Below are 56,350 nucleotides of genomic sequence, written 5' to 3'. Positions count from 1 at the left end.
GATTGCAGGCAAGATGATGACGGCGCTGATCGGGTATTGCGAAGACGGGGCGGATCATGACAGTGCGCCGCTACAATTTGAACTGCCCTATATTGGACGCACAATCGACGTCGGTTTCTATTCCCGCAAGCGCCCGATCAACAAAGAAAGCAGTTTTTCCGTTTTGGGCTAGCCGACACGTCCTGATGCACTAGCATTCACGGGATCGAGTTGAGCCCGGACGCATAATGACCAAATCGAAGAACAAGGTTCTGATCCTCGGCAGCGCCCCCACCGCGCTGCGTGCGCGGGACTGGGCGCGTACGCCGTTCACGCATATCGTCGCTATCAACAATGCCTGGCGGGTCCGCGCAGACTGGGATTTTCTGATCCACCCCGAGGATTTCCCGACCAAGAACATGCCCACATCTGTCAGTGACATTCAGCGTATAGTCACTGCAAATGAATACGTTCCGATACAGAACGGTTTCGGTGGATTTGTCTATGCCGGGGGAACGATGGCCTTTACCGCCGGATACTGGGCTTTGTCTGCATTACAGCCCTCGGTTCTGGCTTATTGCGGTTGCGATATGATATATTCCGGACAGGGTCGGACACATTTCTACGGCAACGGAGCCGCAGATCCGTTGCGACCCGATGTGACCTTGCGACTGCTCGAGGCGAAGTCGGCGCGACTAGGATTGTTTGCTGCGGCGCAGGGCTGTCGCACAGTGCGATTGTCCGAAGGGCCAAGCCGACTGGTTTACCCCTCGGTCGACAGCGAAGATTTGTCTTCGGTCGAGATGCCTTCTACATCGGGGATGGCTGAGATCATACGGTCGGAGTCGGATCTTGGATATTTCGTGGAGTCTGGACGGTACTGGGAGGTTGAGACCGAGTTCGACCCGCAGAAGATTGATGCCTTGGACCAACGGTGGCTATCGCTCTATCCATCGGCCTCTCAGCTCTGAATTGCTGTGGTATTTCTGGTTCAGGCCGCGAATGTCGCCCAGGCCCAGACCATTGCCACATAGGTCAGATTATGCATGCACTGATCCAGCCCGGCTGCCCGCCAAAAGGCTGCCTGAGTCGGCATAAGCTGTTTTTTGTCGGAATAGCTGGCTTTGGCAAAATCGATGTTGAAATGAACTATCCACTCTAGCGCGGCAATGATCAGGATAAACGGCAGCGGAGCGCCGAAAACCAAAAAAACCAATACCGAACCAACAACATGCACAGCAGCATGTTGCGCGCGTCCCCAGTGAAAATACTCACCCCGGCCTGACAGCATCTTGGGCGTCTGGAGGTAAAAATCTGCAAACATATGTTTGATCTGCAATAAGCAGAGCATCAATAACACAGTGCCTAATGTGGCAGGCAAAAGACTCCTCCCGATATCGTCCTAAAGCGAACAGTAGGGGCTAATGTGAGGTTGCGCAAATGAACTTGTTCACATTCGGCAAATATCTGTTCAATTCGGAAACTATTTGCGTCTGCAGGCTTGATTGCGGTAAATTCAGACTGTTGAATTTACGAGAATTTCGTAAAGACCGGGTCAGTGATCCGCAGCAGGGGCAGGTTCCATAGAACGCACGATTTTCCGTTTTATCTGGAAATATTCAAAGCGCGACCAGCTGATTTTGCTGGCCGTAACCACGTCTTTGTTTCCGCTGCTTTACCTGACGCTGGAACTGCCCAAGCGCATCATCAATGACGCGATCGGGGCTGCGACCCCTGTTGTTGATGTGCTGGGCTACAGCCTGTCGCAAACGAATTTTCTGATCATATTATGCATTGGGTTTCTGCTCGCCGTTCTGGCGCATGGTTTGATGAAAATGCGCATCAACACCATGAAAGGCGTCCTGAGCGAACGGATGCTGCGCCGATTCCGTTATCAGATGATCAGCCGCGCCTTGAGATTTCCGCAACCCTATTTCGAACGGGTCAGCCAAGGCGAAATGGTGTCGATGATCACCGCTGAAAGCGAGCCGATGGGTGGGCTGATGGGCGATGCGATCAGCCAGCCGGTATTGCAGGCGGGACAGATGATCACGATCTTGTCCTTCCTGTTCCTACAGAGCTTTTGGTTCGGGCTTGCTGCCGTTTCCCTGATCCCGTTACAGGCATGGTTGATCCCAAAGCTGCAGCGCCAGATCAATCTGTTGAACAAAAGCCGCATCCAGGAAGTGCGCGTGCTGGCTGCACAGATCGGTGAAAACGCAGCAGGTGCGTCAACGCTGCGGGCAAATGGTGGCTGGCGGTATCGCCGGGCAATGATCTCGGATCAGCTGGGCCGGTTGTTTGAAATCCGCTTCGATATCTACCAGAAAAAGTTCTTTATGAAGTTCATCAACAACTTCATTTCGCAGCTTACCCCATTCCTTTTCTATCTGGTTGGCGGCATTCTGGTCTTGCAGGGCTCGGTTTCGTTGGGTGCGTTGGTTGCGGCTTTGGCGGCTTACAAGGATCTCAGTTCGCCTTGGAAAGAGTTGCTGACCTATTACAATCAGACACAAGATATGTCCTTGCGCTGGGATGTTGTGATCGAACGCTTTGCGCCCTCTGGAATGCAGGACGAAAGCCTGTTCGAGGGCGAGCCCGACAAACATCCCAGGCTGGACGGGGATATTGTTCTGAAACATGCGTCTGTTCGTGACATGGACGGGAATCTGGTTCTGGACGACCTCGATCTGACATTCCCAGGCGGTAAAACCATCGGAATCGCTGCGCCCAGCGAAGAAGACCGGCGCGCGGTTTCGGAATTGCTGACCCGAGAGATCCTGCCCAGTTCCGGCAGGGTAACGGTCGGGCAGGAAGATTTGTCAAAGCTGCATCAGGGAGTCATTGCTGCGCGGATCGGTTTTGCCTCATCGCGACCGGTTATGTTTCAGGGAACTTTGGGCGACAATGTGATGATGCCGATGCGTCTTCGTCCTCTGTCGACAGAATCAGACGACCCCGGCTTTGCTGAAACAAGACGAGCGGGCAACAGTACCGACCCGTTTAGAGTTGATTGGCTGGACCCGTCGCTGGCTGGTTTGAACACCGTGGAAGACCTGCGCGACTGGTGGTTACAACTGATCGACGGTCTAGGTTCGGGCGCTGCCCTGTTTCAGCGCGGTGCTGAACAGACATTCGAAGCCAACGAGCACCCCGAGTTGGTCAGAAAACTGGTTGAACTACGGCCCAAAGTTCAGGAGGCGGTGGTCAAGGCTGGGCTGCAACAGCAGGCTCTGATCTTTGACCGCAATGCATATAATGCGGCCTTGCCGGTCGCGGAAAACCTGCTTTTCGCGACACCCTGCGTTCCGGTCACTCAGGAAATACTGACCCGTCAGGGCGTGTTTCTGGGCCAGCTGCGCGAGCTGGGCTTGGACGAAACCCTGGTCAGCCTGACGCGCGATGTCATTGATATGTTGCGCCAGATCTTTGGGTTGGACGGCACGGACCACCCGTTGTTCCGCAAGCTTGGCCTGCAGGCCGAAGTCTACGAAGCTGCAGTCGAACTGGTAGAGCGCACCCGAAACGAAGGTGTCAGCGGTCTGGATGATGGGCAACTGGCCAACCTGCTGGCGGTTCCGTTTGTCATCTCGGCTGAACAGATTGGCCCCGCGTTTACGGATGAATTGAAAAACCGCATACTTGAATTGCGGCAAAGCCACTCCGAAAAACTGCTGCAACATCTGAATGATGTCTTCGTACCGCTGAAGGAAACCGAGTTTGCCCCCGGTCTGACCGTGATGGAGAACGCTTTGTTCGGTAAGGTCAGCCAGATCGGCGGCGCGCGATCAGATGAGGTCCGTAAGCTGATCGTTGATGTCCTTTCTGAAAACGGAGCCCGACCTTTGGTGGTCGAGCTGATTTACGATGTACCGGTCTCGCTGGGCGGGCAGAACCTGCCTGCGGTTTTCGCCGAACCTTTGGCCTTTACGCGGGCTACGATCAAGAAACCCGACATTCTGATCCTTGATAATGCCTTGGCAAGCTATGACATGGAAACTCAGATTGCGGTCTATAAGAACCTGCGCGCCCTATTGCCAAATGCGACGGTGATTTATCTGAACGATCAGTACGAAAACCCTGACGTATTCGACATGTTCATAGAAATAAGGCAAGGTCGTGTGGTTTCAGACGAAGGACCCGCCGACGTGGAAGAAGATAGCGCAGCATCAGCCGATTTGGCGCGCAAGCTTCGTGCGCTGGAACAGACGCCGCTGTTTTCCGGTCTTGACCGCAGACAGCTGCGCCTTCTGGCATTTGGTGCGCGCTGGTTCCAGGCCCAACCGGGAGAGGTGGTGTTCCTGAAAGACGACCAGCCCACCGATGGGGCCTATGTCGTTTTGGAAGGCGAGGCAGGCCTGTATTTGCCGCAATCAGAAGGTCCCGATCAACTGATCGCAACGGTTGGCTCCGGCGCATTGGTCGGAGAGTTGGGGTTGATCCGAAAGGAACCCCGCGCCCTGAGCATGATTGCGGAAACCGACCTGTCTTGTCTGCGTATCGGTGAGGAAGAATTCCTGGCCGTGGTCGAAAACGATGCCGCAACCGCTTTCAAGCTGATGCAGGTGATCGCCGGCTATGTTTCGAACTAGGGGTTGGCTTCAGGTTTGCAGAACAGGTCGTATAGCAACTGGATGACTTTCTCTGTATTTCCGTCCTGCAGGGAATAGTAGATGGTTTTGCCATCGCGCCGTGTCGACACCAGCTGTTCTTCTCGTAGGCGTGCCAACATCTGGCTGACTGCGGCCTGCCGGATTTGCAGCAGTTTTTCCAGCTCACCAACCGATTTCTCGCCATCACCCAGATGGCACAAAATCATCAGGCGACCTTCATGCGCCAGCGTCTTCAGGTACGCGGCGGCACGTGCTGCACTTTCCTGCATGCCGGGCGGAGTTTCGTCCGTATTCAGTGTTTCGTGGTCTTGAACTGTCACGCGCGTATAGGTTCCAAACTTGGCTTTGGCGCAATATGACTCAGAATTTCAGTACTTGTCACCCCTTTGCAGCAGGGGCACCGCCTTGAAAGGCGTTGCCGTTGGCATAGTCGCAAGGTTCTTCCTGCATCTGAAGGTGCAACCCATCGCCGGTATAGGGGTGTGAGCGGGCCAGATCTTCGTCCAATTCGATCCCCAACCCTGGCGCATTCGGTGCCACGACAAAGCCATTTTCAACGCGCAGTGAACCTTTGATCAAGGCGTCGTGATACGGCGTATCAATGGTTTCCAGCAACAGCAGATTTGGGATTGAGGCTGCCAGATGGATGTTGGCGGCCCATTCAACTGGACCAGCATAGAGATGCGGAGCCATCTGGGCGTTGAATATCTCGGCCATGGCTGCGACTTTCTTCATCTCCCATATCCCACCTGCACGCCCAAGGGCGGGTTGCAGGATTTCTGCAGCACCTGCGCGCAAAACTGCACCGAATTCGGCTTTGGTGGTCATGCGTTCCCCGGTTGCCACGGGTATTCGCACGTTGCGAGCGACGCGGGCCATGTCTTCGATCATGTCAGGTGGGGTAGGTTCTTCGAACCAAAGCGGTGAATAGGGTTCCAGCGCCTGACCCAGCCGGATTGCGCCTGCGGTGTTGAACTGACCGTGGGTGCCAAACAACAGGTCGGCCCTGTCGCCGACCGCTTCACGGATCGCTTTGCAAAAGGCAACTGACATCGAGATGTCGGACATAGCAGGCATATGCCCGCCACGGATCGTGTAGGGACCAGCGGGATCAAATTTTACTGCCGTGAAGCCGCGGCTCACCATTTCAGCTGCACATTCCGCGGCCTGGTCGGGCGAAGTCCAAAAGTCGGCCAGGTCATGCTGGGGCAGGGGGTAAAGGTAGGTGTAGGCCCGGATGCGTTGATTAACCAGCCCACCCAAAAGCGCATAAACCGGACGGTCGCGATCTTTACCCAGAATGTCCCAACACGCGATTTCCAACCCTGAAAACGCACCCATTACGGTCAGGTCGGGGCGCTGGGTAAAGCCGCTGGAATAGACGCGGCGGAACATAAGCTCGATATTCTCGGGGTTCTCGCCGAGCATATGCCGTTCAAAGACATCCCGGATTACGTGACACATAGCTTCAGGTCCAATGGATGAGGCATAGCATTCGCCCCAACCGGTGACGCCTGTGTCGGTAGTAACCTTTACCAGTATCCAGTACCGGCCACCCCAACCCGGAGCAGGGGGGGCCGTGACAATGATATCGAGATCCTGCAGTTTCATAGGATATACTCCAGCCGGGGCTGCTTAGGCCCTGTCAAACATGATGACGTTTCGTTTGGCCGATCCGGTTTTGGTATCCGCAATCGCCTCGTTGATTTGCGACAAGGGCCAGCGGCCCGAGATCAGTTCATCCAGCCTCAGCCGCCCCTGTTCATAGAGGTCGATCATCCAGGGAATATCACGTTGGATCACCACATCCCCCATCTTTGACCCGATCAGCCCCTGACCAAGTGCGGCCAGGACAACAGGTTCATAGCTTGCCATGTCGCCGGAATGGGGCATCCCGATCATGATGGCCTTACCGCCTCGGCCAAGATAGCGAACGGCCTGGTCATAGGCCGGGATTGCACCGACTGTGATCAGCACGGCATCGGCCCCTCGACCGCCAAGTGCGCGGTAAGCTGCCTTCCATGGTGCGTCCAAAGTGGCCAGAACGCCGTGGGTTGCACCAAATTCCTTTGCAATGGCCAGTTTGTCCTCGGTCATGTCGACAGCAACGATACGCCGGGCACCCGCAATCCGTGCGCCTTGTATGGCGTTCAGGCCAACGCCTCCGGCCCCGATCACGACGACATCCTGACCCGGGCGCAGACCGGCTGCATTCACGGCAGCGCCCACACCGGTGATCACCCCGCAAGACAGCAGACTGGCCACATCCTTCGGCATGTCCTCGGGGATTTTCACGATCTGCCGGTGGCTGACCACGACTTTTTCGGCAAAAGCCCCGCACGCCATTGCTTGCTCCAGCGGGCCCCCGTCAGCGGTGCGCAACGGACCTTTTACAGTGTCGTGGGGTGTTTCACATAAGGTTGGCTTGCCACCCGCGCAGGAGGGGCAGGAACCGCATGCACGGATCAGCGTCACCACGACGGAATCGCCAACCTCGAACCCTTCGGTCATGCCGCCCGTTGCGGTGATCACACCCGCGGCCTCATGGCCATATACAGCGGGCAGGAATCCACCCCAGGCGCCGCTGGCGAAAGAAATGTCGGAATGGCAGATCGCAACCGCATCTAGGGTGACCTCGACTTCGCCGGCGGCGGGCGGGGCGATCAGCACGTCTTCTATGACCAGGGGTTTGTCGAATGCCCGACATATGGCCGCCTTGATGGATTGCATGATGTCCTCGTATTCGGTTTTAATCACGGTGGCGCGGTTCGGAATGACCTGCAAGGCCGAAACCGTCATCGTCATGTCGTTGTTATGCAGAAATGGGGCGAGATCTGTAAAAGAGGATAAGGCCGACAATCATAAGGCACATGGCCAGAAGAAACGGCGCGCCGGGAAAATAGATGGCGGTGCCGGGCTTTGCGAACCAGGCAAATACGCTGCTCATGACCAGAGGGGAAATCACCATGGAAAGCGCGTGCAGTGAAGTTAGCACGCCCTGAAGCTCTCCTTGTTGCGAATCTGGTGTTGCGCGCGAGGCCAGAGCCTGGATTGCCGGGGTTGCGACTGCGCCGATAGCCGTGATCGGGATCAGCATCAGCGCGATTATTCCATTGGTCAGAAAAGCCAGAAGCAAAAAGCTGACAATCTCGAACACCATCCCGAGAAGGATTGTTACGCGTTCGCCGAGATAACGTGTGGCGGGGCGTATCAATCCGCCCTGAACCGCGGCCATTCCAATTCCGTAAAGACCCAGCGACACACCAATCATCTGGGGTGACCATCCAAAACGCTCGGCGGTGAAATAGGCCCAAATGGCCGGATAGACATAGATTGAGACAGAATAGAGGAAATAGACCCACAACATCGGACGGATCCCCGGCAGCGCCGCGATGGCACGCAGTGAATTCACGGGGTTAGCGCGGCGCAGGCTGAACGGGCGCCGGTTCTTATCGGTCACCGTTTCAGGCATCACTATCAAACCGACGCCGAATGTTATCGCCGAAAGCGCTGCGGCAGCCCAGAAGGGCGCACGGGTTCCATATTCGCTGAGCAATCCGCCGATGACCGGACCCAGGACAAAGCCAACCCCGAATGCCGCCCCTAACAGACCGAAATTCGCAGCTTTTTCGTGGGGTTTCGACACATCCGCCATGAACGCCGCGGCGGTGGAATGAGTTGCGGCTGTGATCCCGCCGACGATCCGACCGGCAAGTAACAGCCAGATACTGCCAGCAAGCGCCATGACCACATAGTCCAACGACATAACAAACAGAGATACCAACAATACCCCCCTGCGCCCGAAAGCGTCAGACAGGTTGCCCAGGATCGGTCCAAAGATAAATTGCATCGCTGCAAAAGCGGTGCTTAGGACGCCGCCCCAGATCGCCGCGCTGGCCAGCGTACCACCCTGAACATCAATAATGAGCTCGGGCATAATGGGCAGCACAAGGCCAATCCCCATTGCATCAATCATGACAGTGGCAAGAACAAACAGGAAAGGTAAGCGCATGGGAACCGACAAAGAAAGTTTCGGGCACCCTATCGGGGGTCAGGTTCAGAGGAAAGCCGCAAGATTTCGCAGATCAGTCAAGAGTATCAAAGCCCTGCGCGATGTCGTCCAATAGATCGGCTAGTTCTTCAGGGTGCGAAAAGAATGGCGAATGAGAGCTTTGGATGGAATGGCGCATTCCCTCGGGCATGCTGAGGCTCATGATGTGCTGGTATTCAGGCGGGATGGTATGGTCGTCGAGTGTTCGGATATATGCTTTGGGCATATCCTGAAAATGTTCTGTCAGGGTAAGCCGTGCCTCCTGAGGTGCAATGGCCTGCGGGCAAAGCCGAGCCAGCGCATAAAGCAGGACCTCTTCCGGGCAGTCGTGGTAAAACAAGGCCTTCACGCTATCGGGTTTGACCGTATAGGACAGCCCGTCAGTCGATTTTTCGACGGCATCAACTATTGTTTGCCGCGGTGATTTCCGGCGCATCTCGACCATCGACAATCCGTTCTCGGGGACGTAGGCGGACAGGAAAACAAGTCCGCGCATCGCATCCGGTCTCAATTCGGCGGCGGCACTAATGGGGTATCCCCCCCAAGAATGGCCGACGATGATCGTATCCGATCTGCTCGCAGCCAGAACGGCGTTCCGGCAACTGTCCAGGGTCACCTGGTCGATCGACGTCGGGTCAGATCCGTGGCTGGGCATATCAATTGCGCGGACCGAATGGCCGCGTGTTTCAAGTGCTGGGATCAAATCTCTCCAACACCAGGCACCATGGCATGAGCCATGGACCAACAGAAAATCCGCCAAAGCAATGCTCCTTCAGATATGACCGATGCCAGTCAAAAAGTCTTTTAGTAGCGCCGCGTATTCAATGGGTTGTTCGACGCAGGGCAGATGGCCCGCTTTGCGTATCAATTCGAAACGGGCACCAGGAATAAGATCAATGGTTTCTTTTACTAGATCCGGCGGGGTAGAGCCATCCTCGCTGCCCGCAATGCCCAAAGTCGGCAAACGCAGGCCACTTGTCGGCGTGTAAAAATCGGTTCCGGAAATGGCGGCGCAACATCCCAGATAACCTTCAACAGGTTGCCGCACCATCATGTTGCGCCATAGCAGGTGCTGGGGCGACGCGTGGAAAGCCCGCCAGAACCAGCGCTCCATAGTTGAGTCGGCTAACATTTCGATGCCGCCGATCCGGACGGCTTCCATACGGTCCGCCCAAATCGCCGGGGTGGCTATTTTGGCCGCTGTATTTGACAGAACCAGCCCGCGAATCAAATCCAGGCGTTTGACGGCCAGACCTTGCGCGATCATCCCGCCGATGGACAGACCGACAAAAACGCAATCTCGGACCTTTAGGTGATCCAGAAGGCCTTCGGCATCGCGGATCAGCGCCCCCATCGAATAGGGCGCCTGAGGCGCCGAGGACAGGCCATGCCCGCGTTTGTCGTATCGAATGACTCGCAGCCCATCAGGCAGGTATGGCAGCATCGCATCCCACAGGCGCAGATCGGTGCCCAGCGAGTTCGCGAACACGATCGGCGCGCCTTGTGGGTCGCCGTCGATCCGGTAATGGAGCTGTACATCCCCAAGGTCAGCTATCTGCATAAAAATCCTCTGTCTTTGCATGCTGAACTGGCACGCTGCCGGAACCGACGGCGATTGTCAGGTCAGGAACTCCATAGCTTTGGCAAAGACGTCCGGGTCCGCATTGCCACCCGATGCGACAATGATAACGGCGTCTCCTTGAATTTCGGACCTGCGAAACAACGCTGCGGCCAGGGAAACCGCACCGCCCGGTTCAAGCACGATCTTCAGGCGCAGAAAGGCCAAAGCCATGGCGCGCATCGCCTCTTCTTCGGTCACAGACAGGCCGGGACCGCACAGCCGTTGCAGGATCGGAAAGGTGATGTCGCCGGGTTGCGGGGTCAGAATGGCGTCGCAGATATTGCCAGATGTGGCCGCGTTGTTCTGTATTCGTCCCAGCGCCAACGAGCGTTTGACGTCGTCAAACCCTTCGGGCTCGCAGGGGCGGGCGCGCAGACCGGGTGCGTGCCCCTCGAGCGCAAGCGCAATACCCGAGGTCAGCCCCCCGCCGCCGCAACAGACCAGCACATCAGCCTGTTCGACGCCCAGCACAGCCGCCTGGCGCGCGATTTCCAGCCCGGTTGTGCCTTGCCCGGCTATCACCAGCGGTTCATCATAGGGGCGGATCAGGGTCAGGCCATGCTTGGCCGCCACGGCCTCCCCGATTTCTTCGCGGCTTTCACTGGAGCGGTCATACAGAACCACCTCGGCCCCCAGAGCGCGCGTGTTGTCGATTTTGAGCTTTGGGGCATCCGAGGGCATGATGATAACAGCCGAAATACCATGCTGTGCGGCGGCATAAGCCACGCCCTGAGCATGATTGCCCGAGGAATAGGCGATCACGCCTTTCTTTCGGTCTGCTTCACTGAGGCCCGAAATGGCCGACCACGCCCCGCGAAACTTGAAACTGCCGGTGTGCTGCAGGCATTCCGGTTTTACCAACACGCGGCGTCCCGCGATTTCATCCAAAAACGGAGAGGTCAGGATTGGTGTTTCTCTGACGTGCCCTTGCAGACGCAGGGCTGCGGCTTCGATCATTTCAAGTGTGCTCATGCCGCGTCCAGTACTTTGCGAATAACGCCCAATGATTGAGGTTCGTCCAGAAACGGTACGTGTCCGCGATCGGGCACGGTAGCCGAGATCAACCCCGGATGCCGGTTCTGCATCTCGGCCAATGTCTGCGCGCTCAGAAGATCGGAATTTTCACCGCGAATGACACCCGTTGGGATGTCGTGCAGGGCCTCGAAGAACATCCACATATCCGGGATTGCCCCGGCTGCGGCCTGTTCCAGCAGCGCTGTGCGCAGGGCCGGATCATAGCGCAGGGTCAAACCCTCTGTCGTCTCCTGATTTTGAAATTCAGCCATCTGCCGCCATCTTTCCAGCGAAATCCCTGGAAACTGCGGGCCCATCATGTGCTGAAGCGCCTGCGCGGCCTCGTCATAGGTTTTCGAGACCGGTTGTTTGCCGACATATTCCATTATTTTGGCGATGCCCGATGGATTAAAGACCGGACCAACATCATTGAGCACAACAGCCGCCAGCCGCTTTGGGTTGGTGGTAGCCAAGGTCATCGCGATCAGGCCTCCACGTGAGGTCCCAATCACGGTCACCTGATCCAGGCCAAGATGATCCAGCAGATCGATCACGTCCTGAGATTCGCGTAACAGGCTATAGTTCCCGTGATCCGAGTCATGCTCGGATTGCCCGCGCCCGCGATAATCCATCGCGATCATCCGCCAATCGGTCATGTGCGGGGCAAGAAATGAGAAATCCCGGCTGTTTCGGGTAAGGCCTGCCAGACACAGGACCGGCCTGCCGCTCCCGGTGTCTTCGAAATAGAGGCGTTTGCCGTCGTTGGTCGAAAAAAAGGGCATCAGAGTCCTGCAAGTTCCGGAATGGATGTCAGGTCGGACAGTACATGCGTTGGCTGCCATGGCAATCGATCCATTGGTTCGTTCGCACGGTTGACCCAGGCGGTGACGAAACCATAGCCACTGGCCCCCGCCGCGTCCCAGCCATTTGAGCTGACGAACAAGACTTCGTCGCGCTCGCAGCCGAACCTCTGGGCGACCAGATCATAAACCTTGGCATGCGGTTTGAAGACGCCGACGCTTTCGACCGACAGAATATCATCCAGAACGCCGCTTATCCCTGCGGATTGAACCGCACCATCCAGCATCGGCGGTGATCCGTTCGACAAGATCGCAGTCTGCATCCCGCCGGCCTTCAGGGTGGCCAGCATTTCGGGAACCTCGGGATAGGCCTGCAATTCCCAGTAGAGATCAAGCAGGCGCTGGCGTAGGGCCGGGTGCTGGTCCAGCCCCGTTGCCTCTAGTGCCCAATCCAGACCGTCTTGCGTGACGTCCCAGAAATCTGCATGTGCATCGGCCACCGCACGCAGCCAGGTGTATTGCAACTGTTTCAGGCGCCAGTGATTGGCCAGATCCGGCCATTTCTGCTGTAACGCCTCAAAGCCGGGTTCTGATGCAGCTTGCCTTGCGGCTGCGGCCACATCGAACAACGTGCCGTATGCATCAAAAATGCAGGTTGTGATCGGCATCAATTCCCCTCCGTTCATTCGGTGCAGGTTTGCAAAAGTGCTAAGGGTTTACAATGTTGCTTCATTGCCTAGGTTTGACCGCTCAATTTTCTATCGGCCGGAGGCCAAAATGACAGCGATAAAACAGGGCGACACAGTTCGCATCCACTATACCGGTACGTTGCAGGACGGGAATGTCTTTGACAGTTCACAAGGGCGCGATCCGCTGGAATTCGAGGTGGGGTCTGGGCAGATCATTCCCGGATTGGACAGTGCTATGCCTGGTCTGGTGGCCGGGGACAAAAAACGTGTCGAGATCGCCTGCGTTGATGCTTATGGGCCGATCAATCCCGAAATGCGCCAGAGCATTCCACGCGAAGGTATTCCGGACGACATCCCGCTTGAACCCGGCACCCAGTTACAGATGCAAACGCCCGAAGGGCACGCATTGCCGGTAACTGTTGTCGAGGCTGATGAGGTGACCGTCACGCTGGACGCGAACCATCCTCTGGCCGGAAGGGACCTGATTTTCGAAATGGAAGTGGTTTCGGTGAATTGAGTTTCGTGATCTGGATCAGCCTGAAAACAGGCTGGTCCATGATGCAAAGATCTCGCGTACATGCGGCTGAGTGAAGAATACAAACAGCATCAGCAGCATTGTTAGGGTCATCAAGACGACGCGGCCCTTAAACCCCAGAAAACCCGGTTTTTGGCGGGAAACCCGCTTGCTGCTGGCGATGATTTGCTCTGCTTTGTTCATGCAACTATCCCTGCCTGCGAAAGATGGTCAAATCTTGGCACTGACAGGGAAAGAAATGGTCACATATGGTCCGGTTGAGGCATTCCCAGAACGTGGAAGCCACCATCAACACGAATAACTTCGCCCGAGGTGCAGGCCCCCGCATCCGAAGCCAGATAAACCGCGGTGCCGCCGACAGCCTCAAGCGTGGCATTGCTGCGCATTGGAGCGTTCTGGTCGCAGAACTTGAAAGTCTTGCGGGCCCCACCGATGGCCGCCCCGGCCAGTGTTTTCATCGGACCCGGAGAGATTGCGTTCACCCGGATTCCGTCAGGTCCAAGATCGTTGGCCAGATAACGGGTCGCTGATTCCAGCGCAGCTTTGGCCACACCCATTACGTTGTAGTTGGGCACAACCCGGTTAGACCCCTGATAGGTCAGCGTCAGGATCGTACCGCCGTTTTCTTTCATCATCGGATAGGCGCGGCGGGCCACTTCGATCAGCGAATAGGCCGAAATATCCATCGAATTCTTGAAATTCGCCCGGCTGGTGTCCAGGAACCGGCCTGTGAGCTCGGATTTGTCAGAATAGGCGACGGCGTGGACAACAAAATCTATGGTGGGCCAGCGCTGGGCAAGCTCGTCAAAAGCGCGATCCAACGACTCGTCATCGGTGACGTCCGCATCGACCATGAAATCGCTGCCAAGGTTCTGCGCCAGCGGTTCCAGCCGCTTTCCGAATGCCTCGCCCTGATAGGTGAATGCCAATTCGGCGCCCGCTTCGTGCATGGCCTTTGCGATGCCCCATGCGATCGAACGGTCATTCGCCACGCCCATAACGAGGCCGCGTTTGCCTTTCATTAGATCTGACATTCCATTCACCCGTTATACTTTGAAAGAACCATGGACCCGTTCGTCCCACCAAAGCCGAAGCTGTTGGTCATGACGCTGTCCAAACCTGCATTTTCAACTAGCTGAGTTGCAATTTCTCCGGGCTGGATGCCCTCGGCAAGCGTGTCGACGTTGATCGACGGCGTTATAAAATCATGTTCGAGCATCAAAAGGCAGAAAATAGCCTCGAGCGCGCCAGCCGCACCTTGTGCATGGCCTGTCATCGACTTGGTCGAGGAAATCGGCGGCACGCTACCCTCGCCAAAAATACGGCGTACAGCTTCGACTTCGCCGACATCTCCGACCGGGGTCGAGGTGCCATGGGCATTGATGTAGTCGACCTTGCGGCCTTCGGGCAGGGTGTCCAGCGCCAGACGCATGGCGCGTTCGCCACCTTCGCCAGATGGGGCTACCATGTCGTGACCGTCGGAGGTTGCTGCAAAACCCGTCACTTCAGCATAGATTTTGGCGCCGCGTGCCAATGCGTGTTCCAGATCTTCCAGCACGACAATACCGCCTCCGCCGGATATCACGAACCCGTCGCGGTCTTGGTCGAATGCACGAGAAGCTTTTTCGGGCGCATCGTTGTATTTCGACGACATCGCACCCATTGCATCGAACAGACAGGACAAGGTCCAGTCCAGCTCTTCCCCGCCGCCCGCGAACATTACATCTTGTTTGCCCATCATGATCTGCTCTGCGGCATTGCCGATGCAATGCAGCGAGGTCGAACAGGCCGAAGTGATCGAGTAATTGATGCCCTTGATCTTGAAGGCGGTCGCAAGGTTGGCCGAAATGGTTGAGCACATGCATTTAGGAACTGCAAACGGACCGATTCGCTTGGTTGCCCCGTTTTTCAGAACGGTCTGATGCGCCGTCAGCATGGCGCTGGTCGACGGTCCGCCCGATCCGGCGACAAGGCCGGTACGTGGGTTGGCAACCTGGTCTTCGGTCAATCCTGAATCGGCAATCGCCTGGCTCATTGCGATATGCGCATAGGCCGCTCCGGGACCCATAAAGCGCAGGGTGCGCTTGTCCACATGTTCGCTAACGTCGATTTTGAGCGACCCGGCGATCTGGCTGCGAAAGCCATGTTCGACCATCTGGTCATTGGCCACGATGCCGGACTTGCCGGCCTTGAGTGAGGTCAGAACCTCTTCGGCATTGTTCCCGATGGAAGAGACAACTCCCAAGCCGGTGACAACTACTCGACGCATGTGCGTGCTCCTTATTTGGGGCCGGTCAGGCTCAGGCTTCGGACAAAACTACTTTCATGTCCTTGACATCGTAAATCATCTCACCGTCGGCTTCGACGATACCATCTGCGACACCCATAGTCAGGCGGCGGGTCTGGATCGCTTTCTTGAAGTCGATTTTATAGGTCAGCATCTTGCGGTCCGGGCGTACCATACCTGTCAGCTTGACTTCGCCCACTCCAACGGCCATGCCGCGCCCTTGCCAGCCACGCCAGCCCAGGTTGAATCCGGTCAGCTGCCACAAACCGTCCAGGCCCAAGCAGCCGGGCATGATCGGGTTGCCGGGGAAATGGCAATCAAAGAACCAAAGGTCGGGCGTAATGTCGAATTCAGCAAGAATATGACCTTTGCCATGGGCGCCACCATCGGCCGAAATCTCGGTGATCCGATCCATCATCAACATCGGCGGGGCGGGCAACTGTGCGTTCCCGGGGCCGAATAGTTCGCCGCGGGCGCATTTCAGCAGATCGTCCTTGTCAAAGCTGCTTGGGAATTGGGCCATTCTGCGCCTCTCCTGCCAGGGGTCTTTCCATCTAATTTGGTCTCGTCTAGCACCCGTATGCAAGGTCCTGCAAGAGCAGTGGCCTACATCATGTTGTGTTTACATTATTCTCTGCGAATGAAATTCATTTGAAATTACCTGACTACAGCACTTATATATACCTCAGCAACAAATTGGTATTGGACTGATGACAGCAGATTGCCAGAGCATAGCCACAGGTTGGTTGGTTCACGCCGGATTGCGTCCGACGCGTCAGCGCGTAGCATTGGCAGAGCTGCTGGTCGGTGATGGCCGCCATCGCCACGTCACCGCCGAAAGCCTGTTTGAATCGGCCAAACAGAACGGAGATGCTGTTTCTCTGGCGACGGTTTACAACACGTTGCGCGCCTTTTGCGATGCCGGGGTTCTGCAGGAAATTACCGTTGACGGATCGAAAAGCTATTTCGACACCAACACGCATGATCATCCGCATTTCTATTGGGAAGATGAGGGCCGGCTCAGCGATGCTCCGTCCGAACAGCTGGTCATCCAGCGACTGCCCGACGCGCCTGAAGGGGTTGAGATCGCGTCAGTCGACGTTGTGATCCGTCTGCGTAAAAAGTAAACTTAAGTCATCAGTCCGGTCAGGATGTGCTGTGCCTTTTCGCTATGCGGATCCATAGGGCCTGTTCCATGCCGTGCCACAACAACGGGTTCTGCTGCGATTTCATCTGACACAGGTATGCTGACCAACGGCATCCCGTCATAGCTGGTCTTGGCAGGAATGTTGGCATAGCTGATGGCAACGCCTTCGCCATGCGCCGCGAGGCTGCGTTGGATCTCGGGCGACGCGGCCCGATGTGCAACATTGGGGTTCTGCCCAAGTTGACGGAAGAGACTCAGGAAATGCTGCGCAGATAGTCCCTCGTTCGATAGGATCAGGGGGTAGGCCACGACATCTTGCAATGATACCTGCGCCCGATTGGCCAAGGGGTGGCCTTTTGTCATAACCGCGATTGGTCGATTGGTGAACAAGGTGGTCGTGGAAAAGGCCGCATCCAGTGTCAGACCATAAGTCAAGGCAAGGTCGATCTCACCATTGACGAGGCCGGAAATCAGGCCCTGAAATTCGTCTACGCGATACGTGATATCAACTTCGGGCATGTTCTGTCGCAGGCTATGCAGAGCTTTTGCCAGCAGGAAAGGCGCGAGGTCGTCGAAACAGCCCAGACGCAGGCGCGTGGTTGCGGTCCCGTCTGTTCCAGAATTTTCCAAACGTGCGGCACGTGTCAGCAGGGCCTCGGCGTTTTCAATAAAGCTGCGTCCCTGCGGTGTCAGCGCCATGGCCGCTCCGCGCTTTCGGATAAACAGCGGATAGCCCAACTGGTCTTCGACCCGGGTTAGCGCATTCGACAGAGCTGGCTGCGAAACATTTAGATGCAACGCTGCAGCAGACAGGCTGCCATGCCGTCCGATGGCGCAGACATATTCATATTGGCGTAGGGTAACGTATAACATAAGATTAACTATACATTTCAAAGATATTATTTGAATAGATGAAAATTTCATGAGCTAATTCAGGTTAAATTCAACGGAGGCACAGATGGCTCACCCCCTGGTTACGCAAGAGATGATTGACACATACCAACAGGACGGCGTGGTTCTGATCAAAGGTTTGTTCGCCGACTACGTGGATACGCTGCGTGACGGCATCGCGGCCAATATGGCTGAACCCGGACCATATGCGTCGGACAACCAAAAACAGGGCGAAACCGGTCTATTCTTTGATGATTACTGCAACTGGTCGCGTATCGAACAGTTCCAGAACGTGATCCACGGTTCACCAGCAGCCGAGGTCGCAGCGGATCTGATGCAGTCGCAAACCGTACAAATGTTCCATGACCATGTTCTGGTGAAAGAACCAGGCACGTCGATGGCAACGCCGTGGCACCAGGATGGGCCATACTATTTCGTCGAGGGCAGTCAGACGATCAGTTTCTGGTCGCCATTGGACCCGGTGACACAGGCCACCCTTCGTTGTGTGGCAGGTTCACATAGATGGGAGAAAGAGGTTCTGCCCACGCGTTGGGTCTCGGAAGAAGGGTTTTTCGCGGATGAAGGCCAGTACATCCCCATTCCCGACCCCGATGCCGAAGGTATGAGGGTGGTTGAATTCGAAATGGAACCCGGTGACGCGGTTGCCTTCAACTACCGTACGCTGCATGGCGCGCGTGGAAACCAGTCTGACAGCCGCCGCCGTGCTTTTTCCTTGCGGTTGGTTGGGGAGGATGCGCGATATGTGGAACGTCCGGGGCGCACTTCGCCTCCGTTTCCGGGCCACGACATGCAGCCCGGGCAGCGTTTGCGGGAAGATTGGTTCCCGGTTCTGCTGCGACGCTGAACTGCCTAGAACCACTGCCCCGATTCGATGAGCCCCAGTTCCAGCAGCTGCTGGGATGACCACTGGAACCGAGCTGAGTTGCGCCAGCGGAAGCTGGGGATGTCGAAGGTCGACCCCGCGTTGCTTTTGAGCGCCTTGGCTGCGCGGAAGGAACAGATCGCCGCCGTCAGATTGTGGTGCCATGGGCAGGAATAGGTGTTGTACTCGGGCTCATTGAACGTGTGGTCAGGCAGTAACAACAGATCATTTCGCGATTTGAACAGCCCGATTCTGTCGATACGGCGGCGTTCATAGGGGATGTGATCTTCGAACCGCCAGCGCAAACCGCCGGATATGTCCAGCTGTCTTTCCAGCGGGTGTCCTTCGGCATTGTGTCGGGCATGTGCGTAATACCCGGTGCTGTCCAGCATGGCTTGGTCAGGGGCAACCCCGTTTGGAAAGGCGCCCAGGTCATCAGCATACAGGTCGATTACATGGGTCAGCATGGCGTTTCTGCGTTCTTCGGTGTGAAAGGCCAGTAACTCGCCGATCGTGCGCGTTTCGCAGAAGGGGAAGAACAGGTATTCAGCGTTATAGCAGTAATACATCCAAAGGTCAGGAGCGGCCTGGATGACCTGATTAACCGTGTCAAAGACAACGGTTCTGGGTGCGCAGGTCAGTGTCACTCTGTGGATACGCTCGGTCAGTTCAGGATCCAGCGTAAAGGCTTCGGGCATGAACACGATCAGTGATTTGAAGCCAAGGTTCAGATGGTGCCGGATGGTGCCGTCGATCTCGACATCGTCTTCGGCGAAGATCATCGCAACCGGACCTTTGGCCAACGCGGCCTTGCCGGATTGAAGGAAAGAAGTGAGACTGTCGTACTGCATTGCCTGTCCGGCCCCGTCCAACTGGAGTTTTCGGCCAAAATCGGGTAATCGCGCTGGCATTGCAAGCGGCGTTCGTTGGGTATAGATGACGCCGATCCCGCGAACGCAAAGGCCCAACCCCATGTCAGAACCCAAAAAGCTGTACATCAAGACCTATGGTTGCCAGATGAACGTCTATGACAGCGAGCGTATGGCCGAGACCCTGGGCGGGCAGGGCTATGTCGAAACCCAGAGCCCGGATGACGCGGATATGATTCTGCTGAACACCTGTCACATCCGGGAAAAAGCAGCCGAAAAGGTCTATTCCGAGCTGGGGCGTTTCAAAGGGTTGAAAGCCGAAAAACCCGATCTCAAGATCGGGGTCGCGGGCTGCGTCGCGCAGGCCGAGGGCGAAGAAATCATGCGCCGTCAACCCCTGGTCGATCTGGTGGTTGGCCCGCAAAGCTATCACCGTCTGCCTGAGATGGAAGCCAAGACGCGCGATGGTGCCAAGGCACTGGACACGGACTTCCCCGAAGAAGACAAGTTCGAAAAGCTCAAGAATCGTCCCAAAGCCAAACGTGGCCCCACCGCTTTTCTGACCGTTCAGGAAGGCTGCGATAAATTCTGTGCCTTTTGTGTCGTGCCCTATACCCGAGGCGCCGAAGTCAGCCGTCCGGTGGACCGTATTATCCGCGAGGCACAGGATTTGGTCGAACGTGGCGTGCGTGAGATCACTCTGCTGGGTCAGAACGTCAACGCCTATCACGGTGCTGGACCGAACGGCGACATGACGCTGGCGGGACTGATCTGGGAGTTGAACAAGGTCGACGGGCTAGAGCGCATCCGCTTCACCACGTCGCACCCGAATGACATGGCCGACGACCTGATCGAGGCGCACGGCACCTGCGAAAAACTGATGCCCTATCTTCATTTACCGGTCCAGTCGGGTTCGGATCGCATTCTGAAGCGGATGAACCGCAGTCACACAGCCGAAAGCTATTTGCGTCTGATCGAGCGTATCCGCGCTGCGCGTCCGGATATTGTCATGTCTGGTGATTTCATCGTTGGGTTCCCTGAAGAAACCGACGAAGATTTTCAGGCCACCATGGATTTGGTCGAGCAGGTCAAGTACGGCTATGCCTATTCGTTCAAGTATTCGACGCGCCCGGGAACGCCCGCAGCCGAGCGGTCTCAGGTTGATCCTGGGGTGGCGGATGACCGCCTACAGCGGCTGCAGGGATTGATCACGCGTCATCAGCGCGAAATTCAGGATGCCATGGTTGGACGCAAAGTCCGCGTTCTGTTCGAAAAAACCGGCCGGTTGCCGGGACAGATGGTGGGAAAATCTGAATATCTTCATTCGGTTCACGTCTCTGACGCGGATGTGGAGATTGGTGCGTTGCGGGACGTTTTGATCACCGGATCAGGTGCGAATTCTCTGGCGGGGCAGTTGCTCTGACCCGTCCTTTATCTGTGATGCGGATACCATCGCTGGTATTTGTTTCCAAGATTTACCCTTGATTTATCACTTGGAATTATGTTCCGAGAAAAGTCAGGTTTTTTCGGGGCCTAGGCTAACGCCTCCTGAAACGGCATATCAGTGCTGATCCTGGTGTCGGATCGGGATGACGGAGGGTGCGAGTGAAACTTTTGAGATTTAGTGCAGGGCCTAATATCAGGGTTGCCCTTCCCGCAATGGCCGCGTTGTTTCTGGTATTCAATTCCGCTGCCGCAGGGAATCTGGATCCGGATTTATCTGAACCGCCGGTAATATCGTCAGCACGTTATGGCAGCGATGTCAGCGCCTTCTATCTGGGCTTGACAGCCGGCTATTCGACCAGCGGCTCGGACCGCTTTGGCCTGACGACGCCTACAGATACGTTTGCTGTCGGCGAATTGGACCTCACCGGCAGTTACGGTGGTATTCGGGGCGGTTGGCGCGGTCTTCTGCCCGCAAAAGGCGGGCGTGACTACGTCTATGGGGTCGAGTTGGGCTATGATTTCGGATCTCTGGACGATGAAGTGTCGACGCAGATCGGAACCTCGGTCGTCAATGGCGGTTCAGAGATTTCGGATGTCATCTCAATTCGCTTTCGGAACGGTCTGACAAACCCAAGTGGCAGAGTGTTATACTTTATTTCCGTTGGTTACGTGCATGGCGATATAACCACGACCAGTTCGATTACATCCGGGGCAACAACCCAGTCCTTTCAGGATAAAGACAGTCGAAAAGGGTTCTCGGCCAGCATTGGCGCCGAGCACAAATTGAATGAGAACTGGTCGATCACTGGGGAATATGAATACGTCCGGTTCGATTCTGAAACCGTCGAATTTGACAACGGGTTTACGACCAAATCGACGCCCCGTTACCGTGGTTTGCGGTTTGGCCTGAACTATCAGTTCTAGGTTTGCCTGTATGGAACGTTCGCGGTGCCTCCAACTTGATCGGCGGTTTTACCATTCTGTACGGAAAATTTGAATCTCTGGCTTGCGCCCACCAAGAAATGTTGTCTACGCTTGGGGTGAAACGCCCAGACAGGAGAGCGGATTGGCCATTGGTGCCCTGAACCCACCGCAAAATGAAACGCCCCAGCGGGAAGCGTTTGTTGAATTTCCAGACAATCGGTTATTGATAGATCTTTGCGGCGAATATGACCGCAACCTGACCGAAATCGAACAGAAGCTGACCGTGCAGATCGTGCGCCGTGGCAACCAACTGGTTGTCATGGGTGACGACGAATCCCAAAAACAGGCGATCGAAGTTCTGCAAGCGCTGTATACCCGCCTGGAAGGTGGTCGTGACGTAGAAGCGGCGGATGTAGACCGCGAACTTCGCATGGGCGGGTCGGAAACAGGAACCGGCAGCCGGGATGGCGATCAGCTTGAGATGTTCAAGGGTGGTTCGGTTGAGATCAAAACCCGCAAAAAGCTGGTCGAGCCGCGTACTGACGCCCAGAAGGTCTATGTTCAGTCCTTGTTCAACAATGAGCTGGCCTTTGGCATAGGTCCGGCGGGCACAGGTAAGACCTATCTGGCCGTGGCCGTTGGCGTATCGATGTTTATCGGCGGGCATGTCGACCGCATCATCCTCAGTCGTCCCGCCGTCGAAGCGGGCGAAAAGCTGGGATATCTACCTGGCGACATGAAGGACAAGGTCGATCCCTATATGCAGCCGCTCTATGATGCGCTGAATGATTTTTTGCCCGGGAAACAACTGGCCAAGCTGATCGAGGAAAAGCGCATCGAGATTGCACCTCTGGCGTTCATGCGTGGCCGTACGCTCGCGAACGCCTTCGTTGTGCTGGATGAGGCGCAGAACGCCACGACCATGCAGATGAAAATGTTCCTGACCCGTTTGGGCGAAGGCAGCCGCATGGTCATAACAGGCGACCGGTCACAGGTTGACCTGCCGCGCGGGGTTCAGTCGGGATTGGCGGATGCAGAACGGCTGTTGAGCACGATACCAAATATCAGCTTCAACTATTTCACCTCCAAGGATGTTGTCCGGCACCCACTTGTCGCCGCGATCATCGAAGCGTATGAGGCCGATACGGGCCGTGAAACGGGTTGATCTTCTGGGTCCCGGTATCGGGATTTTGGACATGGTGGCATGAACCTGGAACTATCGGTTGAAGACCCGCGCTGGGACGGGCTCGAATTTTTGGCAGAGCGCGCCACAAGGGCGGTTTTGGATCATTGCGATCTTGATGCGGACCTGTGTGAGGTTAGCCTGCTGGGATGCGACGATGCACAGATCGCCCAGTTGAACACGGAATTCCGCGAAAAGGCGTCACCCACCAATGTGCTTAGCTGGCCAGCCGAAGATTTGGCTGCGGACTCCGCCGGGCAGACTCCGATACTCCCTGAACCCGATTTCTCAGGGGAAATTGCTCTGGGCGATATTGCGATTTCTTATGATACTTGTGCTCGCGAGGCGGCAGAGGCAGGGAAAAACATGGATGATCATGTCACACATCTGATCGTTCACGGCGTGTTGCATTTGCTGGGTTATGATCACATTCGTGATCTCGACGCCACGCTGATGGAGGGTGTTGAGGTGGAGATACTTGGCAAACTGGGTATTGATGACCCATATAATGCTTAAAGCGGGCCTTTCGGCTTATCATTTGGAATGGGAAAATGGGCGAAACAGACGGCAGTTCTATGGCGGCGCAGGGCGCGCAACCGAAGGACGGCAACGAAAATGTCACTGAGAGACCAGGACTTTTCTCTCGAATAGTGGATGCGTTCTCAACGCAGAGTGAAGACTCGGCTTCTGAGGTCAATGGGCAAGAGGTCGATCCGGCTCAACCTCGCGGCATGATTAACCTGCGCCGGATGCGGGTCGAGGATGTGGCGATTCCCACGGTCGAGATCGTGTCAGTACCGTCGACGATATCCAAAGATGAGCTGGCCCAGGTTTTCCGGGAAAGCGGTCTGTCCAGGATACCTGTATATGAAGGAACGCTGGATACGCCTTTGGGCTTTATCCACCTGAAAGATTTCGCGTTGACGCACGGGTTCAACGGCGGCTCGACTGAGTTTGATCTGGTGTCGATGTTGCGGACATTGCTGTTCGTGCCGCCTTCGATGCCGATCGGTGTGCTGATGACCAAAATGCAAACCGAGCGCCGCCACATGGCATTGGTGATCGACGAATATGGTGGTGTCGACGGGTTGCTGACGATCGAAGACCTGATCGAACAGGTTGTTGGTGAGATCGCGGATGAACATGACGCGGATGAAAGCCAACTTTGGGTTCAGGAAAAACCTGGATGTTATGTGGTGCAGGCGCGGATACCCCTTGAAGACTTCGAAGCCGAGATCGGGCGATCCCTGACCAGCCACGAGGATGTCGATGAAGAAGAGATCGACACGCTTGGCGGGTTGGTCTTCATGTTGTCCGGGCGGGTTCCGGCACGAGGAGAGGTTGTTCTGCATCCGGAAGGGCCTGAATTTGAGGTGATTGATGCGGATCCGCGGCGCATCAAACGGCTGCGTGTCATGCTGCCGGATATCGTTGCATGAACCTGATACGGGCTTGGCCCATTTGGCTTAGATTTGTCCTTTCTGGTTTGTTGGGAGGGCTGGCTGCATTTGGACTGGCTCCCTTTGGGTATTGGGTGGCTACTGTATTGGCGTTGGTGTTGGTCGCACCGATATTTCAGAGCACCGAGACACGTGCGCGTGCGGCGTGGATCGGTTGGGCGTTTGGGACCGGGTATTTCGCCCATGCACTCAGCTGGATTGTCGAGCCGTTTCTGGTGGACGCCGATCGTCACGCTTGGATGGCTCCGTTTGCTTTGGTCTTCATGGCTGGTGGTTTGGCGCTGTTCTGGGCGCTGGCATTCTGGGTTGCTCGCAGGCCCGGCGCGCGCGGGGTTTCACAGGCGTTGTTTCTCGCCTTGGCAATCTCGTTGGCGGAATGTGCCCGGGGTTATGTTCTGACCGGGTTCCCCTGGGCCGGGCTGGCGCAGGTCTGGGTCGAGACCCCTATTGCGCAGCTACTGTCACTTTTTGGGCCTTACGGGCTTGGGGCGCTGACCTTGGTGGCGACACTGCCACTAGGGGCGGCTTTGGCGCTGCGTTCCAGAGTATTCGTGCCCTTGGGCATCAGTGTGGCATCGGTCGCATTGGCTTTGGGCTATGCAGGGACGCGGCCCGCTGTGGTCGAAACGGGACATATCGTTCGCTTGGTTCAGCCCAATGCGTTGCAACATCAGAAATGGGATCCAGAGTTTGCACCTCTGTTCTTCGCACGTCAGATCGAGTTTACTGCCGCCGAACCACAGCCTGACCTGATCGTTTGGCCTGAAACCTCGGTTCCCGCCTGGCTGGGAAGCGCGCAGCCGTATCTGGATGCCATCGCCGAGGCGGCGCAAGGCACGCCGGTTGTTCTGGGAATTCAACGAGGCGACGGGCCGCGTATCTACAACTCGATGATCTACCTTGATGTGGATGGGGCTCAGCAGGGGCTGTACGACAAACATCATCTGGCGCCTTTTGGCGAATATGTTCCGTTTGGCGACGTGATGGCGCGGTTCGGGATCTATGGCATGGCTGCAACCACCGGACATGGGTTCAGCGCCGGGTCGGGGGCGGCGCTGCTGGATGCAGGCCCATTGGGTAAAGCGCTGCCGTTGATCTGCTACGAAGCTGTGTTTACCCAGGATGTCCTATCCGCGCCGGGGCGCGCTGATTTCCTTCTGCAAATCACCAATGATGCGTGGTTCGGAACGCGCTCGGGACCGTATCAGCACCTGGCTCAGGCACAGATGCGCGCCATCGAGCAGGGGCTGCCCATGATGCGTTCGGCCAATACCGGCGTCTCCGCCATGATTGACCCGCTGGGCCGGATCACCGAGGCCCTGCCGCTTGGGCAGGCGGGCTATATTGATGCCGGACTTCCGGCGCCTCATTCTCCGACGGCTTATTCCCGAATGGGGGATAATCCTGTCTTTGCCGTGTTATTGGTGCTGTTTAGCCTGTTATGGTATGGGCTGCGGCGGCGAAACCTATGATTTCGCATTGACCCTCAGTTTCGGGGGGCTTATCCCCTCTTGTGCCCATCACAACGGCTTCCTGGCGTGACGGGGTAATCTTAATGGAGCACTTGTATGTCCCGACAGAACTATACCTTTACTTCGGAATCCGTTTCCGAAGGGCATCCGGATAAGGTTTGTGACCGTATTTCCGATGCTGTACTTGACGCATTTCTGAACGAAGAACCCGAGGCACGCGTTGCGTGCGAGACCTTTGCGACAACGGATCGCGTCGTGATCGGCGGCGAAGTGGGGCTGTCTGATCAGGACAAGCTGCATGACTATATGGGCCGCATCGACGAGATCGCCCGCGCCTGTATCAAGGATATCGGCTATGAGCAGGATAAGTTCCACCACGAGACGGTAGAAGTTACGAACCTGCTGCATGAGCAATCTGCACATATTGCGCAGGGCGTAGATGCGTCGGGTGACAAGGACGAAGGTGCTGGTGATCAGGGCATCATGTTCGGCTATGCCACCACCGAGACACCCGCGCTTATGCCTGCGCCGATCCAGTATTCCCATGCAATCCTGCGCCGTCTGGCCGAGGTGCGCAAGAACGGGACCGAGCCTGCGCTGGGCCCGGATGCGAAATCGCAGCTGTCAGTGATCTACCAGGATGGCAAGCCGGTTGGCGTCAGCTCGATCGTTCTGTCGACCCAGCATCTGGATGAGACGCTGAGCTCGGCCGATATTCGTGCCATTGTTGAGCCGTATATCACCGAAACTCTGCCCGAGGGTTGGCTGACCGATCAGACCGATTGGCACGTCAACCCAACCGGCAAGTTCGTCATTGGCGGTCCGGACGGAGATGCGGGTCTGACCGGTCGTAAGATCATCGTGGACACTTATGGTGGTGCAGCGCCTCATGGTGGCGGAGCGTTTTCGGGTAAAGACCCGACCAAGGTGGACCGTTCGGCGGCTTATGCCGCGCGCTATCTGGCCAAGAATGTCGTAGCCGCGGGAATGGCCGAGCGTTGCACGATCCAGCTGAGCTATGCCATTGGCGTTTCCCGGCCTCTGTCGATCTATGCGGACACGCATGGCACGGGGCAGATCGCGGATGATCGGATTGAAAAAGCCGTCGGCCAGGTGATGGACCTGACCCCACGCGGCATCCGTCAGCATCTGGAGCTGAACAAGCCGATCTATCAGCGCACAGCAGCCTATGGCCATTTTGGCCGCCAGCCGGAAGCGGATGGAGGTTTCAGCTGGGAGCGCACAGATCTAGCAGACGCGTTGAAAGCGGCGGTTTGATCTGACTGTTATCAATAGGTGCGCCCTTGCGGGCGCGCCTATTTCTTGGGAATTGTATGAGAGGCGGCGGCTATTCTGCTCTGCCGCCGCCCCTTGCCTCTGAGCCGTCCCCGCAGTATGGGCACCGCCATGAGCACCCAGACCCCACAACGCCCCCGCAGAAACTTTTATGGCCGCTTCAAAGGCAAGACCCTGAAGCAAAGCCAAAAGACGTATCTAAGCGAAGACCTCGTTGCGCTGTCTCCGGGTGCTGTGGACTGGGAGAGCAATCCTGAACGCAGCCCGCTGGATCTGAAGGCCCTGTTCGGTGGCAAGGATGTCTGGCTTGAGATCGGCTTTGGCGGGGGCGAGCATCTGGTGCATCAGGCGGCCAGCAATCCCGATATCGGTATCATTGGGGCTGAACCCTATATCAACGGTGTTGCCATGTTGTTGGGCAAGATTCGCAAGGCTGGGGTCGAGAATCTGGCGGTGCATCCCGGCGATGCGCGCGATCTTTTTGATGTCTTGCCCGAAGCCAGCATATCACGCGCCTTTCTTCTGTACCCCGATCCCTGGCCCAAAACCCGGCATCACCGCCGTCGGTTCGTGACCCCAGAACATCTGGAGCCTTTGGCGCGGTCGTTGAAACCGGGCGCGATCTTTCGCGTTGCAACAGATATTCCCGACTATGTCCGCCAAACGTTGGAAGAGGTGCCTGGCGCTGGTTTCGAATGGTTGGCGGAACGCCCCACCGATTGGCGTGAGCCTTGGGAAGACTGGATTTCCACGCGCTATGAGCAGAAGGCCCTGCGCGAAGGGCGGACACCGCATTACCTGACCTTCCGCCGCAACGACTGATTGCGGCTGGACCAAGCGCCCCCAATTCGCTAATCGGCTTGGGAACTGATAGCGAAAACAGGAGCCCCCATGTCCGGACACGGCACGCCCATCCCGATGACCTCGCATCCTTGCGGTCCGCTGACCGGTACGGCCGAGGTGCCCGGCGACAAGTCGATCTCGCACCGGTCGCTGATCCTGGGCGCGATGGCCGTGGGTGAGACCCGGATCACTGGGCTGTTGGAGGGCGAGGACGTTCTGGACACCGCAAAGGCGATGCGGGCCCTTGGCGCCGAGGTGACGGATCACGGAGGCGGCGAATGGTCGGTCCATGGTGTGGGCGTCGGCGGTTTTGCCGAACCTGATCAGGTCATCGACTGTGGCAACTCGGGCACCGGCGTTCGGTTGATCATGGGCGCGATGGCGACCTGTCCGATTTCGGCGACATTCACTGGCGATGCCAGCCTGAACAAGCGCCCTATGGCGCGGGTGACCGATCCTTTGGCGCTGTTTGGCACGCAATCGGTGGGCCGCTCCGGTGGGCGCCTGCCGATGACGATTGTGGGCGCGGCAGAGCCTGTTCCGGTACGGTACGTGGTTCCCGTTCCCTCCGCGCAGGTGAAATCTGCCGTTTTGCTGGCGGGGCTGAATGCTCCGGGCAAAACCGTGGTGATTGAGGCCGAAGCGACCCGCGACCATTCCGAGCGGATGCTGGCAGGCTTTGGGGCCGAAATCACGGTCGAGGATACCGATGAGGGGCGCGTTATCACCCTGACCGGTCGCCCCGAACTGAAGCCGCAGGTCATTGCCGTTCCGCGCGACCCCTCAAGTGCGGCCTTTCCGGTCTGTGCTGCGCTGATCACGCCCGGGTCTGACGTTCTGGTTCCGGGCATCGGTCTGAACCCGACCCGCGCGGGTCTGTTTACCACTCTGCGTGAGATGGGTGCTGATCTGACTTATGAGAATGAACGTGAAGAGGGCGGCGAACCGGTTGCGGATCTGCGCGCGCGTTATTCGCCCGATATGAAGGGAATCTCGGTTCCTCCGGAACGGGCGGCGTCGATGATTGACGAATACCCTGTTCTGTCTGTGGTCGCGGCAAATGCCACTGGCACCACGATGATGGGCGGCGTGAAAGAGCTGCGCGTCAAGGAAAGCGACCGTATTGATGCGATGGCCCGCGGCCTGCGCGTTAATGGCGTCACCGTCGATGAGGGCGATGATTGGTGGTCTGTGGATGGTTTGGGAATTGGCAATGTTCCCGGCGGCGGCACCTGTGAGAGCTTTCTGGATCACCGGATCGCGATGTCCTTTATGGTTATGGGTATGGGGGCGAAAAATCCGGTCGGAGTCGACGATGGCGGCCCGATCGCAACGTCTTTCCCGATCTTCGAACCGTTGATGGCTGGCCTTGGTGCGCGGCTGCAGCGAAACAACCGGTAAATGCGATGGCAGTTGCCAGTTTCACCATAGCAATCGATGGCCCGGCAGCAGCGGGGAAGGGCACGATTTCCAATGCCGTTGCCGCCCATTTCGGGTTTGCGCATCTCGATACCGGCCTGCTTTACCGTGCGGTTGGCCGCAGAACGCTGGAAGGTGCCGACCCGGTTAGTGCCGCGCAAACGCTGACTGCCGAGGACCTGGATCAGGGTGATCTGCGCACGGCTGAAATCGCGCAAGCGGCCTCGAAAGTTGCAGTTATCCCCGAGGTGCGGGCTGCATTGGTCGATTTTCAGCGCGCCTTTGCGCGCCGAGCGGGAGGTGCGGTGTTGGACGGTCGTGACATCGGAACCGTTATTTGCCCGCGGGCCGAGGTGAAACTGTTTGTCACCGCCAGCGCCGAAGTGCGCGCTGAGAGACGGTTTCTGGAACTGGACGCCAAGGGCCATAAGGTTACACGCGCACAGGTGTTGGCCGATGTGCGAGAGCGGGACGCTCGGGATGCCGAACGCAGCACGGCACCTATGAAGCCAGCTGAGGATGCGGTCATACTGGATACCTCGGACCTGAGCATCGACGCGGCTCTTGCCCGCGCGATTGAGGTCATCGAACCAGTTCTGCCCTAGGGCCGTTTGCCAGAGCAAACACAACTTTGTTCACTAAGCTTTGTTTGGCCAGTGCCCGAGGCGTCGATTACCTTTGTATCGACATCTGCCGGAGGTAATCGATGTTCCGCCTGATTTTGATTTTTACCTTTCTCGCCAGTGCGCTTTCAGCGCAAGAGGCAGAACCGCCAATGACCTACGAGCGTTTGGGCAAGATATTGTTTGCGCTTGACCCCGAGACAGAGCCTCTTGGGCCGGGCTTTCAGCTTACCATCGCGGAGGTTCCCGTTCTGGTGATTACTGACGTCAATGCGGACCGGATGCGGGCCATGGTGTCGATCCAAAGTGTCGAAGATCTGAGTGCTCAGGACATGCAACGGATGATGCAGGCGAATTTCGACAGTACCCTGGATGCGCGATATGCGATTGCCAATGGCACCTTGTGGGCTGCGTTCATCCACCCCTTATCGCGGCTGGAAAGGGATCAGTTGATCTCGGGGCTGGCCCAGACGGTGAACATCGCCAACACCTACGGCACCTTGTATTCCAGCGGAGTTGCGGAATTTGGCGGCGGCGATAGCAATGATCTTCAGCGCGCTCTGATCGAAGAGCTTCTGAAAAAAGGCGAGGATATCTGACGCAGGGCCGGTACTTGCGCATTTCCTTTCTCGCAGCATCCACCATCCTAAAGAAAGTCGCGCAGTGGCGAGCGGCCTGTGTTGCCGGGTCTGATGACCCGACATGTATGTAGGTTCGGCCGTCATAGTGCCTAGCTGGATGCAGGAAAGCTGTTATAGTTTCTCTCAGGCAAAAAGGGAAAGCTGCTTTACAAGCCCCAAAATCAAAAAGGGCAGGCGGCTAAAAAACCCCAAAACCAACAGGGACAGAAAATATGAATAATCGTTTGCGCAAGATCACCATTGTGGGTGGCGGCACGGCAGGTTGGATGACCGCGCTGATCCTGGAAATGGTGTTTTCACGCACGTCAGCACCCAAGGATCGCCCGCGTATCTGCCTGATCGAAAGCCCCAATATCTCGACTGTGGGCGTTGGCGAGGCCACGGTTCCACGGATGCCGGTCACGCTGCGCCAGGCCGGCATTTCAGAGCGGGATTTCTTTCGTGAGACCAACGCCTCGTTCAAGCTGGGCGTGAAGTTTTGTAATTGGAACAAGGACGCCAAAGGCAATCGCATTGATTACGTGAACCCTTTTGCGCATGGCCAGTTGTTAGAGGGGTTAGAGCCTGCAGAATACTTCCTGCGCTTTGGCAATGGCGATAGGGATTTCACGCAGTCCATCTCGCCCCATGATGATCTGGCACGCCTGTGCAAAGGTGGACGGCCACTGGGTCAGCCAGAGTTTGAGCAGCGGTTCGGTTATGCCTATCATCTGGATGCTGTGAAGTTTGCAGGCATGTTGACCAGGGTTTGCACCAAGCGCGGCGTTGAGCATATCCAGGACGAGGTGAAATCGGTCGAGCTGGATGAGCAGGGCAATGTCAGCCATCTGATGCTGGAAAAGAAAGGCCGCCATGACATTGAGATGGTCGTGGATTGCACCGGGTTTCGCGGCTTGATTATCAACAAGGCGCTGGGCGAGCCTTTCATGGACTATTCTGACTATCTGCCCAACGACCGCGCCATGGCGTTGCAGATCGAGCACCCGGATCCAGAAAAAATTGAAAGCGTCACACGGTCCACCGCACTTGGCGCGGGGTGGACCTGGCGGGTGCCACTCTTTAACCGTGTGGGCACGGGCTATGTTTACTCATCTGCGCATCGCACGGATGAACAGGCGGCGGATGAATACCTCGAATGGCTGGGCGACAGCGGCAAAGGTGCGACGCCGCGTGTGATCCCGATGCGTATCGGACGCGTGCGCAATGCCTGGGTCAAGAATTGCGTGGCGATCGGACTGGCCGGAGGGTTCATCGAACCGCTGGAAAGTACAGCGATCCACATGATTGATCATGCGGTGCGCTGGTTCGCCGAGCATCTGCCTACGCGGGACATCGAACCGTCGCTGCGGGCGAGATATAACAAGCAAATGGATAAGCTCTATGACGAGGTTCTGGATTTCATTTGTCTGCACTACCGCTTGGGCAACCGCACGGATGATCAATATTGGATCGACGCGCGGACCGAAATGAAGATACCGGATCGGCTGGCCGAGAACCTTGAGCTGTGGCAGCACCGCCTGCCTTTGGAACGAGATATCGAGTTTGCAACGCTTTTCGATTTCCGCGTCTATCAAACGGTTCTTTTGGGTAAGCAGGTCTATGATACGGGCTATGGTGCCGGCATCCGCGATCGCTTGCGGCCGTTGAAGAAACCGATCTGGTTCCAGTGGTGGAAAGGCGCGAAAGTGGATCTTGCGCAGATACTCAGATCAATGCCTGATCACAAAACCCTGCTGCGCGATATCCGGGGCGAGCTAGAGCGCCCTGCCTTTGGAAAGGCCGCAGCAGCGAAGCCAACAGTCGCGATGCCGGGCGCGGCCCCGGTACCTTTGGCGGTCCAGAACATGCCGAATTTTGCCGAAATCCAAAGCGGCTCAAAAGATCTGCAACTGTTTTAGGCGCTCTGTCCTTTCGGAGCTGAAGAAGAATACAAATCGCCCCGACCTCAGCCATGCAAGGCTGGGGTTTGCGTGTTATTTTGTGATATGCACGGTAAAACTTGCAGCGCCTGTGCGAACCCGTTATAGAGCGCGCGTCGACAAGGCGATTTGAGCCATAAAACAATGAGACGAGCAGGGTCGGACCAACCGGCCCTCTTTGTTTTGCGGTATATGTCAGGTCGTCTGACCAATCCACTAAGACCGGCGGAGACAACCGCTCGGCCAGCAAAAACGTTATGTAAAGGAAAACACTGCCAGATGGCTGATACAACCATGGAGGAATTCGAAGCCCTCCTTAATGAAAGCTTCGAAATGGACACGCCCGAAGAGGGTTCTGTTGTCAAAGGTAAGGTTCTGGCGATCGAAGCCGGCCAAGCCATCATCGACGTCGGCTACAAAATGGAAGGCCGCGTTGATCTGAAAGAATTCGCAAATCCTGGCGAAGCCCCTGAAATCACTGTTGGTGACGAGGTTGAAGTTTACCTGCGCGCCGCAGAAAACGCCCGTGGCGAAGCTGTCATCTCACGTGAGATGGCCCGCCGTGAAGAGGCATGGGACCGTCTGGAAAAAGCATATGCCGACGACCAGCGCGTCGAAGGTGCAATCTTTGGTCGTGTCAAAGGTGGCTTCACCGTCGATCTGGGTGGTGCAGTTGCGTTCCTGCCCGGCTCGCAGGTTGACGTGCGCCCCGTACGCGACGCTGGCCCTCTGATGGGTCTGAAGCAGCCGTTCCAGATTCTGAAAATGGACCGTCGCCGTGGCAACATCGTTGTTTCGCGCCGCGCAATCCTGGAAGAATCGCGTGCCGAACAGCGCGCCGAGGTTATCGGCAACCTGACCGAAGGTCAGACCGTAGAAGGCGTGGTCAAGAACATCACCGAATACGGTGCGTTTGTTGACCTGGGCGGCGTTGACGGCCTGCTGCACGTCACCGACATGGCATGGCGCCGTGTGAACCACCCGTCCGAGATCCTGACGATCGGCGAGACCATCAACGTTCAGGTCATCAAGATCAACAAAGAGACCCACCGGATCAGCCTGGGCATGAAGCAGCTGCAGGAAGATCCGTGGGATCTGGTTGCAGCCAAGTATCCGCTGAGCTCGGTTCATCAGGGTCGCGTCACCAACATCACCGACTACGGCGCGTTCGTCGAGCTGGAAGCTGGTGTCGAAGGTCTGGTGCACGTGTCCGAGATGTCCTGGACCAAGAAAAACGTCCACCCCGGCAAGATTGTTTCGACCAGCCAGGAAGTCGACGTCATGGTTCTGGAAATCGATGGCGCCAAGCGTCGCGTGTCTCTGGGCCTGAAGCAGACTCAGCGCAACCCGTGGGAAGTGTTTGCAGAAACACACCCCGAGGGCACCGAAGTCGAAGGCGAAGTCAAGAACATCACCGAATTTGGTCTGTTCATTGGCCTCGAAGGCGACATCGACGGCATGGTTCACCTCAGCGATCTGTCCTGGGACGAGCGTGGCGAGGATGCCATCCAGAACTACCACAAGAACGACGTGGTACAGGCCGTTGTGTCTGAAGTGGATGTCGAGAAAGAGCGTATCTCGCTGTCGATCAAAGCCCTGGGCGGTGACAAGTTCGCCGAAGCCGTGGGCGGCGTGAAGCGTGGCTCGATCATCACCGTTGAGGTCACCGCGATCGAAGATGGCGGCATCGAGGTCGAGTACGAAGGTATGAAGTCGTTCATTCGTCGTTCCGACCTGAGCCGTGACCGTGCCGAACAGCGCCCAGAGCGTTTCTCGGTCGGTAACAAGGTCGACGTCCGCGTCACCAATGTCGACAGCAAGACCCGTCGTCTGGGTCTGTCGATCAAGGCACGTGAGATCGCCGAAGAGAAAGAGGCCGTGGAACAGTACGGTTCTTCCGACTCGGGCGCATCGCTGGGCGATATCCTGGGTGCAGCGCTGAAGTCGGGCGACTAAGTCCGAGCCTCAGTCAAGCCGAATTTACGGCCCCGTGTGAAAGCGCGGGGCCGTTTTTGTTGCGAATCAACATGTTCGCATTTTCAGGCTAATTGGGTCTTAGGTTCATACATTTGTCAGGCAAATTACATGAACTGGCAAAAAATCGCGTTACTTAACTGTAATTTTCAACCTTTGCCCGCAGAGTTTACGTTCCCCCGAACCCAGTTTTTTCCTATACTGTTCAGAATAATAGGCATGGTTAACCGGTCGCCTGGGAGGGTAACGCACATGATCCGTTCAGAACTGATTCAGAAAATCGCCGACGAGAACCCGCATCTTTATCAGCGTGACGTCGAGCGAATCGTGAATACCGTGTTCGAAGAAGTAACGGATGCGATGGCGCGAGGAGATCGGGTTGAACTGAGAGGCTTCGGGGCGTTTTCAGTGAAACAGCGCGATGCCCGTGTGGGTCGTAACCCGCGCACCGGCGAAACTGTGCAGGTCGAAGAAAAATGTGTTCCGTTTTTCAAAACTGGCAAGTTGCTAAGGGACCGGTTGAACGGTAAAGCCTAGGCCATGATGCGCTACCTTCGATATGCTTTTCTCGCGGTCCTCGGGATCGTCTTGATTTCAGTCTCTCTGGCCAACCGCGAAGCGGTTGAGCTGACGCTTATTCCCTCGGCTATAGCCGATTTGCTTGGCTTCAATTTCAGCGCCTCGTTGCCGCTGTTCGTGGTGGTTCTGGGTGGCATCGTCGCTGGCCTGGTCATTGGCTTTCTTTGGGAATGGCTGCGCGAGCACAAGCACCGCCGCGATGCTACCGCCAGCAAAGGTGAAGTGCGCAAGCTTGAGCGTGAGGTCAAGAAGCTCAAGAAGAAGCAGAACGAAGGGCAGGACGAAGTTCTCGCCCTGTTGGATGAGGCCAGCTGAGGCCCGGAATGTCGGATGTAGCGGTTAAAATCTGCGGCCTGACTGCACCAGATCACGTGCGCGCAGCAGCTGATGCGGGTGCACGGTATCTTGGTTTCAACTTCTTTCCGAAATCGCCTCGATATGTTTCGCCTCAACAAGCAGCAGCTTTGTTCGAGCATGTCCCCGTTGGGGTTGCAAAGGTCGCCTTGGTTGTGAACGCCACGGATGAGTTGTTGGACAGTATCACCGCAGTCGCCCCTTTTGACATGTTGCAGCTGCATGGCTCAGAATCTGTCGAGCGGGTGCAGGAAATCAAGGCGCGCTATGGGTTGCCTGTTATCAAGGTGGTTGGTGTTGCAGATGCCGAAGACCTGGCCGCCATTGATACTTATTGCGATGTTGCCGATCAGTTGCTGATAGATGCCAAGGCGCCAAAGAGCTCGGTTCTGCCGGGTGGAAACGGGCTGGCGTTTGACTGGCGTTTGCTGGCTGGGCGCAAATACTGGCGCAAGCCCTGGATGCTGGCCGGTGGGTTGAACCCCGGCAATGTGGCCGAGGCCATCCGTATGACGGGCGCGCGTCAGGTCGATGTCGCCTCGGGCGTGGAAAGTGCACCGGGCATCAAGGATGCCGCGATGGTTCGTGCGTTTGTAGACGCTGCAATTCGGGCCGGCTGAGGTATCACATCTAAGGATTCCCATGTGCGTTTTGTCATGGCAAATCCCTCCGCTACCTCCTATGAACAACGGGTACGACGATGGAGACACCCATGGCCAACGATCTTTTCAATTCCTTCATGTCCGGCCCAGACGAGCAGGGCCGTTTCGGCATTTTCGGCGGGCGTTTTGTCAGCGAAACGCTGATGCCGCTGATCCTGGCGCTGGAAGAGGAATATGAAAAGGCCAAGGACGATGCCTCATTTTGGGCCGAGATGGACGATCTGTGGGCCAACTATGTGGGACGCCCCTCGCCATTATATTATGCCGAGCGCCTGACCGAGCATCTGGGTGGCGCCAAAATCTATCTGAAGCGCGATGAGCTGAACCACACCGGCGCGCACAAGATCAATAACGTATTGGGCCAGATCATTCTGGCGCGGCGCATGGGCAAGACCCGGATCATTGCCGAGACCGGCGCCGGACAGCATGGCGTGGCCACAGCCACCGTTTGCGCCAAGTTCGGTTTGAAATGCGTGGTCTATATGGGCGCGCATGATGTGCAGCGACAGGCCCCGAACGTGTTCCGCATGCGCTTGCTGGGGGCCGAAGTGATCCCTGTGACGTCAGGTCGTGGCACATTGAAAGACGCGATGAACGATGCGTTACGTGACTGGGTGACCAACGTGCGCGATACTTTTTATTGCATCGGTACAGTTGCTGGCCCGCACCCGTATCCGGCGATGGTGCGCGACTTTCAGTCGATCATCGGCAAGGAAGCAAAGGAACAGATGCACAAGGCTGAGGGCCGTTTACCCGACACGCTCATCGCCGCCATCGGGGGTGGATCGAACGCAATGGGTCTGTTCTATCCGTTCCTGGATGATAAATCCGTCAACATCATCGGTGTCGAAGCCGGTGGTAAGGGCGTGAACGACAAGATGGAACATTGCGCCTCGCTGACCGGCGGCCGCCCCGGTGTTCTGCATGGCAACCGCACCTATCTGCTGCAGGATGATGACGGGCAAATCCTCGAAGGATACTCGATCTCGGCTGGTCTGGATTACCCGGGCATTGGCCCTGAACATTCATGGCTGAACGATATAGGCCGCGCGCAATATGTGTCGATCACCGACAAAGAGGCGCTTGAGGCGTTCCAGCTTTGCTGTGCAACCGAAGGCATCATCCCGGCGCTTGAACCTAGCCATGCGCTGGCTCATGTGATGAAGATCGCGCCGGATCTGCCCAAGGATCACCTGATCTGCATGAATATGTGTGGACGTGGTGACAAGGATGTTCAGACCGTGGCGAAATATCTGAACTTCGACATGTCGGATACCGAAGGTCGCAGCGCCGATTGACCAGGCGGTAAAATTTGAAATTTCTGACAAAAGCTGTGTGCCTTTGAACGGTGTGCAGCTTTGGTTTCCAGCCTGCGGCTTTTCGAATGTTGCGCAGCTGGGTAATTTTGTTGCGCACCCGCCACAGGTGCATTTCCACCTCTCAGAATATCATTGAGCGAATCCTGCCTCTTCGCCTAAACCCGCCGTTACCGGTCAAAACGGGCCGGACCCTAGCGAGCAGAGGTGATCACTCTCTCGGTGCGGACGGCGCTGCCGAAACCGTATGCCAGGGCCGAAACCGGGGATTGGTACATGCTTTGTAGCTCAGGTGGAAGAGCGGCAGATGGCAAGTCTGTGAGCGAAGGTTCGACTCCTTCCAAAGCTCCAAATGTAGCTCATTCTGGTTAGAGCAATCGACTGTTAATCGATGTGTAGCGGGTTCGAGTCCCGCCATTTGAACAAACGCTGTTAGGTCAGCACCGGCCTTCAACGCCGGTCCGTGAAAACGGTCCAAATCATTAAGGTCCGGGTGTTCCCCAGCAGGGGTGGCACCGCGCTACGTCAGGCTTTGGCCGGGCGGGGCAGGGGTCTTCGCTGCTCTGGTCTTGGGCCGGAGGGCAGATGACGGTGTCGCCGGATTGACGCCCCGCTTGATCCCTTGGGAACAGGCGGCGCATTGGTCCCGCGCCCCTCTCTCTGACCCTCTCGCAAAAGGGCACGGCGCGGGGGATGCCCGGTCTTTCACAGCCTTTATCCGAAGGCTTCACACCTGTCACCCAATCGGGGTGCAACCCACTGAAAACATGAAAAGGAGTTCGCTTTTGCGACGACGATAGAGCGAGACGAAAAGGAGAAATGAAATGACACTATTCCAAGATCTGATCGACCGGCTGACTGGTCATCAACGGCTGACCCTGACCGAGACCCAGCGGGTGCTGGTTTTGCGCAAGGGGGTAATTGACACCATCCTCGGCCCCGGGAAACACCGGCTGCCACGCAGGGATGTGCTGACCGAGCTGCACGATCTGGAGGCTCTCTTTTTCGTGTCGCCCTATGAGCGGGCGCTGATGCAGAACCGGCCCGAACTGGCCGAGGCGCACCTGACCGAGTTTCGGGCAGGGCCCAACGAGGTTCTGGTTCTGCTTCGGGATGGCGTGCCCGCTCGAGTGCTGATTCCCGAAGTACGGGCGCTAGTTTGGAAGGATGCCGGCCCCTGGGCCGTTGAGCAACACGCGCTGACCGAGTCCATGGTTGTGCACAAAGCAGTCGCGCAGCGGCTGGTTCGGGTGGGGCTGCAGATGCACCTGACGCGGGTCGAGATTGCCGAAGGGCATGTCGGTTTGCTGACGGTGGATGGCGTGCTGGTGGATCGGCTGAACCCCGGCGCTCATGCCTTCTGGAAGGTGGGCCGGAACGTCGAGGTCAAGCAGATCGACCTGCGGCAACGAACCCATGAGGTAACGGGTCAAGAGATACTGACCAAGGACCGGGTGACCATCCGGGTCAACCTCAGCGCCGATTACCGGGTCGTCGATCCGGTCAAGGCGATGGGGGCGGTGAAGGATTTTGATCAGGCCCTGCACCGGGCCCTGCAACTGGCGTTCCGGAAGACCCTTGGGTCGATGACGCTTGACCGGCTACTTGCCGAGAAGGTGGGCGTTGACACCGAGGCTGCGGATCGGGTGCGGACACAAATGGCCGGGATCGGCATCGAAGTGGGTGAGATCGCGTTGAAAGACGTCATCCTGCCCGGCGAGATGCGCGAAATCCTGACCGCCGTGGTCGCGGCCGAGAAACAGGCCGAGGCAAACGTCATCCGGCGGAGGGAAGAAACCAACGCCACGCGGTCTTTGCTGAACACCGCGAAAGTGATGGCGGAAAACCCGGTGATGCTGCGACTGAAAGAGCTGGAAGCGCTGGAAACCATCGCCGGCAAGGTCGAGCGGCTGACGGTTCATAACGGAACCGAGGGTCTGATGTCTGACCTTGTGAAATTGCGGGATTGATCCCGAATAAGGGCCGGTCCGGGTGATCCCGGGCCGGTCTGCCTAGTCCTGAACCGCGTGTTGGTTGAGAATGCGCAGAGGCACGATGTCCAGCGCCCGTTGATGTGTCGCCTCAAGATGAACCTTGGGCGCGCATCCTTCGTCATGGGCTTGCAGGAAGCGACCCGCACATAAACACCAGCTGTCACCGGCGCGCAGCCCGGGAAAATTAAACTCGGGGCGCGGCGTGCTGAGGTCATTGCCGACATATTTCGAATAGGCCAGAAACTCGACCGTCATTACCGCGCAAACCGTGTGGCTGCCCTGATCCTCGGGGCAGGTATTGCAGGCGCCATCGCGAAAGAACCCAGTCAGCGGATCGCGGGAGCAAGGGGCGAGCACGCCCCCCAGAACATTTATGCTTTCCTGTTTCTGCATAAGAGCATCTTACAGGCTTTGCGCAATCTTGCGGAACATTTCTATGTTGATCTCATTCACGCCAGGGTCTCGAAACTTGCGATCGGCCCCGGTGGACACGATCAGCACCCCGCGCGGCTGGTCGAAATAGATATACTGACCATAGACGCCGCGGGCCATGAACTCGCCCTCATGCGCGCCCACGGGAATCCACCACTGATATCCATAGCCGATCTTGCCCGATGCGGTCGGGGCACTGGGCAGGACCGAAGCGGCGATCCATTCAGCCGGTACTAGTTGCTGCCCATCATGAACCCCGTTTTGCAGGATCATCTGACCGAAACGCGCATAGTCGCGGGTGGTGAAATTCAAGCCCCCCAGAACAAAGGCAACTCCGGCCCCGTCGGTCACGTAATAGCCATCCCGCTCCAGCCCAAGTGGCTGTACAATGCGCTCTGTAAGCAGTTCGGCCACGCTGCGACCGGTTGCTCCTCGGACCACCATACCGATAACATGGGTGTCGATTGACACGTATTTCCAGGTTTCTCCGGGTGTTGCGAAACTGTCCTGCAGCGAGGCGGCAAAATCGTCCAGTTCTCGGCCTAAGGCGACCACTCGACCCATCCGGTTGATGTCAGAATTGTAATCCAGATAATCCTCGTTGAAGGTCACACCGCTGGCCATGTTCAACACGTTGCGAATCGTCGTACCATCATAGGCCGTGCCTTTTAGTTTGGGCACGTATTGCACGACAGGATCGTCCAATGAGGCGATTGCGCCTTCGTCCAGCAATATGCCGAACAATGCAGAAAGATAGCTTTTGGCAACCGACCACGAAATGCGTCGATCGTCTGGTGTGGTGCCCAGATAGTATTCCTCAAACCGGATCTGCCCGCCCTGCATCACAAGCAAGGATGTGACCGACCGGTCTTCGATCCATTGATCCGTGCCTGCTGGCAGGTCAAACCCGGGCCCGTAAGGCAATTCCCATGTGGCCCCATCCCCGCGCGGCAAGTTGACGGTTTTGAAAGCTGCATCCATATGCGAGAAGTTGTGAACGATCTTTTCGGGGGAAAACAATGAGTTCACCGCCATCAAGCGTTGAATTTCCTCGCGTTTCCAGAACCCGACAACGGCGGCTGCCAGCACAAGCATCAGCGCGATACGCAGCACCCATTTAAACAAAGCTCTCATTTGTCGCCTCCCATGATTGCCGGTATTGGAGCCTGCCCGGGAACATTCCGCAATCCGGACGTAGGGGCAACGGCAAAGGGCGCTATTTGAACTTGTCCATCAGCTTCTGCATGGCAGACCTGCTGTCCTCGGCGGGTTCGGTAATGGTCTGGGCCGCTGGTTTTGGGTGCTCGGACGGTGACTTGGACGAACGCGGCGGTGCCGTTCGCTGGGCAACGGCGTTCATGAACTTACCGCCATCGCCATTCGCCAGGTGCCTTGCGCCATCTGCAACGCCGCGCAGGACATCTTCCAACCAGTCGTTGTCAGCCTTTGCGAAATCGCCCAAGACATATGGCGAAACCAATTCTTTCCGCCCGGGATGACCGATCCCAAGGCGCACCCGATCATAGGCTGGGCTGATATGTTCGTGGATCGACCGAAGCCCGTTGTGACCGGCATGGCCTCCGCCTGCCTTGACGCGGACCTTACCCGGCGCCAGATCCAATTCATCATGTAGGACAGTGACGTCGGTCGAATCCAACTTGTAAAACCGCATGGCCTCGCCCACCGATTGACCGGACCGGTTCATGAAGGTCTGAGGCTTGATAAGCAAAACCTTTTCTTGACCCAGCCGCCCTTCGGCGATTTCGGCCTGAAATTTGGATTTCCAAGGACCAAAGCCGCAATCCTCGGCGATCCGGTCAACGGCCATAAAGCCAATATTGTGCCGGTTTCGAGCATATTTTGATCCGGGATTTCCCAGGCCGACAAACAGCTTCATCGTCATGTCCTTGTCTCAAGCGCGATATCGCAACTGGTTGATGGCACGGATCGGGGCCGATTTTCCAGCCCAATGGGCAAAAGAAAACGGGACCCCAATGGGGCCCCGTCACAAAAACCGAAACTTTGGATCCGGCCTTATTCTTCTTCGCTTCCGACGACTTCGACTTCATCGGGTGCAACATCACCCTCTTCGCCATCTTCGTCATCGCTTGTAGCCAGGCCGGTTGGGGCCGAGATGTTGGCGATCACAAAGTCACGGTCGATGGTCGGCTTGGTGCCAGCAGGCAGATCGACCGACGAGATGGTGACAACGTCGTTGATGTTCAGACCGGTCAGATCAACGGTGATCTTCTCAGGAATCTCACCAGCGGTACACATCAGCTCGACCTCAGGACGGACAACGGTCAGAACGCCGCCTTTCTTGATGCCGGGGGCCTCTTCCTCGTTGATGAAATCAACCGGAATAAACAGTGCGATCTTGGTGGTCCGACGCAGGCGCATCAGGTCCAGGTGGGTCGGCAGGTCTTTGACAACGTCACGCTGAACGTCGCGGCAGATGACGCGAACGTCTTCCTGGCCTTCAACCTTCAGGTTCCACAATGTCGACTTGAACCGGCCCGCTTTCAGGCGCTTGAACAGTTCGTTGAACGGGATCTGGATCGGCAGCGGCTCTTTGTCGCCACCAAAAACAATGCCCGGAACCATGCCATCGCGGCGTGCCTGACGAGCGGCGCCCTTGCCTGTCCCCGTCCGTTCCAGAGCTACGAGATCAGGAATCTCTCCAGCCATGATATTTCTCCAATGTTAGGGCGGGTATCCTCCAAGGCTGTATACCCGCGTGAAGCCGCGTCCTTAGCTTGATTCATTGGGTTTGGAAAGGGGTTTTTGCAGCTCGTCTATTTTACGAGGCTCCGTCTCGCGCTCCGAAGTATTTTCGGCCAGATGGAGCAAGGAATCCTTTCTTCAACTGGCTCTAAATATATCGGGCGAGGCGGCCAAAGGGCGACTGGGGTAGAGCCCCATGCGCGCGATCAATCTGTCCAGCTCCCTCCGAAGTCTTTCGGGACAAGCAAATTGTGCCGGCCCAGATCGCTCAAATTGCGTTCACCGCAAAGCGCCATGGTCGTATCAAGTTCTTTCTGAATGATCTCAAGTGCCGTGGTCACGCCTTTCTGGCCCATTGCGCCAAGACCGTAAACAAAGGCGCGCCCGATAAAGGTGCCCTTCGCGCCAAGTGCCAGTGCTTTCAGAACGTCCTGGCCAGATCGGATGCCGCTGTCCAGATGCACCTCGATATCATTGCCGACGGCGTCCATGATCTCGGGCAGGACGCGAATGGAGCTGAGCGCCCCGTCCAGCTGGCGACCTCCGTGGTTCGAAACCACGATGGCATCGGCGCCCAGCTTGGCGGCCATCTTGGCATCCTCGGAATCCAGGATACCCTTGAGGATCACCTTGCCGCCCCATTGGTTCATCAGCTTTTCAACCTTGCCCCAATCCAGGCTGGGGTCGAATTGTTCCGCCGTCCATGTGCCCAGCGATCTTGTATCAGTGATATTATCAACATGGCCAACAATATTGCCGAAGTTCCGCCGTTTGGCGCCTAACATTTCGATGCCCCAGGCCCATTTTGTCATCAGATTGGCGATGGTCTTGGGCGTCAGCTTTGGCGGCGCGGACAGACCATTCTTTAGGTCCTTGTGGCGCTGCCCGAGTATTTGCAAGTCCAGGGTGATCACAAGGGCCGAACATTTTGCATCCTTGGCGCGTTGGATCAGTCGAGAGACATAGTCCTGGTCCTTCATGGTGTAGAGTTGGAACCAGAAGGGCGCAGTGGTGTTCTCGGCCACCTCCTCGATAGAATTGATTGACATCGTGGACAGGGTAAAGGGGACGCCAAAAGCCTCGGCTGCTTTGGCGGCTTTGATCTCACCATCCGCGTGCTGCATGCCGGTCAGACCAACGGGGGCAAGGGCAACAGGCATGGTAACATCCTGTCCGATCATCTGCGACGCCGTCGTGCGCCCGGTCATATCAACCGCTACTCGCTGGCGCAGGCGGATATCTTCGAAATCCGAGCTGTTATCGCGAAAGGTCTGCTCGGTCCAGCTGCCGCTTTCGGCATAGTCAAAGAACATGCGCGGGACGCGTCGTTCATAGATGTGTTTGAGGTCTTGGATATTGGTGATGACGGGCATGAGATGCGGCTTTCGAAAGATTGGTCCTTTTTCTTTACCAATTTTTCGAAAGCCTCGCAACGCCACGTTTCTGTGCGCAACGTTAGGTGCAATAGAAAAACCGCAGCCGGGTTGCGCCGACTGCGGTCAAGATTGCGAAACCGGTCGTTGGATCAGGCCGAATGTGCCCCATCTGCCAGCGATTTGACAAAATCCAGAACTTCACCAACCGACTTCCCGGCGGCGATCTGGCTGACAATGGCCGAGCCGACCACAGCGCCATCGGCAACAGTTGCGATTGCCCGCGATTTTTCCGGGGTATTGATTCCAAAGCCCACGATCACTGGCAAATCCGTGGCGGATTTGATCCGAGAGACCTCGGGGCCTACATTCGTGGCCTGGGCTTCGGCTGCACCTGTGATCCCCGTGATCGAGACGTAATACACAAATCCCGAAGTGTTCTGAAGAACGCGCGGAAGCCGTTTGTCATCCGTTGTCGGCGTGGCGAGGCGGATAAAATTCAATCCAGCCGCCTGTGCAGGCAGACAAAGTTCGTCATCTTCTTCGGGAGGCAGGTCAACGACGATCAGGCCGTCGATGCCAGCCTCAGTAGCGTCCGCCAGAAACCTTTCCACACCGCGGCTGTAGATGGGATTGTAATACCCCATTAGCACAATAGGCGTTGTATCATCCGTTTCCCGAAAAGCACGTGCAAGATCCAGTGTGCGTTGCAGGGTCATCCCGCCCTCTAGGGCGCGTTGTCCTGCTGCCTGGATGGTCGGACCATCCGCCATTGGGTCGGTGAACGGCAGCCCAAGTTCGATCACGTCGACACCGGCACCGGGCAAGCCCCTGACGATCTCAAGCGAGATGTCGAAATCGGGGTCACCGGCCATGATGTAGGATACGAAGGCCTTTTTGCCCTCGGCCTTGAGGGCGGCGAACTTGGCGTCGATACGGGTCATCTGCGGTCCTTGCATACGGATTTGAACCTGATGTGCAGAAACTTTGCACGGAAATCAATCCCGCCGCGCCAGATTGCTTCAGAACCCGTAGTGATAACGCATGAACACTGAGTTGACGCCGGGATTGAAACTGTCCGTGCTCGCGTTCGAATTATGGGTGATGGCCAGCGAAAGCTTGTTTCCGTTTTCCAGGGCATATCCAATTCCGAAAAGGCTGCGGATCTGGAAATTTCCGCCGAGATCATTGTCATCATTTGAGGCGTTGTAGTAACCAGGCATCACGCTGGCCTCTGCGAACCACCGATCAGAGATCGTATAGAGACCGACCAAACCGGCGCCAATATGCGTGTCGGCATCTGCATCCACCGTCAGGGCCACACCCCAGCCAGCACTGAGGCGCGTGGCTTCGTGAAACGGGCTGTGCTGATATTCCAGTGACACGACCGCCTGATCATTGCTGCTGGTGTGGGTGAAATCCGCATATCCTGCTCCCAATACGATGGACTGCCCGTGTGCCATGGTCGTGGTGGCCAGCAAAGTGCTCATTAAGAAAAGTGTTTTCATCTCAGTACTTCTTGGTTTTCTCAACTCCCTGTCAGTTGGTGACGTGGCAGTGGCAGAATCAAGTATTCGAAGTACACGTTTGATTAACAGATAAGTGATGTTGCAACTGGGACTCGACCTGTTGCCGCCGTCTGGGTTGCGCATTTGCCCGGACGTGAATAGAAGACGCCGTCGTATCGCTTCAGGAGGCCGAGATGGGCTTTAAAATGGGAATCGTGGGTTTGCCGAATGTGGGCAAGTCAACTCTCTTCAATGCGCTGACCAAGACAGCGGCTGCTCAGGCGGCGAATTTCCCGTTCTGCACCATTGAACCCAATGTGGGTGATGTGGCCGTGCCCGATGACCGGCTGGACAAGCTGGCGGCGATTGCAAGTTCAAAGCAGATCATCCCGACGCGAATGACGTTTGTGGATATCGCGGGCCTGGTAAAGGGCGCGTCAAAGGGCGAGGGGTTGGGCAACCAGTTTCTGGCCAACATCCGTGAGACTGACGCCATCGCTCATGTGTTGCGCTGCTTCGAAGATGGTGATGTGACCCATGTCGATGGCCGCGTCGATCCCGTGGCGGATGCCGATACGATTGATACCGAACTGATGCTGGCCGATCTGGAAAGCATCGAAAAGCGCCGTGCCAATCTGGTGCGCAAGCTGAAGGGCAACGACAAAGAGGCACAGCAACAGGAACGTTTGCTTGCCGAAGCGCAGGCCATGCTGGAAGACGGCAAACCCGCGCGTCTGGTCGAAGTTAGCGACGAAGACGACAAGGCGTGGAAAATGCTGCAACTGCTGACCACCAAACCGGTTCTCTATGTCTGCAACGTCTCGGAAGAAGAGGCCGCCGAGGGCAATGAATATTCAGCCCGTGTGGCTGAAATGGCCGCAGCGCAAGGCAACTCGCACGTCATTATCAGTGCCAAGATCGAAGAAGAGATTAGCCTGCTGGAAGAGGACGAAGCGCAGATGTTCCTCGAGGAAATGGGGCTGGAAGAGCCCGGTCTCGACCGTCTGATTCGCGCAGGCTACGACCTGCTGAAGCTGGAAACCTATTTCACCGTCGGCCCGAAAGAGGCCCGCGCCTGGACCATCCGCACCGGCACCGCCGCGCCGCAGGCAGCTGGCGTCATCCATGGCGATTTCGAAAAGGGTTTCATCCGTGCTGAAACGATCGCGTATGACGACTATGTTTCGGCAAATGGAGAGCAGGGCGCCAAAGAGGCAGGCAAGATGCGCGCCGAAGGCAAGGGCTATGTCGTCAAGGATGGCGATGTGATGCACTTCTTGTTTAATACTTAAGCGCCTTGGCATTGCGAACTGCAGAAAAGTCAGATGCCTCCAGTATCGCTGCCATCTCGATTGAGGTTTGGATCGGAACCTACCTCAAACATGGTGTCAGTGGGATTTTTGCAGATTTCGCCTTGTCGGAATTCACGCTAGGCAAAATCCTAGGACAGATTCAAAACCCGGATGAATTCGTTCTGGTGTCCGACAATAACCAGGGGATTGACGGGTTAATCCGTGTTTCCCCTGCACGCAGCGCCCCTATTTCCGGGTGGTGGGGCATGGAGATATCGACATTCTACGTCCAGCCGCGCCATCACGGAAAAGGCATCGGAAGTCGTCTTTTGGCAGCCGCGCTGGAACATTGCCGGGAGCAGGGGGCAGATGTGGTCTGGCTGATGACCAATGCTGAGAACGCCTCGGCCATCAAGTTCTATCTGGCCAAGGGTTTCGAGTTCATTGGAGAGACCCACTTTCAGATCGACGATCAGAAGTATTTGAACAACGTCTATGCTTTGCACTTTTCCTGATCAGGGAATGAGGCCTCTTTCCAGACCAAATATTCTGTAAGACGGTCTTCTTTCCCTCTGCTTCAAGCGTTCATGCGCTTTGTGGCATCTTCCAGAATGAGGTCCGCGCCGCGCGCGGCCAGCATCATCACAGGCGCATTGGTGTTGCCTGAGGTGATGCTTGGAAACGAGGACGCGTCGACCACCCTAAGGCCTGCCACACCATGCACCCGCAGTCGAGAATCCAGAACTGAATCCTGTTCCGATGTCCCCATGCGACATGTACAGCTTGGATGAAATATAGTTCCGGCGTTGGCGCGGAAATTTTCCAACAGCTGGTCGTCATTCATCCGCGTAACATCTGGTTCTATCCGGGTCCGCGTAACACTGCGGATCGCCTCAGTCTGCGCTAGTTTCTGTAATACCCGACCCGCTTTGATAGCCATGTCGCAGTCATGGTTTGTGGAGAGAGAGTTCGGTTGGATGGCGGGTGCATCCATGGGATCTGCCGAACGGATGTTGATCTCCCCTCTGCTTGTCGGCCTGCAGGGCTGGGCGCACAGAAGAAAGCCTGCTTCGGTATCAACGCCCGGCTGTCCTTTGGAGTCGGTCTTATAGGACATCGGATTGCAATAAATTTGCATGTCAGCAAATTCGGCGGTTTCGTCCGAACGCACAAAGCCGCTGACCTGGTTGACGGGGACGCTGAGTGGCCCGCTGCGGGACAACAGATAACGAATACCGGACAACATCTGTCCCAACCGATTGCCAAGCGTATTATTCAATGTCGGCTCGGTCGCATGAAAGAAATGGGATATGCCAAGATGATCCTGCAATCCCTGTCCAACCTGCGACAGGTTATGGCGCACTTTGATGCCGTGCCTTTTCAACAGGTTCGCAGGCCCGATCCCTGAAAGCTGCAAGAGCTGTGGCGAGTTTACGGCTCCGGCAGATAGGATAACTTCACGGGTCGCCATGGCCTCGGCCATTTGACCCCCGACACGATAGCGAACACCGGTGGCTTTGCCTTGATCCAGAATGACGTTCTGCACCAGAGCATTGGATACCACCCGCAGATTACCACGTTTCAGGGCGGGGTGCAGGAACGCGGCTGCTGATGACCAGCGGCGGCCGTTTTTGACAGTACTGCGCAGCCTCATCATCCCTTCGGCGTCCTGACCGTTCAGATTGTCAGAAATATGCCAGCCCATCTGCCGTGAGGCCTCCAGAAAGTGGCGCGAAAACGGGTGCATGCCCTCACTGACATCGCTGACCACGAGAGGGCCGCCCTCGGAGGAAGGTGTTTGGCCTCTTTCGACATGGGTCTCGATCGCCTCATAGGTCTGGCGTACTGTTTCCCAGTTCCAACCCTCTGCGCCTGCCTTGGCCCAGTCATCAAAATCATGCGAGAGGCCTCGCAAATATGCCATGGCGTTGATCGAGCTTGATCCGCCAATAACCCGCCCGCGCGGCCAATAGGCCTGACGATTGTTCAACCCGGGATCAGCCTGGGCCGAGTAACACCAGTTCACCTTGGGATCGTTGAAGGTTTTGCCGTATCCCAGCGGTACATTGATCCAGAAACGGCGATCGGTTCCACCGGCTTCTATCAGCAACACTTTATGGCTGCCACACGCGCTCAGCTTGTTTGCCAGCACGCAGCCGGCAGATCCGGCGCCCACGATGATATAGTCGAAGGTCTGCGTCATCTCGAACCGTTCTGGGTAATTGGCCCCATGATTTGCACGCAATGATTGTCAATACAAACAATGTATATTACCCATTAGGCATAATTTACATTGAAGGTAAGAAATGGCGAAACTGCCCCATGTCACCTGGTTGCGGGCTTTTGAAGTTGCCGCGCGTCACAACAGTTTCTCTGCGGCAGCAGAAGAGCTGGGGCTGACATCAGCCGCCGTCAGTCAACAGATACGGTTGTTAGAGAAGCATCTAAACGTATCCCTGTTCGAACGCTTGCCGCGCGGGGTTGCCCTGACCGAAATCGGGCGGGCCTATGCGATGCCGGTTCAAAAGACGTTCTCCGAGTTAAGAGACGCAACCAGCGGCCTTTTCACCAATTCCCGCAGGCGGGTGGTCAAAATACGGGCCTCCATCTCATGTGCGGGGCTGGTAATCGCACCAAGACTGGCTGAGTTTGAAGACCTGCACCCCGACATCAAAGTGGACCTCTCCACCTTCGTCTGGGCGAACCGGTTTGGAGAGGAAGAAAGCGATATTGATATCCGGTTCGGCTATGGTGACTGGGATGACGGGATCGTCTCGCATCTGGGCCATGAATGTGCGGTGCCGGTCTGCCATCCCGATTATGCGGCATCTTTTGGCGCAGATCTGAGCATTCAAAATCTGGCTCAGGGCCGGGTCGTCACAATCAAAGGGTCCGAGAATGACTGGATGAGATTGTCCGATCAATACACGCTCAATTTGGGCGCGCCCTCCAGAACGCTTCGAATGGATTCGTCACTTTTGGCCCTGCAGGCCGTCACGGCGGAGCAGGGCGCGGCCATGGTATTAGAAAGCTTTGCCCATGAGTACATTAAGCAGGGTTTGCTGGTGGCACCTTTTGATTACCGCCTGCCCATTCAACCTTCGCACTATCTGGTTAAGCGCAAAGGCGCTGAAGACCGCATCGAGGTACAGGTTTTCGCAAGTTGGGTGACGTCACTCTATTAGTGGGCTATTCCAGCGATACCCAAAGCACACGGGCATCTTCGGTACTGGTTGAAATACAGCCGTGCCCCATTCCACTGTCATAATAGAGCGAGTCCCCGGCTTTCATCGGCAGCGGTCGGTAGTGTTCCGACACAAAAGTCAGCTCTCCGCTGAGGACAAACATGAACTCTTCTCCAGAATGGCGAATCCAGTTTTCAAATTCGGAAATGTCGCGCGCCTTGATTGTCGCGATATAGGGCAGCATCCGTTTGCTGGTCAGCTCTGAACACAGCAATTCATGGATATATGTGGAGGTGTCCTTGATCTCACCGTCGCCCTTGGGCGTATAATCGCGACGGCCTGATATACCCGATTGACCGGACTGTAGAAACAGCTGCGGTGTGCTGAGGTCAAGCGCCTGTGTGAGCCGCCGAACAATATCAAAGCTGGGCTTTGTCTGGTTGTTTTCGATTTTTGACAGGGTTGATCGACCGATCCCGGCAGCACGACCGGCTTCTTCCAAAGTCCAGCCTTTTGCACGGCGCGCGTCGCGGATCGAGCGGCCCAGAGCCATACCCTCGTCCTGTTCGTCCATTCCGGAAACATCCGTTAAGTTCTCTTCTGCCACGTGAAATCCCCCTGTTTTATCGATGCTTGCATAATTTCCAATCAAAATCAAATTCACCATTGTAAGAAAAATGTTGCCTTAAGGATGAAAATTCCACTATAGGAAACAAAGTTTCGCGAATTGGATTCGGAACCGTGGGAGGAGACCATGTTTAAAACGTCGCTGGCTGAGGCCGATCCGGTAATCTCTGCGTCGATTTCCCGTGAGGGTGCCCGTCAGGCGGATCAGATCGAACTGATCGCATCTGAAAACATCGTCTCGCAGGCGGTGATTGATGCGCAGGGGTCTGTGCTGACCAACAAATACGCCGAAGGGTATCCCGGTCGCCGGTATTACGGTGGCTGCGAATATGTCGACGAGGTCGAATCCGAAGCTATCGAGCGGTTGAAGAAACTGTTTGGGTGCGAATACGCAAACGTACAACCTCATTCCGGTGCTCAGGCGAATGGAGCGGTCAAGCTGGCGCTGCTTAGCCCCGGTGACACGATATTGGGAATGTCGCTGGATGCTGGCGGGCACCTGACCCACGGCGCGAAACCCGCGCAATCGGGCAAATGGTTCCGTCCGGTGCAATACGGTCTGAACGATGCCGGGCTGATTGATTATGATCAGGTCGAGGCATTGGCAGAAGCTGAGAAGCCCAAGCTGATCATCGCGGGCGCATCGGCCTATTCGCAGAAAATCGACTTTGCGCGCTTTCGGGCAATCGCTGACAAGGTTGGGGCCTGGCTGCTGGCAGATATGGCGCATATCGCGGGGCTGGTGGCGACTGGGCTGCATCCGTCGCCTGTTGGGCACGCTCATGTGGTGACGTCGACCACTCATAAGACCCTACGTGGACCACGCGGCGGGATCATCCTGACCAATGATGAAACACTGGCCAAAAAGATCAACTCGGCTGTGTTTCCGGGTCTGCAGGGTGGCCCGCTGATGCATGTGATCGCGGGCAAGGCCGTAGCCTTTGGTGAAGCTTTGAAGCCTGAGTTCAAAACCTACATGCAGCGCGTAGTCGACAGCGCGGCGGCTTTGGCGAATGTGATGATGGCGCGAGGCTGTGACATCGTTTCTGGCGGAACCGAGAACCATCTGATGTTGGTCGATCTGCGCCCCATCGGCGTGACCGGCAAAGATGCCGAAGCCGCGCTTGAGCGTGCAGGTTTTACTTGCAACAAAAACAGTGTTCCCGGCGATCCGCAAAAGCCAACGATTACCAGTGGTATTCGTCTGGGCACCGCTGCCGGATGCAGCCGTGGATTTGGCCCCGAAGAGTTTACGACGATCGGTCATCTGATTGGCAACGTGCTGGACGCTTTGGCTCAGTCTTCTGACGGGGATGCGACCGTCGAAAAAGAAACTCGTGAAAAAGTCCGCGCCCTGTGCGCGAGCCATCCGATCTATTGAGGTTAAATCATGAGCACCTATGACCTGATCGTTATTGGCGGTGGCCCCGGCGGATATGTAGCGGCCATTCGTGCCGCTCAGCTGGGCATGAATGTCGCTTGCGTCGAGGGGCGGGGTGCTCTTGGCGGGACCTGTCTGAATGTGGGGTGCATACCCTCCAAAGCGTTGCTGACCTCCTCGGCCAAATATGCCGAGATCAGCCATCTCTCCTCCCATGGCATTGAGGTCGAGGGGGCCAGCATCGACATCGGCGCGATGATGGGGCGCAAGGACAAGATCGTTGGTGACCTGACCAAAGGGATCGGATTCCTGTTCAAAAAGAACGGTATCGACCTGATCGAAGGTTGGGCCAGTATTCCGGCTGCAGGGCAGGTTCAGGTCGGCGACACGATCCATGAGGCAAAGAACATCCTGATCGCCACCGGGTCCGAGCCCACCTCGCTGCCGGGGATTGAGATTGACGAGCAAGATATCCTCAGCTCAACCGGGGCGATTGCGCTGGACACCGTGCCGGATCATCTGGTGGTGATCGGTGCCGGTGTCATCGGATTGGAACTGGGTCAGGTCTGGGCGCGTCTGGGTGCCAAAGTCACGGTGGTTGAATATCTCGACCGTGTTCTGCCCGGCATTGATGGAGAGATCGCCAAGCTGGCACAGCGCGCCCTGTCAAAGCGCGGGCTGAAATTCCAACTGGGCAGGGCGTTGAAATCGGTCGGGAAAACCGACGCGGGCCTGTCCCTGATCGTGGACCGAGTTGGCAAGGACAAGGAAGAAGTGATCGAGGCCGACAAGGTCCTGATCGCTGTAGGCCGCCGCCCTGTGACGCGCGGACTGGGGTTGGAAGATCTGGGCGTTGCCATCAACCAACGCGGTTTTATCGAGGTCGATGGAGCGTTCCAGACCTCGGTGCCCGGTATCTATGCGATTGGTGATTGTGTGCCCGGACCTATGCTGGCGCATAAGGCCGAAGAAGACGGCGTCGCCTGTGTCGAAATCCTGGCCGGTCAGGCCGGGCATGTGGATTACAACACCGTTCCGGGCGTGGTTTACACCGACCCCGAGGTCGCCTCGGTCGGTTTGACCGAGGAGGCGCTGAAAGAGGCTGGCACTGACTACGCGGTCGGCAAGTTCGCCTTCATGGCCAATTCTCGGGCGCGTTCGACCGGTGAAACGGATGGTGCGGTCAAGGTTCTGGCTGGCGATGACGGTCAAATCCTGGGCGCGCATATCTGCGGCGCGCATGGCGGCGACCTGATTGCCGAGCTGGTTCTGGCCATGACCAAAGGCGCAACAGTTGCTGAAGTTGCCGCAACCTGTCATGCGCACCCTGCCATGGGCGAGGCGGTCAAAGAGGCCTGCCTTGACGCCCTGGGCCGTGCGATTCACGCTTAACGAGGATCAGCCAGATGACCATCCAGCTTCGACCTCGCCACCCGGAAAAAGCCAAAAAGGCTGACAGTGTCATTCCGCGTAAACCGAAATGGATTCGGAAGAAACGGGTTGAAAGCTCAGAATATTACGAAACCCGCCGCCTGATGCGTGACCATAATCTGGCTACCGTTTGCGAAGAGGCTGCTTGCCCAAATATCGGCGAATGCTGGTCCAAGCGCCACGCCACCATGATGATCATGGGCGAGGTCTGTACCCGCGGCTGTTCCTTCTGCAACGTTGCCACTGGCCGCCCCGACGCTCTGGACCAGTTCGAACCCGGCCGTGTGGCCGTTGCGGTGAAAAAGCTGGGCCTGCGTCATGTCGTGATCACCTCGGTTGACCGGGATGATCTGGCTGATGGCGGCGCTGAACATATTGCCCAAACCATCCGTGCTGTGCGCCACCAGAATCCCGGCACAACGGTAGAAGTTCTGACCCCCGACTTTCTGGGCAAAGGGGACGCGGCCGATCTGGTATTTGCGGCCGCCCCCGACGTATTCAATCACAATCTCGAAACGGTTCCGCATCTGTATCCCACGGTGCGTCCGGGCGCGCGGTATTACACTTCGCTGCGTCTGTTGGACGATGCCAAGCGCGCCAACCCCGAGATCTTTACCAAATCCGGCTTGATGGTTGGCCTGGGCGAGAGCCTGAATGACGTGCGTCAGGTCATGGACGATCTGCGCGCGGCTCAGGTCGATTTTCTGACAGTGGGGCAATATCTGCAGCCGACCGCAAAACATCACCCGATTGACCGGTTCTGGACACCGGAAGAATTCGCCCAGCTTGAGCAGATCGCACGCTCAAAGGGCTTTCTGCACGTGTCAGCCACGCCGCTGACCCGTTCGTCGTTCCACGCGGACGAAGACTTTGCCGCCCTCAAGCAAGCTCGCCAAAGGGCGATTGCTGCCGGGGCATAATCCAAACGCGCTAGGGAGGAATACCATGGAAGCGTTAAATTCAATCGTAGGGGCCATCAATGGCGTCGTGTGGGGGCCGCTGATGCTGGTCCTCATTCTTGGCGTTGGCTTCTTCCTGCAGGTGGGGCTGAAATTCATGCCGATCCTGCGTATCGGCACGGGCTTTAAGCTGCTGTTCGCCGGTCGAGAAAGTCAGGGCGATGGGCAGATCAGCCCGTTCAACGCACTGATGACGTCGCTGTCGGCGACCATTGGTACGGGTAACATCGCCGGTGTTGCTACTGCTGTCTTCCTGGGCGGTCCGGGCGCTTTGTTCTGGATGTGGATGACCGCCCTGGTGGGCATGGCCACCAAATATGCCGAGGCTGTTCTGGCGGTGAAATACCGTGAGAAGGACGAGCTGGGCAACTTTGTCGGTGGTCCGATGTACTACATCAAGAACGGTCTGGGTGCGAAATGGGCCTGGCTGGGTGTTGCATTTGCCCTGTTCGGCGCAGTTGCAGCCTTTGGTATCGGCAACGGTGTGCAAGCCAATGGTGTTGCACAGGTTCTCGAAGCCAATTTCGGCCTGAATACCTCGGTCACCGGTGTGGTGCTGATGGTTCTGACCGCCGCTGTAATCTTGGGTGGTATCACGCGTATCGGTGCCGTTGCCGGTAAACTGGTTCCGTTCATGGCGATTGCCTATATCATCGCGGGTCTGCTGGTTCTGTTGATCAATATCGGTGAAATCGGCAATGCTGTGTCGTTGGTCTTCACCTACGCCTTCACACCCTCGGCCGCCGAAGGTGGCTTTGCGGGCGCCGCCGTTTGGGCCGCCATTCGCTTTGGTGTGGCACGCGGTGTCTTTTCGAACGAAGCCGGTCTGGGTTCCGCCCCGATCGCGCACGCAGCAGCCGAAACCAAAGGTCCGGTAAACCAGGGCCTGATCGCGATGCTGGGAACGTTCATCGACACTATCATCGTCTGCTCGATCACCGGTTTGGCAATCATCGCCTCGGGTGCGTGGACCACGGGTGAATCCGGTGCCGCGTTGACTTCGGCCGCCTTCGAAATGTCGTTGCCGGGCATTGGTGGCTACTTGATCGCCATTGCGCTGTCGATCTTTGCCTTTACCACCATCCTCGGTTGGTCGTTCTATGGCGAAAAATGCGTCGAGTTCCTGTTGGGTGTGAAATCTTTGGTGCCATACCGCGTCTTGTGGATTATCATGATCTACTTTGGTGCAACCGCGGATCTGGGTTTCATCTGGCTGCTGGCTGACACGCTGAACGCCATGATGGCCATCCCGAACCTGATCGCCCTGGCCTTGCTGAGCCCCATCGTCTTCAAACTGACGAAAGAGTTCTTTGCCTCCGGTGGCAAGTCTGAAGAGCCGGGTGGCACGCCTGCCGAATAAACCGGGCACTGAAAACCTACGGGGGGCCATTCCGGCCCCCCGACTTGAAACAGAATTCCTATCTCGAGGAGAGGCGTGATGGCCACGAAAATCCTGCTGCCGATTGATCACTCTGACGACCGTTCCTGGAAACAGGCATTGCCGGTCGCATTGGAACAGGCGAAATTCTACGGTGCCGAACTGCACGCGGTCGCCGTCATCCCCGAGATCATCCAGCTTCCGAACCTGCCTGCCAATTATGGCGCGGGCGCCAGAGAACATGTGCGCAACGCGGTTCAGACCATTTTGGACAATGGTGGCGCTGCGGGCGTAGCTGTCCATGTCCAAGAGGGCAGCGTCTACCGCGAAATTCTGAAGTTCGCTCACAAAGAGAGCTTCGACATGATCGTCATGGCGTCGACCAAGGGCGATTTCCCGAATTATGAAATTGGTCCGAACCTGGCACGCGTGGTGCGCAATGCGCATTGCACCGTCATGGTTGTTCGTGACCAGTCCCGCTGATCGAAAGGTACCTGAAATGACGGATATTAAGCGCACGCCTTTGCATGGTTTGCATGTTGAGTTGGGTGGGAAGTTGGTTGATTTTGCGGGCTG

General features: G+C 56.8%; 57 protein-coding genes, 1 tRNA gene and 1 riboswitch (1 of these 59 cut by a window edge). Of the genes, 33 read left to right on the top strand and 25 right to left on the bottom strand.

All coding sequences use genetic code 11. The features are described 5' to 3' along the window. Positions 1-172, top strand: partial view of an NAD(P)/FAD-dependent oxidoreductase gene (locus tag AC2FIC_RS19680; protein WP_496692930.1) — the 3' end only. Its footprint begins 1,133 nt before the window's first position; the window shows 172 of its 1,305 coding nt (coding positions 1,134-1,305); the start codon falls outside the window, past its left edge; the stop codon is at positions 170-172. A 55-nt stretch (positions 173-227) separates the two neighbouring features. After that, positions 228-950, top strand: coding sequence for a hypothetical protein (locus AC2FIC_RS19675; RefSeq protein ID WP_496692931.1), 723 nt, complete (start codon positions 228-230; stop codon positions 948-950). A 20-nt stretch (positions 951-970) separates the two neighbouring features. On the opposite strand, the gene AC2FIC_RS19670 is transcribed toward AC2FIC_RS19675, so the two are convergent. Further along, complete coding sequence (locus tag AC2FIC_RS19670; protein WP_496692932.1) at positions 971-1,330, bottom strand: DUF3307 domain-containing protein; 360 nt, start codon at positions 1,328-1,330, stop codon at positions 971-973. Between the two features lie 244 nt (positions 1,331-1,574). On the opposite strand from AC2FIC_RS19670, the gene AC2FIC_RS19665 reads away from it, so the two are divergent. After that, positions 1,575-4,571 carry an ABC transporter transmembrane domain-containing protein gene (locus AC2FIC_RS19665; RefSeq protein WP_496692964.1) on the top strand — a complete coding sequence of 999 codons (2,997 nt, stop codon included), beginning with the start codon at positions 1,575-1,577 and terminating at the stop codon, positions 4,569-4,571. Here the strand turns inward: AC2FIC_RS19665 and AC2FIC_RS19660 are convergent. The 9 genes from AC2FIC_RS19660 to AC2FIC_RS19620 all read right to left on the bottom strand — a co-directional run bounded on the left by AC2FIC_RS19660 (position 4,568) and on the right by AC2FIC_RS19620 (position 12,746). Beyond that, on the bottom strand, positions 4,568-4,861 hold the full coding sequence (locus AC2FIC_RS19660; protein ID WP_496692965.1) for an ArsR/SmtB family transcription factor: 294 nt from the start codon (positions 4,859-4,861) through the stop codon (positions 4,568-4,570). The two genes, AC2FIC_RS19665 and AC2FIC_RS19660, sit on opposite strands and share 4 nt — an antisense overlap. 109 nt (positions 4,862-4,970) lie before the next feature. Then, entirely contained in the window at positions 4,971-6,203 is a 1,233-nt protein-coding gene (locus tag AC2FIC_RS19655) for a mandelate racemase/muconate lactonizing enzyme family protein (RefSeq protein WP_496692933.1), read from the bottom strand. A 24-nt stretch (positions 6,204-6,227) separates the two neighbouring features. Further along, complete coding sequence (locus tag AC2FIC_RS19650) at positions 6,228-7,322, bottom strand: Zn-dependent alcohol dehydrogenase (protein ID WP_496692966.1); 1,095 nt, start codon at positions 7,320-7,322, stop codon at positions 6,228-6,230. Positions 7,323-7,404: 82 nt separating this feature from the next. Next, a complete protein-coding gene (locus AC2FIC_RS19645; RefSeq protein WP_496692934.1) occupies positions 7,405-8,604 on the bottom strand; it encodes a TCR/Tet family MFS transporter in 1,200 nt (399 codons plus the stop codon). Positions 8,605-8,677: 73 nt separating this feature from the next. Continuing rightward, the gene (locus tag AC2FIC_RS19640; RefSeq protein ID WP_496694537.1) at positions 8,678-9,403 is read right to left on the bottom strand and encodes an alpha/beta fold hydrolase; all 726 of its coding nucleotides are present in this window, start codon (positions 9,401-9,403) and stop codon (positions 8,678-8,680) included. A 12-nt stretch (positions 9,404-9,415) separates the two neighbouring features. Next, positions 9,416-10,204, bottom strand: coding sequence for a 3-oxoadipate enol-lactonase (gene pcaD / locus AC2FIC_RS19635; RefSeq protein ID WP_496750993.1), 789 nt, complete (start codon positions 10,202-10,204; stop codon positions 9,416-9,418). 57 nt (positions 10,205-10,261) lie between these two features. Beyond that, positions 10,262-11,236, bottom strand: a complete 975-nt coding sequence (locus AC2FIC_RS19630) for a threonine ammonia-lyase (RefSeq protein ID WP_496692937.1) — start codon at positions 11,234-11,236, stop codon at positions 10,262-10,264. Further along, the gene (locus AC2FIC_RS19625) at positions 11,233-12,060 is read right to left on the bottom strand and encodes an alpha/beta fold hydrolase (protein ID WP_496692938.1); all 828 of its coding nucleotides are present in this window, start codon (positions 12,058-12,060) and stop codon (positions 11,233-11,235) included. Before AC2FIC_RS19625 ends, AC2FIC_RS19630 begins: the two co-directional genes overlap by 4 nt. Beyond that, positions 12,060-12,746, bottom strand: coding sequence for a haloacid dehalogenase type II (locus tag AC2FIC_RS19620; RefSeq protein ID WP_496692939.1), 687 nt, complete (start codon positions 12,744-12,746; stop codon positions 12,060-12,062). Before AC2FIC_RS19620 ends, AC2FIC_RS19625 begins: the two co-directional genes overlap by 1 nt. A 109-nt stretch (positions 12,747-12,855) precedes the next feature. Here AC2FIC_RS19620 and AC2FIC_RS19615 point away from each other — a divergent pair, with 109 nt between their 5' ends. Beyond that, positions 12,856-13,284, top strand: coding sequence for an FKBP-type peptidyl-prolyl cis-trans isomerase (locus AC2FIC_RS19615; protein WP_496692940.1), 429 nt, complete (start codon positions 12,856-12,858; stop codon positions 13,282-13,284). Positions 13,285-13,299: 15 nt separating this feature from the next. Here AC2FIC_RS19615 and AC2FIC_RS19610 read toward each other — a convergent pair whose 3' ends face one another. Genes AC2FIC_RS19610 through fabA form a run of 4 tightly spaced genes read right to left on the bottom strand, consistent with a single transcriptional unit; the run spans position 13,300 to position 16,112 of the window. Next, entirely contained in the window at positions 13,300-13,485 is a 186-nt protein-coding gene (locus tag AC2FIC_RS19610; RefSeq protein ID WP_496692941.1) for a hypothetical protein, read from the bottom strand. Positions 13,486-13,544: 59 nt separating this feature from the next. Further along, positions 13,545-14,336 carry an enoyl-ACP reductase FabI gene (locus AC2FIC_RS19605; protein WP_496692942.1) on the bottom strand — a complete coding sequence of 264 codons (792 nt, stop codon included), beginning with the start codon at positions 14,334-14,336 and terminating at the stop codon, positions 13,545-13,547. A gap of 5 nt (positions 14,337-14,341) precedes the next feature. Beyond that, complete coding sequence (gene fabB / locus AC2FIC_RS19600; RefSeq protein WP_142639417.1) at positions 14,342-15,571, bottom strand: beta-ketoacyl-ACP synthase I; 1,230 nt, start codon at positions 15,569-15,571, stop codon at positions 14,342-14,344. A 31-nt stretch (positions 15,572-15,602) separates the two neighbouring features. Further along, positions 15,603-16,112 carry a bifunctional 3-hydroxydecanoyl-ACP dehydratase/trans-2-decenoyl-ACP isomerase gene (fabA, locus tag AC2FIC_RS19595; RefSeq protein WP_142639419.1) on the bottom strand — a complete coding sequence of 170 codons (510 nt, stop codon included), beginning with the start codon at positions 16,110-16,112 and terminating at the stop codon, positions 15,603-15,605. 187 nt (positions 16,113-16,299) lie between these two features. On the opposite strand from fabA, the gene irrA reads away from it, so the two are divergent. Beyond that, positions 16,300-16,716 (top strand): iron response transcriptional regulator IrrA, encoded by a 417-nt coding sequence (gene irrA, locus AC2FIC_RS19590; protein ID WP_142639421.1) that lies wholly within the window; start codon positions 16,300-16,302, stop codon positions 16,714-16,716. A 2-nt stretch (positions 16,717-16,718) separates the two neighbouring features. On the opposite strand, the gene AC2FIC_RS19585 is transcribed toward irrA, so the two are convergent. Beyond that, complete coding sequence (locus AC2FIC_RS19585) at positions 16,719-17,609, bottom strand: LysR family transcriptional regulator (RefSeq protein ID WP_271951570.1); 891 nt, start codon at positions 17,607-17,609, stop codon at positions 16,719-16,721. An 85-nt stretch (positions 17,610-17,694) separates the two neighbouring features. Between AC2FIC_RS19585 and AC2FIC_RS19580 the strand changes: the two genes are divergently transcribed. Beyond that, complete coding sequence (locus tag AC2FIC_RS19580) at positions 17,695-18,492, top strand: phytanoyl-CoA dioxygenase family protein (protein WP_496692943.1); 798 nt, start codon at positions 17,695-17,697, stop codon at positions 18,490-18,492. A 5-nt stretch (positions 18,493-18,497) separates the two neighbouring features. Here the strand turns inward: AC2FIC_RS19580 and AC2FIC_RS19575 are convergent, their stop codons facing one another. Then, entirely contained in the window at positions 18,498-19,361 is an 864-nt protein-coding gene (locus tag AC2FIC_RS19575; protein WP_271951621.1) for a glycosyltransferase family protein, read from the bottom strand. A gap of 121 nt (positions 19,362-19,482) precedes the next feature. Here AC2FIC_RS19575 and miaB point away from each other — a divergent pair, with 121 nt between their 5' ends. From miaB to AC2FIC_RS19480, 19 genes are all read left to right on the top strand, one after another. Continuing rightward, positions 19,483-20,802 (top strand): tRNA (N6-isopentenyl adenosine(37)-C2)-methylthiotransferase MiaB, encoded by a 1,320-nt coding sequence (miaB, locus tag AC2FIC_RS19570; RefSeq protein WP_496692944.1) that lies wholly within the window; start codon positions 19,483-19,485, stop codon positions 20,800-20,802. 182 nt (positions 20,803-20,984) lie between these two features. Further along, positions 20,985-21,749 carry an outer membrane protein gene (locus AC2FIC_RS19565; RefSeq protein WP_496692945.1) on the top strand — a complete coding sequence of 255 codons (765 nt, stop codon included), beginning with the start codon at positions 20,985-20,987 and terminating at the stop codon, positions 21,747-21,749. 142 nt (positions 21,750-21,891) lie between these two features. Beyond that, on the top strand, positions 21,892-22,914 hold the full coding sequence (locus tag AC2FIC_RS19560) for a PhoH family protein (RefSeq protein WP_142639428.1): 1,023 nt from the start codon (positions 21,892-21,894) through the stop codon (positions 22,912-22,914). 39 nt (positions 22,915-22,953) lie between these two features. Then, a complete protein-coding gene (gene ybeY, locus AC2FIC_RS19555) occupies positions 22,954-23,448 on the top strand; it encodes an rRNA maturation RNase YbeY (protein ID WP_496692946.1) in 495 nt (164 codons plus the stop codon). Between the two features lie 35 nt (positions 23,449-23,483). Continuing rightward, positions 23,484-24,371 carry a hemolysin family protein gene (locus AC2FIC_RS19550; RefSeq protein WP_142639432.1) on the top strand — a complete coding sequence of 296 codons (888 nt, stop codon included), beginning with the start codon at positions 23,484-23,486 and terminating at the stop codon, positions 24,369-24,371. Then, a complete protein-coding gene (gene lnt / locus AC2FIC_RS19545) occupies positions 24,368-25,864 on the top strand; it encodes an apolipoprotein N-acyltransferase (protein ID WP_496692947.1) in 1,497 nt (498 codons plus the stop codon). Before AC2FIC_RS19550 ends, lnt begins: the two co-directional genes overlap by 4 nt. Positions 25,865-25,906: 42 nt before the next feature. Further along, positions 25,907-25,955: riboswitch (SAM-SAH riboswitch) on the top strand. Between the two features lie 5 nt (positions 25,956-25,960). Further along, positions 25,961-27,142 carry a methionine adenosyltransferase gene (metK, locus tag AC2FIC_RS19540; RefSeq protein WP_142639436.1) on the top strand — a complete coding sequence of 394 codons (1,182 nt, stop codon included), beginning with the start codon at positions 25,961-25,963 and terminating at the stop codon, positions 27,140-27,142. A 129-nt stretch (positions 27,143-27,271) separates the two neighbouring features. Further along, a complete protein-coding gene (gene trmB / locus AC2FIC_RS19535; protein ID WP_281973465.1) occupies positions 27,272-27,982 on the top strand; it encodes a tRNA (guanine(46)-N(7))-methyltransferase TrmB in 711 nt (236 codons plus the stop codon). Between the two features lie 69 nt (positions 27,983-28,051). Continuing rightward, positions 28,052-29,404: a 3-phosphoshikimate 1-carboxyvinyltransferase gene (aroA, locus tag AC2FIC_RS19530; protein ID WP_281973466.1), complete on the top strand. Its 1,353-nt coding sequence runs from the start codon at positions 28,052-28,054 to the stop codon at positions 29,402-29,404. Positions 29,405-29,409: 5 nt separating this feature from the next. Beyond that, a complete protein-coding gene (locus tag AC2FIC_RS19525) occupies positions 29,410-30,027 on the top strand; it encodes a (d)CMP kinase (protein WP_496692948.1) in 618 nt (205 codons plus the stop codon). 101 nt (positions 30,028-30,128) lie between these two features. Continuing rightward, positions 30,129-30,644, top strand: a complete 516-nt coding sequence (locus AC2FIC_RS19520; protein ID WP_271951586.1) for a hypothetical protein — start codon at positions 30,129-30,131, stop codon at positions 30,642-30,644. A gap of 254 nt (positions 30,645-30,898) precedes the next feature. Next, entirely contained in the window at positions 30,899-32,584 is a 1,686-nt protein-coding gene (locus AC2FIC_RS19515; protein WP_142639447.1) for a tryptophan halogenase family protein, read from the top strand. A gap of 300 nt (positions 32,585-32,884) precedes the next feature. After that, entirely contained in the window at positions 32,885-34,561 is a 1,677-nt protein-coding gene (rpsA, locus tag AC2FIC_RS19510) for a 30S ribosomal protein S1 (RefSeq protein ID WP_142639449.1), read from the top strand. Positions 34,562-34,831: 270 nt separating this feature from the next. Beyond that, positions 34,832-35,116 carry an integration host factor subunit beta gene (gene ihfB / locus AC2FIC_RS19505; RefSeq protein ID WP_037310872.1) on the top strand — a complete coding sequence of 95 codons (285 nt, stop codon included), beginning with the start codon at positions 34,832-34,834 and terminating at the stop codon, positions 35,114-35,116. A gap of 6 nt (positions 35,117-35,122) precedes the next feature. Then, positions 35,123-35,473 carry a lipopolysaccharide assembly protein LapA domain-containing protein gene (locus AC2FIC_RS19500; protein WP_496692967.1) on the top strand — a complete coding sequence of 117 codons (351 nt, stop codon included), beginning with the start codon at positions 35,123-35,125 and terminating at the stop codon, positions 35,471-35,473. 8 nt (positions 35,474-35,481) lie between these two features. After that, entirely contained in the window at positions 35,482-36,132 is a 651-nt protein-coding gene (locus AC2FIC_RS19495) for a phosphoribosylanthranilate isomerase (RefSeq protein ID WP_496692950.1), read from the top strand. A gap of 92 nt (positions 36,133-36,224) precedes the next feature. After that, positions 36,225-37,472: a tryptophan synthase subunit beta gene (gene trpB, locus AC2FIC_RS19490; protein WP_142639455.1), complete on the top strand. Its 1,248-nt coding sequence runs from the start codon at positions 36,225-36,227 to the stop codon at positions 37,470-37,472. A 366-nt stretch (positions 37,473-37,838) separates the two neighbouring features. Further along, positions 37,839-37,913 (top strand) — tRNA-Asn (locus AC2FIC_RS19485). Between the two features lie 401 nt (positions 37,914-38,314). Next, positions 38,315-39,460: a slipin family protein gene (locus tag AC2FIC_RS19480; RefSeq protein ID WP_496692951.1), complete on the top strand. Its 1,146-nt coding sequence runs from the start codon at positions 38,315-38,317 to the stop codon at positions 39,458-39,460. Between the two features lie 42 nt (positions 39,461-39,502). On the opposite strand, the gene AC2FIC_RS19475 is transcribed toward AC2FIC_RS19480, so the two are convergent. The 7 genes from AC2FIC_RS19475 to AC2FIC_RS19445 form a co-directional block, all read right to left on the bottom strand. Beyond that, positions 39,503-39,877, bottom strand: coding sequence for a DUF2237 family protein (locus AC2FIC_RS19475; protein ID WP_142639459.1), 375 nt, complete (start codon positions 39,875-39,877; stop codon positions 39,503-39,505). A 9-nt stretch (positions 39,878-39,886) separates the two neighbouring features. Then, positions 39,887-41,050, bottom strand: a complete 1,164-nt coding sequence (locus AC2FIC_RS19470; RefSeq protein WP_496692952.1) for a serine hydrolase domain-containing protein — start codon at positions 41,048-41,050, stop codon at positions 39,887-39,889. Positions 41,051-41,132: 82 nt separating this feature from the next. Next, positions 41,133-41,813: an aminoacyl-tRNA hydrolase gene (gene pth, locus AC2FIC_RS19465; RefSeq protein WP_496692953.1), complete on the bottom strand. Its 681-nt coding sequence runs from the start codon at positions 41,811-41,813 to the stop codon at positions 41,133-41,135. A gap of 137 nt (positions 41,814-41,950) precedes the next feature. Further along, on the bottom strand, positions 41,951-42,604 hold the full coding sequence (locus AC2FIC_RS19460) for a 50S ribosomal protein L25/general stress protein Ctc (protein ID WP_496692954.1): 654 nt from the start codon (positions 42,602-42,604) through the stop codon (positions 41,951-41,953). A 242-nt stretch (positions 42,605-42,846) separates the two neighbouring features. Next, positions 42,847-44,013 carry an alpha-hydroxy acid oxidase gene (locus tag AC2FIC_RS19455; RefSeq protein WP_496692955.1) on the bottom strand — a complete coding sequence of 389 codons (1,167 nt, stop codon included), beginning with the start codon at positions 44,011-44,013 and terminating at the stop codon, positions 42,847-42,849. 152 nt (positions 44,014-44,165) lie between these two features. Beyond that, positions 44,166-44,957, bottom strand: a complete 792-nt coding sequence (gene trpA / locus AC2FIC_RS19450; protein ID WP_496870206.1) for a tryptophan synthase subunit alpha — start codon at positions 44,955-44,957, stop codon at positions 44,166-44,168. A 78-nt stretch (positions 44,958-45,035) separates the two neighbouring features. After that, complete coding sequence (locus AC2FIC_RS19445) at positions 45,036-45,503, bottom strand: acyloxyacyl hydrolase (protein WP_496870205.1); 468 nt, start codon at positions 45,501-45,503, stop codon at positions 45,036-45,038. A 212-nt stretch (positions 45,504-45,715) separates the two neighbouring features. On the opposite strand from AC2FIC_RS19445, the gene ychF reads away from it, so the two are divergent. Continuing rightward, entirely contained in the window at positions 45,716-46,813 is a 1,098-nt protein-coding gene (gene ychF / locus AC2FIC_RS19440) for a redox-regulated ATPase YchF (RefSeq protein WP_496692956.1), read from the top strand. A gap of 11 nt (positions 46,814-46,824) precedes the next feature. Continuing rightward, positions 46,825-47,328: a GNAT family N-acetyltransferase gene (locus tag AC2FIC_RS19435; RefSeq protein WP_496692957.1), complete on the top strand. Its 504-nt coding sequence runs from the start codon at positions 46,825-46,827 to the stop codon at positions 47,326-47,328. 62 nt (positions 47,329-47,390) lie between these two features. Here AC2FIC_RS19435 and AC2FIC_RS19430 read toward each other — a convergent pair whose 3' ends face one another. Further along, complete coding sequence (locus AC2FIC_RS19430) at positions 47,391-49,016, bottom strand: GMC family oxidoreductase (protein ID WP_496692958.1); 1,626 nt, start codon at positions 49,014-49,016, stop codon at positions 47,391-47,393. Between the two features lie 103 nt (positions 49,017-49,119). Here AC2FIC_RS19430 and AC2FIC_RS19425 point away from each other — a divergent pair, with 103 nt between their 5' ends. After that, a complete protein-coding gene (locus tag AC2FIC_RS19425) occupies positions 49,120-49,998 on the top strand; it encodes a LysR substrate-binding domain-containing protein (RefSeq protein WP_496692959.1) in 879 nt (292 codons plus the stop codon). Positions 49,999-50,002: 4 nt separating this feature from the next. Here AC2FIC_RS19425 and AC2FIC_RS19420 read toward each other — a convergent pair whose 3' ends face one another. After that, positions 50,003-50,572, bottom strand: a complete 570-nt coding sequence (locus AC2FIC_RS19420) for a helix-turn-helix domain-containing protein (protein WP_185956736.1) — start codon at positions 50,570-50,572, stop codon at positions 50,003-50,005. A 180-nt stretch (positions 50,573-50,752) separates the two neighbouring features. Here AC2FIC_RS19420 and glyA point away from each other — a divergent pair, with 180 nt between their 5' ends. From glyA to AC2FIC_RS19395, 5 genes are all read left to right on the top strand, one after another. Further along, positions 50,753-52,006 (top strand): serine hydroxymethyltransferase, encoded by a 1,254-nt coding sequence (glyA, locus tag AC2FIC_RS19415; RefSeq protein ID WP_496692960.1) that lies wholly within the window; start codon positions 50,753-50,755, stop codon positions 52,004-52,006. Between the two features lie 9 nt (positions 52,007-52,015). Continuing rightward, positions 52,016-53,398: a dihydrolipoyl dehydrogenase gene (gene lpdA / locus AC2FIC_RS19410; RefSeq protein ID WP_496692961.1), complete on the top strand. Its 1,383-nt coding sequence runs from the start codon at positions 52,016-52,018 to the stop codon at positions 53,396-53,398. A gap of 14 nt (positions 53,399-53,412) precedes the next feature. Then, positions 53,413-54,357: a lipoyl synthase gene (gene lipA, locus AC2FIC_RS19405; protein ID WP_496692962.1), complete on the top strand. Its 945-nt coding sequence runs from the start codon at positions 53,413-53,415 to the stop codon at positions 54,355-54,357. 25 nt (positions 54,358-54,382) lie between these two features. Then, complete coding sequence (locus AC2FIC_RS19400; RefSeq protein WP_282022286.1) at positions 54,383-55,756, top strand: alanine/glycine:cation symporter family protein; 1,374 nt, start codon at positions 54,383-54,385, stop codon at positions 55,754-55,756. Positions 55,757-55,834: 78 nt separating this feature from the next. Continuing rightward, positions 55,835-56,257 carry a universal stress protein gene (locus tag AC2FIC_RS19395; RefSeq protein WP_282022287.1) on the top strand — a complete coding sequence of 141 codons (423 nt, stop codon included), beginning with the start codon at positions 55,835-55,837 and terminating at the stop codon, positions 56,255-56,257. Positions 56,258-56,350: the final 93 nt, after the last annotated feature.

Source organism: Ruegeria sp. CDSC079 (assembly GCF_059610505.1).
The sequence above is the reverse complement of the archived record's forward strand: the minus strand, read 5'-3'. Positions and strand labels throughout refer to the sequence as shown.

Excerpts from the sequence above, each read along its gene's own strand:
- rpsA (WP_142639449.1), top strand. The coding sequence starts at position 32,885 with ATGGCTGATACAACCATGGAGGAATTCGAAGCCCTCCTTAATGAAAGC.
- fabB (WP_142639417.1), bottom strand. The coding sequence starts at position 15,571 with ATGCGTCGAGTAGTTGTCACCGGCTTGGGAGTTGTCTCTTCCATCGGG.
- AC2FIC_RS19620 (WP_496692939.1), bottom strand. The coding sequence starts at position 12,746 with ATGCCGATCACAACCTGCATTTTTGATGCATACGGCACGTTGTTCGAT.
- AC2FIC_RS19420 (WP_185956736.1), bottom strand. The coding sequence starts at position 50,572 with ATGGACGAACAGGACGAGGGTATGGCTCTGGGCCGCTCGATCCGCGAC.
- AC2FIC_RS19430 (WP_496692958.1), bottom strand. The coding sequence starts at position 49,016 with ATGACGCAGACCTTCGACTATATCATCGTGGGCGCCGGATCTGCCGGC.
- AC2FIC_RS19520 (WP_271951586.1), top strand. The coding sequence starts at position 30,129 with ATGTTCCGCCTGATTTTGATTTTTACCTTTCTCGCCAGTGCGCTTTCA.
- lpdA (WP_496692961.1), top strand. The coding sequence starts at position 52,016 with ATGAGCACCTATGACCTGATCGTTATTGGCGGTGGCCCCGGCGGATAT.
- AC2FIC_RS19445 (WP_496870205.1), bottom strand. The coding sequence starts at position 45,503 with ATGAGCACTTTGCTGGCCACCACGACCATGGCACACGGGCAGTCCATC.
- AC2FIC_RS19650 (WP_496692966.1), bottom strand. The coding sequence starts at position 7,322 with ATGCAATCCATCAAGGCGGCCATATGTCGGGCATTCGACAAACCCCTG.
- fabA (WP_142639419.1), bottom strand. The coding sequence starts at position 16,112 with ATGGCCCAATTCCCAAGCAGCTTTGACAAGGACGATCTGCTGAAATGC.
- AC2FIC_RS19630 (WP_496692937.1), bottom strand. The coding sequence starts at position 11,236 with ATGAGCACACTTGAAATGATCGAAGCCGCAGCCCTGCGTCTGCAAGGG.
- ychF (WP_496692956.1), top strand. The coding sequence starts at position 45,716 with ATGGGCTTTAAAATGGGAATCGTGGGTTTGCCGAATGTGGGCAAGTCA.
- irrA (WP_142639421.1), top strand. The coding sequence starts at position 16,300 with ATGACAGCAGATTGCCAGAGCATAGCCACAGGTTGGTTGGTTCACGCC.
- trpB (WP_142639455.1), top strand. The coding sequence starts at position 36,225 with ATGGCCAACGATCTTTTCAATTCCTTCATGTCCGGCCCAGACGAGCAG.
- glyA (WP_496692960.1), top strand. The coding sequence starts at position 50,753 with ATGTTTAAAACGTCGCTGGCTGAGGCCGATCCGGTAATCTCTGCGTCG.
- AC2FIC_RS19625 (WP_496692938.1), bottom strand. The coding sequence starts at position 12,060 with ATGCCCTTTTTTTCGACCAACGACGGCAAACGCCTCTATTTCGAAGAC.
- AC2FIC_RS19455 (WP_496692955.1), bottom strand. The coding sequence starts at position 44,013 with ATGCCCGTCATCACCAATATCCAAGACCTCAAACACATCTATGAACGA.
- AC2FIC_RS19580 (WP_496692943.1), top strand. The coding sequence starts at position 17,695 with ATGGCTCACCCCCTGGTTACGCAAGAGATGATTGACACATACCAACAG.
- AC2FIC_RS19515 (WP_142639447.1), top strand. The coding sequence starts at position 30,899 with ATGAATAATCGTTTGCGCAAGATCACCATTGTGGGTGGCGGCACGGCA.
- trmB (WP_281973465.1), top strand. The coding sequence starts at position 27,272 with ATGAGCACCCAGACCCCACAACGCCCCCGCAGAAACTTTTATGGCCGC.
- pcaD (WP_496750993.1), bottom strand. The coding sequence starts at position 10,204 with ATGCAGATAGCTGACCTTGGGGATGTACAGCTCCATTACCGGATCGAC.
- AC2FIC_RS19670 (WP_496692932.1), bottom strand. The coding sequence starts at position 1,330 with ATGCTCTGCTTATTGCAGATCAAACATATGTTTGCAGATTTTTACCTC.
- AC2FIC_RS19675 (WP_496692931.1), top strand. The coding sequence starts at position 228 with ATGACCAAATCGAAGAACAAGGTTCTGATCCTCGGCAGCGCCCCCACC.
- AC2FIC_RS19475 (WP_142639459.1), bottom strand. The coding sequence starts at position 39,877 with ATGCAGAAACAGGAAAGCATAAATGTTCTGGGGGGCGTGCTCGCCCCT.
- AC2FIC_RS19660 (WP_496692965.1), bottom strand. The coding sequence starts at position 4,861 with ATGCAGGAAAGTGCAGCACGTGCCGCCGCGTACCTGAAGACGCTGGCG.
- AC2FIC_RS19610 (WP_496692941.1), bottom strand. The coding sequence starts at position 13,485 with ATGAACAAAGCAGAGCAAATCATCGCCAGCAGCAAGCGGGTTTCCCGC.
- AC2FIC_RS19495 (WP_496692950.1), top strand. The coding sequence starts at position 35,482 with ATGTCGGATGTAGCGGTTAAAATCTGCGGCCTGACTGCACCAGATCAC.
- AC2FIC_RS19480 (WP_496692951.1), top strand. The coding sequence starts at position 38,315 with ATGACACTATTCCAAGATCTGATCGACCGGCTGACTGGTCATCAACGG.
- aroA (WP_281973466.1), top strand. The coding sequence starts at position 28,052 with ATGTCCGGACACGGCACGCCCATCCCGATGACCTCGCATCCTTGCGGT.
- AC2FIC_RS19605 (WP_496692942.1), bottom strand. The coding sequence starts at position 14,336 with ATGTCAGATCTAATGAAAGGCAAACGCGGCCTCGTTATGGGCGTGGCG.
- AC2FIC_RS19585 (WP_271951570.1), bottom strand. The coding sequence starts at position 17,609 with ATGTTATACGTTACCCTACGCCAATATGAATATGTCTGCGCCATCGGA.
- AC2FIC_RS19470 (WP_496692952.1), bottom strand. The coding sequence starts at position 41,050 with ATGAGAGCTTTGTTTAAATGGGTGCTGCGTATCGCGCTGATGCTTGTG.
- ihfB (WP_037310872.1), top strand. The coding sequence starts at position 34,832 with ATGATCCGTTCAGAACTGATTCAGAAAATCGCCGACGAGAACCCGCAT.
- AC2FIC_RS19655 (WP_496692933.1), bottom strand. The coding sequence starts at position 6,203 with ATGAAACTGCAGGATCTCGATATCATTGTCACGGCCCCCCCTGCTCCG.
- AC2FIC_RS19575 (WP_271951621.1), bottom strand. The coding sequence starts at position 19,361 with ATGCAGTACGACAGTCTCACTTCTTTCCTTCAATCCGGCAAGGCCGCG.
- trpA (WP_496870206.1), bottom strand. The coding sequence starts at position 44,957 with ATGACCCGTATCGACGCCAAGTTCGCCGCCCTCAAGGCCGAGGGCAAA.
- lnt (WP_496692947.1), top strand. The coding sequence starts at position 24,368 with ATGAACCTGATACGGGCTTGGCCCATTTGGCTTAGATTTGTCCTTTCT.
- lipA (WP_496692962.1), top strand. The coding sequence starts at position 53,413 with ATGACCATCCAGCTTCGACCTCGCCACCCGGAAAAAGCCAAAAAGGCT.
- AC2FIC_RS19395 (WP_282022287.1), top strand. The coding sequence starts at position 55,835 with ATGGCCACGAAAATCCTGCTGCCGATTGATCACTCTGACGACCGTTCC.
- ybeY (WP_496692946.1), top strand. The coding sequence starts at position 22,954 with ATGAACCTGGAACTATCGGTTGAAGACCCGCGCTGGGACGGGCTCGAA.
- AC2FIC_RS19525 (WP_496692948.1), top strand. The coding sequence starts at position 29,410 with ATGGCAGTTGCCAGTTTCACCATAGCAATCGATGGCCCGGCAGCAGCG.
- miaB (WP_496692944.1), top strand. The coding sequence starts at position 19,483 with ATGTCAGAACCCAAAAAGCTGTACATCAAGACCTATGGTTGCCAGATG.
- AC2FIC_RS19425 (WP_496692959.1), top strand. The coding sequence starts at position 49,120 with ATGGCGAAACTGCCCCATGTCACCTGGTTGCGGGCTTTTGAAGTTGCC.
- AC2FIC_RS19500 (WP_496692967.1), top strand. The coding sequence starts at position 35,123 with ATGCGCTACCTTCGATATGCTTTTCTCGCGGTCCTCGGGATCGTCTTG.
- AC2FIC_RS19400 (WP_282022286.1), top strand. The coding sequence starts at position 54,383 with ATGGAAGCGTTAAATTCAATCGTAGGGGCCATCAATGGCGTCGTGTGG.
- AC2FIC_RS19645 (WP_496692934.1), bottom strand. The coding sequence starts at position 8,604 with ATGCGCTTACCTTTCCTGTTTGTTCTTGCCACTGTCATGATTGATGCA.
- AC2FIC_RS19615 (WP_496692940.1), top strand. The coding sequence starts at position 12,856 with ATGACAGCGATAAAACAGGGCGACACAGTTCGCATCCACTATACCGGT.
- metK (WP_142639436.1), top strand. The coding sequence starts at position 25,961 with ATGTCCCGACAGAACTATACCTTTACTTCGGAATCCGTTTCCGAAGGG.
- AC2FIC_RS19550 (WP_142639432.1), top strand. The coding sequence starts at position 23,484 with ATGGGCGAAACAGACGGCAGTTCTATGGCGGCGCAGGGCGCGCAACCG.
- AC2FIC_RS19460 (WP_496692954.1), bottom strand. The coding sequence starts at position 42,604 with ATGGCTGGAGAGATTCCTGATCTCGTAGCTCTGGAACGGACGGGGACA.
- pth (WP_496692953.1), bottom strand. The coding sequence starts at position 41,813 with ATGAAGCTGTTTGTCGGCCTGGGAAATCCCGGATCAAAATATGCTCGA.